46 protein-coding genes and 1 other RNA gene (1 of these 47 running past the window's edge) are annotated in these 56,846 nt (G+C 69.5%); 26 read left to right on the top strand and 21 right to left on the bottom strand.

The genetic code is table 11. The annotated features are described in order from the left end of the window. The 6 genes in view from UYS_RS0214335 to UYS_RS0214310 are tightly spaced (at most 51 nt apart) and all read left to right on the top strand, a layout consistent with a single transcriptional unit that may run on beyond the window. Window positions 1–1,015, top strand: partial view of a putative 2-aminoethylphosphonate ABC transporter ATP-binding protein gene (locus tag UYS_RS0214335; protein ID WP_016856210.1) — the 3' portion only. Its footprint begins 107 nt before the window's first position; 1,015 of the gene's 1,122 nt are visible here — the last part of the coding sequence; its start codon lies beyond the left edge, outside the window; the stop codon is at window positions 1,013–1,015. Continuing rightward, window positions 1,012–2,703, top strand: a complete 1,692-nt coding sequence (locus UYS_RS0214330; RefSeq protein ID WP_016856209.1) for a putative 2-aminoethylphosphonate ABC transporter permease subunit — start codon at window positions 1,012–1,014, stop codon at window positions 2,701–2,703. Before UYS_RS0214335 ends, UYS_RS0214330 begins: the two co-directional genes overlap by 4 nt. 43 nt (window positions 2,704–2,746) lie before the next feature. Continuing rightward, window positions 2,747–3,874, top strand: a complete 1,128-nt coding sequence (locus UYS_RS0214325; RefSeq protein ID WP_016856208.1) for a 2-aminoethylphosphonate--pyruvate transaminase — start codon at window positions 2,747–2,749, stop codon at window positions 3,872–3,874. Between the two features lie 24 nt (window positions 3,875–3,898). Next, the gene (gene phnX / locus UYS_RS0214320; RefSeq protein WP_016856207.1) at window positions 3,899–4,717 is read left to right on the top strand and encodes a phosphonoacetaldehyde hydrolase; all 819 of its coding nucleotides are present in this window, start codon (window positions 3,899–3,901) and stop codon (window positions 4,715–4,717) included. A 51-nt stretch (window positions 4,718–4,768) separates the two neighbouring features. Further along, window positions 4,769–6,166 (top strand): FAD-dependent oxidoreductase, encoded by a 1,398-nt coding sequence (locus tag UYS_RS0214315; RefSeq protein WP_016856206.1) that lies wholly within the window; start codon window positions 4,769–4,771, stop codon window positions 6,164–6,166. Further along, a complete protein-coding gene (locus UYS_RS0214310; RefSeq protein WP_016856205.1) occupies window positions 6,163–7,059 on the top strand; it encodes an EamA family transporter in 897 nt (298 codons plus the stop codon). Before UYS_RS0214315 ends, UYS_RS0214310 begins: the two co-directional genes overlap by 4 nt. A 55-nt stretch (window positions 7,060–7,114) precedes the next feature. Here UYS_RS0214310 and UYS_RS0214305 read toward each other — a convergent pair whose 3' ends face one another. Continuing rightward, window positions 7,115–7,693 carry an HD domain-containing protein gene (locus UYS_RS0214305; protein WP_016856204.1) on the bottom strand — a complete coding sequence of 193 codons (579 nt, stop codon included), beginning with the start codon at window positions 7,691–7,693 and terminating at the stop codon, window positions 7,115–7,117. After that, window positions 7,690–8,838: a 2-trimethylaminoethylphosphonate dioxygenase gene (gene tmpA, locus UYS_RS0214300; protein ID WP_016856203.1), complete on the bottom strand. Its 1,149-nt coding sequence runs from the start codon at window positions 8,836–8,838 to the stop codon at window positions 7,690–7,692. Before tmpA ends, UYS_RS0214305 begins: the two co-directional genes overlap by 4 nt. A gap of 105 nt (window positions 8,839–8,943) precedes the next feature. Here tmpA and UYS_RS0214295 point away from each other — a divergent pair, with 105 nt between their 5' ends. The 4 genes from UYS_RS0214295 to UYS_RS0214280 all read left to right on the top strand — a co-directional run bounded on the left by UYS_RS0214295 (window position 8,944) and on the right by UYS_RS0214280 (window position 14,637). After that, complete coding sequence (locus tag UYS_RS0214295; RefSeq protein ID WP_040478593.1) at window positions 8,944–9,831, top strand: LysR family transcriptional regulator; 888 nt, start codon at window positions 8,944–8,946, stop codon at window positions 9,829–9,831. A gap of 483 nt (window positions 9,832–10,314) precedes the next feature. Next, on the top strand, window positions 10,315–12,501 hold the full coding sequence (locus UYS_RS0214290; RefSeq protein WP_016856201.1) for a hybrid sensor histidine kinase/response regulator: 2,187 nt from the start codon (window positions 10,315–10,317) through the stop codon (window positions 12,499–12,501). Further along, window positions 12,498–14,468 (top strand): response regulator, encoded by a 1,971-nt coding sequence (locus tag UYS_RS17770; protein ID WP_026068577.1) that lies wholly within the window; start codon window positions 12,498–12,500, stop codon window positions 14,466–14,468. Before UYS_RS0214290 ends, UYS_RS17770 begins: the two co-directional genes overlap by 4 nt. Beyond that, window positions 14,413–14,637, top strand: a complete 225-nt coding sequence (locus UYS_RS0214280) for an Hpt domain-containing protein (protein ID WP_237738473.1) — start codon at window positions 14,413–14,415, stop codon at window positions 14,635–14,637. Before UYS_RS17770 ends, UYS_RS0214280 begins: the two co-directional genes overlap by 56 nt. A 3-nt stretch (window positions 14,638–14,640) precedes the next feature. On the opposite strand, the gene UYS_RS0214275 is transcribed toward UYS_RS0214280, so the two are convergent. Next, on the bottom strand, window positions 14,641–16,080 hold the full coding sequence (locus UYS_RS0214275) for a WecB/TagA/CpsF family glycosyltransferase (RefSeq protein WP_016856199.1): 1,440 nt from the start codon (window positions 16,078–16,080) through the stop codon (window positions 14,641–14,643). A gap of 292 nt (window positions 16,081–16,372) precedes the next feature. Between UYS_RS0214275 and UYS_RS0214270 the strand changes: the two genes are divergently transcribed. From UYS_RS0214270 to UYS_RS0214255, 4 genes are all read left to right on the top strand, one after another. Beyond that, on the top strand, window positions 16,373–17,656 hold the full coding sequence (locus UYS_RS0214270) for an oligosaccharide flippase family protein (RefSeq protein ID WP_016856198.1): 1,284 nt from the start codon (window positions 16,373–16,375) through the stop codon (window positions 17,654–17,656). Beyond that, complete coding sequence (locus UYS_RS0214265) at window positions 17,653–18,582, top strand: glycosyltransferase family 2 protein (RefSeq protein ID WP_026068575.1); 930 nt, start codon at window positions 17,653–17,655, stop codon at window positions 18,580–18,582. The genes UYS_RS0214270 and UYS_RS0214265 overlap by 4 nt, the downstream gene beginning before the upstream one ends. 217 nt (window positions 18,583–18,799) lie before the next feature. Continuing rightward, the gene (locus UYS_RS0214260) at window positions 18,800–19,792 is read left to right on the top strand and encodes a glycosyltransferase family 2 protein (RefSeq protein WP_016856196.1); all 993 of its coding nucleotides are present in this window, start codon (window positions 18,800–18,802) and stop codon (window positions 19,790–19,792) included. Further along, complete coding sequence (locus UYS_RS0214255) at window positions 19,789–20,781, top strand: glycosyltransferase family 4 protein (protein ID WP_016856195.1); 993 nt, start codon at window positions 19,789–19,791, stop codon at window positions 20,779–20,781. The genes UYS_RS0214260 and UYS_RS0214255 overlap by 4 nt, the downstream gene beginning before the upstream one ends. A gap of 10 nt (window positions 20,782–20,791) precedes the next feature. On the opposite strand, the gene UYS_RS0214250 is transcribed toward UYS_RS0214255, so the two are convergent. Genes UYS_RS0214250 through UYS_RS17490 form a run of 3 tightly spaced genes read right to left on the bottom strand, consistent with a single transcriptional unit; the run spans window position 20,792 to window position 24,680 of the window. Next, window positions 20,792–22,054: a hypothetical protein gene (locus tag UYS_RS0214250; RefSeq protein WP_016856194.1), complete on the bottom strand. Its 1,263-nt coding sequence runs from the start codon at window positions 22,052–22,054 to the stop codon at window positions 20,792–20,794. Between the two features lie 5 nt (window positions 22,055–22,059). Beyond that, window positions 22,060–23,472: a GumC family protein gene (locus UYS_RS0214245; RefSeq protein ID WP_016856193.1), complete on the bottom strand. Its 1,413-nt coding sequence runs from the start codon at window positions 23,470–23,472 to the stop codon at window positions 22,060–22,062. After that, entirely contained in the window at window positions 23,469–24,680 is a 1,212-nt protein-coding gene (locus UYS_RS17490) for a polysaccharide biosynthesis/export family protein (RefSeq protein ID WP_016856192.1), read from the bottom strand. Before UYS_RS17490 ends, UYS_RS0214245 begins: the two co-directional genes overlap by 4 nt. Before the next feature lie 189 nt (window positions 24,681–24,869). On the opposite strand from UYS_RS17490, the gene UYS_RS17485 reads away from it, so the two are divergent. From UYS_RS17485 to galE, 3 genes are read left to right on the top strand one after another with little or no spacing between them, the layout of a single operon-like run. Then, window positions 24,870–25,652 carry a heme NO-binding domain-containing protein gene (locus UYS_RS17485; protein ID WP_083868149.1) on the top strand — a complete coding sequence of 261 codons (783 nt, stop codon included), beginning with the start codon at window positions 24,870–24,872 and terminating at the stop codon, window positions 25,650–25,652. After that, a complete protein-coding gene (locus UYS_RS0214230) occupies window positions 25,649–27,094 on the top strand; it encodes a sigma-54-dependent transcriptional regulator (RefSeq protein ID WP_016856190.1) in 1,446 nt (481 codons plus the stop codon). Before UYS_RS17485 ends, UYS_RS0214230 begins: the two co-directional genes overlap by 4 nt. A 44-nt stretch (window positions 27,095–27,138) precedes the next feature. Next, window positions 27,139–28,146, top strand: a complete 1,008-nt coding sequence (gene galE, locus UYS_RS0214225) for a UDP-glucose 4-epimerase GalE (protein WP_016856189.1) — start codon at window positions 27,139–27,141, stop codon at window positions 28,144–28,146. A gap of 110 nt (window positions 28,147–28,256) precedes the next feature. On the opposite strand, the gene UYS_RS0214220 is transcribed toward galE, so the two are convergent. Then, entirely contained in the window at window positions 28,257–28,496 is a 240-nt protein-coding gene (locus tag UYS_RS0214220; protein ID WP_016856188.1) for a hypothetical protein, read from the bottom strand. 251 nt (window positions 28,497–28,747) lie between these two features. On the opposite strand from UYS_RS0214220, the gene UYS_RS0214215 reads away from it, so the two are divergent. Further along, on the top strand, window positions 28,748–30,535 hold the full coding sequence (locus tag UYS_RS0214215; RefSeq protein ID WP_016856187.1) for a diguanylate cyclase: 1,788 nt from the start codon (window positions 28,748–28,750) through the stop codon (window positions 30,533–30,535). A 109-nt stretch (window positions 30,536–30,644) separates the two neighbouring features. On the opposite strand, the gene trxA is transcribed toward UYS_RS0214215, so the two are convergent. From trxA to UYS_RS0214190, 5 genes are all read right to left on the bottom strand, one after another. Beyond that, complete coding sequence (trxA, locus tag UYS_RS0214210) at window positions 30,645–30,968, bottom strand: thioredoxin (RefSeq protein WP_016856186.1); 324 nt, start codon at window positions 30,966–30,968, stop codon at window positions 30,645–30,647. Between the two features lie 119 nt (window positions 30,969–31,087). Then, complete coding sequence (locus UYS_RS0214205) at window positions 31,088–31,834, bottom strand: hypothetical protein (RefSeq protein WP_016856185.1); 747 nt, start codon at window positions 31,832–31,834, stop codon at window positions 31,088–31,090. 457 nt (window positions 31,835–32,291) lie between these two features. Continuing rightward, a complete protein-coding gene (locus UYS_RS0214200; RefSeq protein ID WP_016856184.1) occupies window positions 32,292–32,690 on the bottom strand; it encodes a SpoIIAA family protein in 399 nt (132 codons plus the stop codon). A gap of 124 nt (window positions 32,691–32,814) precedes the next feature. Further along, the gene (locus UYS_RS0214195) at window positions 32,815–35,928 is read right to left on the bottom strand and encodes an efflux RND transporter permease subunit (protein ID WP_016856183.1); all 3,114 of its coding nucleotides are present in this window, start codon (window positions 35,926–35,928) and stop codon (window positions 32,815–32,817) included. After that, window positions 35,928–37,064 (bottom strand): efflux RND transporter periplasmic adaptor subunit, encoded by a 1,137-nt coding sequence (locus UYS_RS0214190; protein ID WP_016856182.1) that lies wholly within the window; start codon window positions 37,062–37,064, stop codon window positions 35,928–35,930. Before UYS_RS0214190 ends, UYS_RS0214195 begins: the two co-directional genes overlap by 1 nt. A 290-nt stretch (window positions 37,065–37,354) precedes the next feature. On the opposite strand from UYS_RS0214190, the gene UYS_RS0214185 reads away from it, so the two are divergent. After that, entirely contained in the window at window positions 37,355–38,530 is a 1,176-nt protein-coding gene (locus UYS_RS0214185) for a BaiN/RdsA family NAD(P)/FAD-dependent oxidoreductase (RefSeq protein WP_016856181.1), read from the top strand. Between the two features lie 137 nt (window positions 38,531–38,667). After that, window positions 38,668–39,645 (top strand): CHAD domain-containing protein, encoded by a 978-nt coding sequence (locus tag UYS_RS0214180; RefSeq protein WP_016856180.1) that lies wholly within the window; start codon window positions 38,668–38,670, stop codon window positions 39,643–39,645. Window positions 39,646–39,669: 24 nt separating this feature from the next. On the opposite strand, the gene UYS_RS0214175 is transcribed toward UYS_RS0214180, so the two are convergent. The 5 genes from UYS_RS0214175 to UYS_RS0214155 form a co-directional block, all read right to left on the bottom strand. Next, window positions 39,670–40,404 carry a ParA family protein gene (locus tag UYS_RS0214175; RefSeq protein WP_026068571.1) on the bottom strand — a complete coding sequence of 245 codons (735 nt, stop codon included), beginning with the start codon at window positions 40,402–40,404 and terminating at the stop codon, window positions 39,670–39,672. 106 nt (window positions 40,405–40,510) lie between these two features. After that, window positions 40,511–40,804 (bottom strand): YqjK family protein, encoded by a 294-nt coding sequence (locus UYS_RS0214170; RefSeq protein WP_016856178.1) that lies wholly within the window; start codon window positions 40,802–40,804, stop codon window positions 40,511–40,513. Between the two features lie 3 nt (window positions 40,805–40,807). Further along, window positions 40,808–41,203: a phage holin family protein gene (locus UYS_RS0214165; protein WP_016856177.1), complete on the bottom strand. Its 396-nt coding sequence runs from the start codon at window positions 41,201–41,203 to the stop codon at window positions 40,808–40,810. Then, window positions 41,203–41,535 carry an ElaB/YgaM/YqjD family protein gene (locus tag UYS_RS0214160; protein ID WP_016856176.1) on the bottom strand — a complete coding sequence of 111 codons (333 nt, stop codon included), beginning with the start codon at window positions 41,533–41,535 and terminating at the stop codon, window positions 41,203–41,205. The genes UYS_RS0214165 and UYS_RS0214160 overlap by 1 nt, the downstream gene beginning before the upstream one ends. 69 nt (window positions 41,536–41,604) lie before the next feature. After that, a complete protein-coding gene (locus tag UYS_RS0214155; protein ID WP_016856175.1) occupies window positions 41,605–42,672 on the bottom strand; it encodes a phospholipase A in 1,068 nt (355 codons plus the stop codon). 153 nt (window positions 42,673–42,825) lie between these two features. Here UYS_RS0214155 and mscK point away from each other — a divergent pair, with 153 nt between their 5' ends. Continuing rightward, complete coding sequence (gene mscK, locus UYS_RS0214150) at window positions 42,826–46,257, top strand: mechanosensitive channel MscK (RefSeq protein WP_016856174.1); 3,432 nt, start codon at window positions 42,826–42,828, stop codon at window positions 46,255–46,257. A gap of 3 nt (window positions 46,258–46,260) precedes the next feature. Here mscK and UYS_RS0214145 read toward each other — a convergent pair whose 3' ends face one another. The 3 genes from UYS_RS0214145 to UYS_RS0214135 form a co-directional block, all read right to left on the bottom strand. Further along, window positions 46,261–47,025, bottom strand: a complete 765-nt coding sequence (locus UYS_RS0214145) for a TlyA family RNA methyltransferase (RefSeq protein WP_016856173.1) — start codon at window positions 47,023–47,025, stop codon at window positions 46,261–46,263. 64 nt (window positions 47,026–47,089) lie between these two features. Continuing rightward, window positions 47,090–49,105 carry a hypothetical protein gene (locus tag UYS_RS0214140; RefSeq protein WP_016856172.1) on the bottom strand — a complete coding sequence of 672 codons (2,016 nt, stop codon included), beginning with the start codon at window positions 49,103–49,105 and terminating at the stop codon, window positions 47,090–47,092. Between the two features lie 45 nt (window positions 49,106–49,150). Beyond that, entirely contained in the window at window positions 49,151–50,374 is a 1,224-nt protein-coding gene (locus UYS_RS0214135; RefSeq protein ID WP_016856171.1) for an ATP-grasp domain-containing protein, read from the bottom strand. A gap of 253 nt (window positions 50,375–50,627) precedes the next feature. On the opposite strand from UYS_RS0214135, the gene ffs reads away from it, so the two are divergent. The 3 genes from ffs to cysK all read left to right on the top strand — a co-directional run bounded on the left by ffs (window position 50,628) and on the right by cysK (window position 53,010). Then, an RNA gene (gene ffs, locus UYS_RS18130) (signal recognition particle sRNA small type) lies at window positions 50,628–50,724 on the top strand. Window positions 50,725–50,979: 255 nt separating this feature from the next. Next, entirely contained in the window at window positions 50,980–52,014 is a 1,035-nt protein-coding gene (locus UYS_RS0214130) for a histone deacetylase family protein (protein ID WP_016856170.1), read from the top strand. Window positions 52,015–52,038: 24 nt separating this feature from the next. After that, on the top strand, window positions 52,039–53,010 hold the full coding sequence (cysK, locus tag UYS_RS0214125; protein ID WP_016856169.1) for a cysteine synthase A: 972 nt from the start codon (window positions 52,039–52,041) through the stop codon (window positions 53,008–53,010). A gap of 78 nt (window positions 53,011–53,088) precedes the next feature. On the opposite strand, the gene UYS_RS0214120 is transcribed toward cysK, so the two are convergent. After that, complete coding sequence (locus UYS_RS0214120) at window positions 53,089–54,126, bottom strand: sodium:calcium antiporter (protein WP_016856168.1); 1,038 nt, start codon at window positions 54,124–54,126, stop codon at window positions 53,089–53,091. Window positions 54,127–54,261: 135 nt separating this feature from the next. On the opposite strand from UYS_RS0214120, the gene UYS_RS0214115 reads away from it, so the two are divergent. Both UYS_RS0214115 and dnaX read left to right on the top strand, forming a co-directional pair. Then, complete coding sequence (locus UYS_RS0214115) at window positions 54,262–55,341, top strand: endonuclease/exonuclease/phosphatase family protein (protein WP_026068570.1); 1,080 nt, start codon at window positions 54,262–54,264, stop codon at window positions 55,339–55,341. A 145-nt stretch (window positions 55,342–55,486) separates the two neighbouring features. Further along, window positions 55,487–56,846 (top strand): DNA polymerase III subunit gamma/tau (gene dnaX / locus UYS_RS17480; protein WP_016856166.1); only part of this gene is annotated, 1,360 nt, incomplete at its 3' end.

Genomic DNA, 56,846 nt, shown 5'->3' with positions numbered 1-56,846 from the left:
GGCCCTGCAAGATATCGATCTGACCATTCGTGAAGGCGAGTTCGTCTGCTTTCTGGGGCCCTCCGGCTGCGGCAAGACGACCCTGCTGCGCGCCATCGCGGGGCTGGCGCCGCAGAGCGCGGGGCGCATCGTCCAGTGCGGGCGCGACATCTCGCGCCTGCCGCCCCAGGCACGAGACTTCGGCATCGTCTTCCAGTCGTATGCGCTCTTCCCCAACCTGACGGTCTTCGACAACGTGGCCTATGGGCTGCGCAACCGGCGCGACGATCGTCACCGGATGCGTGAACGGGTGGCCGAGCTGCTGGCCCTGGTCGATCTGGTCGGCAGCGAGGGCAAGTATCCGGCGGCCCTCTCCGGGGGGCAGCAGCAGCGTGTCGCGCTGGCGCGTGCGTTGGCCACCGAGCCGGGGCTGCTGCTGCTCGATGAGCCGCTGTCGGCGCTGGATGCGCGGGTGCGTGTGCATCTGCGCAGCCAGATCAAGGCGCTGCAGGCCAGCCTTGGCGTGACCACCATCATGGTGACCCACGACCAGGAAGAGGCCCTGGCCATGGCCGATCGTATCGTGGTGATGAATCACGGCGTGATCGAGCAGGTGGGCACGCCGGCCGAGATCTATCGACACCCCGCCAGCGCCTTCGTGGCCGAGTTCATCGGCAGCATGAACTTTCTCGAGTGCTGCCCGGAAGGCACGCAACGCCTGCGGCTCGGTGAGCGTCGTCTGGATTGCACGACCCATGAGTGCGCCGACCTGGAGCACGCCCGGTTGGCCATTCGTCCCGAGGCCGTGGAACTGTGTCGCAGTGACGAGGGCCTGTCGGCGCGGGTGGAACACATCGAATTCCTGGGGGCCTTCCTGCGTGTCAGCCTGACGCTCGAGGAGTGTCATCAGGCATTGACGGCAGACATCGCCGTGCGAGACGGCGAGGCGCTGCGCCTGACCCCGGGCATGACCCTCGGGGTGCGACTGCCGGCCGAGGCGATGCGACTCTTCCCCAGCCAGGAGGCGCGGCCATGATGGTGGTGATGCCCGCCTGGTCCCGGCGCTGGTCCGGCGAGTCCCTGGTGCGTTTGTTGGCGCTGCTGCTGGCCCTCGGCCTGCTGGTGGTGGGCCTGCTGTTCCCGCTGGCGGCCATGCTGGTCAAGAGTGTTCAGGACCGTGCCGGCGACTTCGTGGGGCTGGCCAACTTCGCGCGCTACCTCCAGACGCCGGCCCTGGCCGGCTCCATCGTCAACTCCCTGACCATCGCCCTGACCAGCACCGCGGTCGTGGTCGGCCTGGCCTTCCTCTGCGCCTATGGCCTGACGCGGACCTGCATGCCCGGCAAGCGTCTGTTTCGCATGCTGGCCATCCTGCCGATCCTGGCGCCCTCGCTACTGCCGGCCATCAGTCTCGTCTATCTGTTCGGCAACCAGGGCTGGTTTCGCGAGGTGCTGATGGGAGAAAGCATCTACGGCCCCATCGGCATCGTCATGGGCCTGAGCTTCTGGATCTTCCCTCATGCCCTGATGATCCTGGTCACGGCCCTGTCCAACAGCGATGCACGACTCTATGAGGCGGCCGAGGCCCTGGGGACCTCGAAGTGGCGCAGCTTTCTGACCATCACCTTGCCGGGTGCACGCTATGGTCTGATCTCCTGTGGCTTCGTGGCCTTCACGCTGGCCATCACCGACTTCGGCGTGCCCAAGATCATCGGCGGGCAGTTCAGCGTGCTGGCGACCGACGTCTACCGACAGGTGGTGGGGCAACAGAACTTCCAGATGGGCGCGGTGGTCAGCGTGATTCTGCTGTTGCCGGCCCTGCTGTCCTTCGTGGTGGACCGCTGGATCCAGCGGCGTCAGGTCGCCCAGCTCTCGGCGCGGGCGGTGCCCTGGCAACCCAGCCCCAGCCCGTTGCGTGACGGGACCTTTGCCGCGATCTGCTACGGCGTGGGGGCGGTCATCCTGCTGGTGATCGGCACCGCCATCTATGCCTCTCTGGTGCAGTTCTGGCCTTACAACCTGTCCCTGACCCTCAAGCATTACGCCTTCGAGGCGCTGGCCGGGGGCGGCTGGACCTCCTGGGGCAATTCCCTGAAGCTCGCCTTTCTGGTGGCGACGATCGGCACTCTGGCGATCTTCTTCAATGCCTGGTTGATCGAGAAGAGCGAGGGCTATCGCCCGCTGCGTCAGGGGCTGCACTTCCTGGCCATGTTGCCGATGGCGGTGCCGGGCATGGTGCTGGGCCTGGCCTATATCTTCTTCTTCAACCAGGCCGGTAATCCGCTGAACTGGATCTATGGCACCTTGATCATCCTGGTGCTCAACACCCTGGTGCACTTCTACACCGTCTGCCATCTCACCTCGGTGACCGCGCTCAAGCAGCTCGATCCGGAGTTCGAGGCGGTAGGGGCGTCGCTGAAGGTGCCGTTCTGGACCACCTTCCGTCGCGTGACCCTGCCGGTCTCCTTGCCTGCGGTGCTGGATATCTCGGTGTACCTGTTCGTCAATGCCATGACCACGGTCTCGGCGGTGGTCTTCCTCTACACCAGCGACACGCGGCTGGCCTCCGTGGCGGTCATGCACCTCGATGAGGCCGGCTACTTCGCCAGTGCGGCGGCCATGGCGGTGCTCATTTTCTTCACGTCTCTGGGCGTCAAGCTGGCGCATGCGGCGATCAGCCATCTGCTGTTGACCCGGGCCCAGCGTTGGCGTCAGGCGGGCTAGGCCCGCCGTCCCTTTTTTTGTTCACTGCTACTGGTATATACCAATGACCATGACCACCTCCGATGCCTATCTGCTCACGCCGGGGCCGCTGACCACCAGCGCGACCGTCAAGGCGGCCATGCAGCGCGACTGGGGCTCCTGGGACGAGGACTTCAACGCCATGACCGCGGAGATCTGTCGTCGCCTATTGGCGTGTGCCAACGCCAGCGAGCGCCATGCCTGCATCCCCGTCCAGGGCAGCGGCACCTTCGCCGTGGAGGCCGCGCTCGGCACCCTGATCGATGCCACCCGAACCACCCTGGTGTTGGTCAATGGCGCCTACGGCAAGCGCCTGGTGAGCCTGCTCGAGCGCCTGGGACGCCCCGTCGAGGTGATGGCGCTCGGCGATGCCACCCCGCCTGATCCGGCGAGGGTCGAGGCGTACTTGGCGGCCAACCCGAACATTGGCTATGTCGCCGTGATCCACTGCGAGACCAGCTCTGGCATGCTCAATCCCCTGGCGGCCATCGCCGAGGTGGTGGCCGCCCAGGGCCGCGAGCTGATCATCGATTCCATGAGCGCCTTCGGTGCGCTGCCGGTGGATGCCGAGCGTCTTCCCTTCCTGGCGTTGATCTCATCGGCCAACAAATGCTTCGAAGGCGTGCCCGGCTTCGGCTTCGTGATCGCGCGCCGCGACGCCTTGGAGGCCGCCGAGGGGCGCTGCCATTCCCTGTCGCTGGACCTGCATGATCAGTGGCGTTACATGACCCGCACCGGCCAGTGGCGCTATACGCCGCCGACCCACGTCGTGGCCGCCTTCCTGCAGGCCATGAAGGAGCACGCCGAAGAGGGCGGCGTGCCGGCACGTCATGCGCGCTACGCCGCCAACCGGGAGCGCCTGGTCGCCGGCATGCGTGAGCGGGGCTTCGAGACCCTGCTGGAAGATCGCTGGCTCTCGCCGATCATCACCACCTTCCTGAGCCCGGCGCACCCGAACTTCGACTTTTCGCGCTTCTACGCCGAACTCAAGGCGCAAGGCTTCATCATCTATCCCGGCAAGCTCACCGAGGTAGAGAGCTTTCGCATCGGCAGTATCGGTCGCCTCGACATCAAGGTGGTGGACCGACTGTTGAGCGCCATCGACACGGCCCTGGCCACCATGGGCGTGGATGACGCCCGTCCTGCTCACTGAACACGACCCACTGGAGATTGACCGATGCAATACCGCACTCCCGAACGCCTGCAGGGCATCGTCCTCGATTGGGCCGGCACCGTGGTGGATTTCGGCTCCTTCGCGCCCACCCAGATCTTCGTCGAGGCCTTCGCTGAACTGGGCATCGCGATCGGCCTGGAGGAAGCTCGCGGCCCCATGGGGATGGGCAAATGGAACCATATCCGCACCCTGTGTGATGCGCCGGCGATCGCCGCGCGTTTCGAGCAGGCCGTGGGCCATGCGCCCACCGATGATGACGTCACGGCGCTCTATGAGCGTTTCATGCCGCTGCAGATTGCCAAGATCGGCGAGCATTCGGCCCTGATTCCCGGCGCGCTTGAGGCCATCGCTGAACTGCGTGAGCGCGGCCTGAAGGTCGGCTCCTGCTCGGGCTATCCCGCGGTGGTCATGGAGCAAGTGGTGGCGCGGGCGCGAGAGCACGGATTCGAGGCCGACCATGTGGTAGCCACTGACGAGGTGCCGAACGGACGCCCGCACCCGGCTCAGGCCCTGGCCAACGTGATTGCCCTGGGGCTCGAGGACGTGGCGGCCTGCGTCAAGGTCGACGACACCGTGCCCGGCATCCTGGAGGGGCGCCGGGCCGGCATGTGGACCGTGGCGTTGACCTGCTCCGGCAATGCGCTGGGGCTCGATCATGGCGCCTATTGCGCCCTGCCGGAAGCCGAGCTGGCCGATAGGCGCCAGCGCATCGAGGCGCAGTTCGCCCCGTCGCAGCCGCACTTCATGATCGACACCATCGCCGATCTGTCAGGGGTGGTCGCCGAGATCGATGCCCGCCTGGCGCGTGGCGAGCGGCCCTGATCCCTGCGGTCCCGGCCGCGGTCGGGACCATCGTGCTGCAAGGAGAGTGTCATGCGACCCTTCTGGTTAGATCAGGCCCTGGCGGTGGAGACGGAAGCGCCGGCGCCACCGCTGGCGCGTGACCGGCGTGTCGACGTCTGCATCGTTGGAGGGGGTTACACCGGCCTGTGGACCGCCATCATGCTGCGCGAGCAGGCGCCAGGCCTGCGGGTGGCACTGGTCGAGGCCGATATTTGCGGTGCTGGCGCCAGCGGCCGCAACGGAGGCTGCGTGCTGGGCTGGGCCAGCAAGTACCCGACCCTGCGTCGGCTGTTCGGCGAAGAGGAAGCCCGTCGGCTGGTTGTCGAGTCCGAGCGCTGCGTGGGGGAGATCGGCGACTTCTGTCGCCATCACGGCATCGATGCCGAGTTCCGCCAGGATGGCACCCTGTTCACCGCGACCAATCAGGCTCAGCAGGCGGCGGTGTCGCCCTTGATGGCTGACTTGGTCGAGCAGGGCATCGGCAGTTTCGCGCCGATGGAGACCGCAGAGGTACAGCGACGCAGTGGCTCGCGGCGCCATCGCCAGGGATGGTTCTCGCCCAGGGCGGCCACGGTCCAGCCGGCCAAGCTGGTACGAGGCCTGCGACGAGTGGCGCGGGCGCTGGGCGTCGAGCTGTTCGAACAGACCCCCATGAAGGCCCTCGATAACGGGTGTCCGGCTCGAGTACACACGCCGGGCGGGACGATCATCGCCGACAAGATGGTGCTGGCGACCAATGCCTGGACGGCGAGGCTGTGGCCGGCTTTCCGGCGTACCATCGCCATCGTCTCGAGCGACATGGTGATCACCGAGCCGATGCCCGAGGCGCTGGCCGCCACGGGGCTGTCCGATGGTGTCTCGGTGCTCGACTCACGCACCTTCGTGCATTACTACCGCACCACGCCCGAGGGTCGCCTGATGCTGGGCAAGGGCGGCAATACCTTCGCCTTCGCTGGCCATGTGCATGGGGTCTTCGATCGGCCGTCGCGATATCGCGATGCGCTGCACCAGAGCCTGACCGACTTCTTTCCGAGCCTTGGCGAGGCCCCGCTGGCGGCCAGCTGGACCGGCCCCTCGGATCGCTCGGTGACGGGACTGCCATTCTTCGGTTCGTTGCCGGGAGCGGCCAATGTCGTCTATGGCTTCGGCTATTCCGGCAACGGCGTCGGGCCCTCGCGGATGGGCGCCAAGCTGCTCAGCGCCCTGGTGCTGGAGCAGGACGGCGCCTGGCGTCGCTCGCCGCTGGCCCAAGGGCCGCTGGGCCGTTTCCCACCCGAGCCGGTGCGCTATCTTGGATCCCTGGCGGTGCGTCATGCCATTCGCCGCCAGGAGCGGGCCGAGGACCTGGGCCGGGCCTCCCGTCCCTGGGATCGCTGGTTGGCCGGCTTCGCGGCGGCGGCGGGCAAGTCCGACAAGCTCGCCTCATGAGTGCGCCGGCACTGGGCCTCGTGCTGCTGTCGGTCTGTCTGCACGCCGGCTGGAACCTGCTGGGCAAGGGGCGCGCGCCGTCCCTGGCCTTCTTCGTGCTGGCGATGGGCTGCGGTGCCCTGGTGCTGTCCCCGATCCTGTGGCTGGGGCCGTCGCCGGCGACACTGCCTCCCGCCTTCTGGGGTTGGCTGGTCGCCTCGGGCCTGTGTCAGATGCTCTACATGGGTGGCCTGGCCTGGGCCTACGCCCGGGGCGAAATCAGCGTGCTCTATCCCGTCGCCCGCGCCTTGCCGGTGGTGCTGGTGCCGCTGGTCTCGGTGGGCGTGCTGGGCAGCCGAGCCCTGACGTCGCTGGATATGCTCGGCATGGGCCTGATCCTGATCGGTGCCCTGTGCCTGCCTCTGACCGGCCGGCAGGCGCTGAGCCCCTCGACCTACCTGACCCCGGCCTTCGGCTTCGCCCTGCTGGCGGCGGTGGCCACCGCCGGCTACTCCCTGATCGACAACCAGGCCCTCTTGCTGATGGTGCAGCACGGCCATTCCGGCCTCTTGGCCGGTGGGCACTTCATGGTGCTCCAGGCGCTTGCGACCTGTGCCTGGGGCGTGCCGGCGGTGCTGTTGCTTGGTGTCGAACGGCGACGGCTGTCGTCGCTGTGGCGACGGGAGCGCATCGCGATACCGCTGACCGGCATCATGGTGCTGTCGACCTATGGCCTGGTGCTGGTGGCCATGGCACTCACCGAGGAGGTGAGCCTGGTGGTCGCCATGCGTCAGCTGTCGATTCCTCTGGGCGTCCTGCTGGGCGTCTGGTGGCTACGCGAGCGTGCGGCACCGGCCAAGTGGCTCGGCACCGCCGTGATGCTCGCCGGCCTGTGGGTGGTGGCGCTGCCCTGAGTCGACGCATGTCAATCGTCGTTCCCCGCCCGCACGGGCGGGGAACGGTCAGCGTTCAGATCGATCCACGGGCGTGGGCCTCGGCCAGTCGCCGCACCTTCGGGGCGAAGTGCTCGAAGCCGGGCGTCGGTTGTCCGGGCGCCTTGCCGGCATCGTCCAGCCGACGCACCTTGAGGATGGCCTCCAGGTGGGGGTGCCGGGCGAAGCGCGCCATTTCATCGCCCTGCATGGGTCCCCCCTGCAAGCGCAGGGAATGCTGCGACGCGCGGGACAGCCCCTCGGCGTAGCTCGGCTCCACCGCACTGAGATAGCGCTTGGCCGCCACGTGTTCGCGGATGCAGGCCACCACGGCCGGTGGCAGGTGATCTTCCACCAGGGCCGCGCCACTGCGCTCGTGGCAGCGATCCTCGGTGTCGGTGAGGGCAAAGGTGCCGAGGTGGCCGGCGAAATGGCCGATGTCGTGGAGCAGGGCGCCGACGATGATCTCGTCGCTCTCGCCCTGCTGTTCGGCCAGCCAGGCGCCCTGCAGCATGTGCTCGGCCATGGTCACCGCCTCGCCCAGGTAGCTCTTGGCGCCCTGATCGGCGAAGAGGGCGGCGAGTCGATCGACGACGGTATCCGCTGTGTCGGTCATGCGTTATCTCCTCGGGCATCGGCCTCCAGGCAGGCCAGGGTAGACAGCAGGCTGTCGCGGTCGGCGTAGCAGCCCTGCAGCCAGCGAGAGCCTTCTCCCGAGTAGCCGGTGCGCGCATGCAGCACCCGGGTGTTGTCGACCAGGAAGGCCTCGCCGGGGGCCAGCTTGAAGGTCACGCCCATCTCGGGCGACTCCAGGAGTTCGCCGAGGCGGCGGTAGGCGGCGTAGTAGGCGGCCATGTCGGCGTAGGGAATGTCGGTGAAGGGCGCGGCGGAGCGGTTGTTGAAGCGGATGCCGATCAGCTCACCGTCCGGTGCCAGCTCGATCATCGGACGCCGGGCCTGGAGACAGACATCCCCCAGGCCGCGGTACTCGAAGCGCGCGCAATAGCCCGCCAGCAGCTCGAAGCCATGGGGATTCTCCTCCCGCAGCCGCTGCGCCGCACGAAAGCCGTCCACCACCCGGTTGTCGCCGCCGGCCGCGGAATTCTCCAGGCAGTAGAGCAGCTGCAGGGTCGGCACCGGATCCCGGTAGGGGTTGTCGGTGTGGGCGGGCAGGCCAAGGCCCGTGAAGGCCAGATTGGTCGGGGCGATCTCGCTGCGGACCTCGAAATAGCGACCGTAGTTGGTCTCCCGGGGGAAGCCGAACTGGGCCACCACCTCAAGCAGGGCACCGTCCTCGACCGGCCCCCCCGTGAGCTTGCCGATGCCGTAGCGGCGAATGTCGGCCAGCCAGCGGCGCTTAGTCGTGGTGTCGTTGCCGAGGGCCGTGATATCGGCGGTGGGCAGGCGCTCGGCCAGCGAGGCGTCCCAGGTCTCGCGGTGCGCGTCGAGCCAGCCGCGGCGGGTGGGCGGTTCACGATCATAGGCATGCTGCCAGAGCCAGGCGCCGTCATAGGCGAAATCGCGCCCTTCCGGCGCCATGGCCACCATCAGGCGTCCCGCCTCCACCCGCGCCTCGGTCAGCCGGAGGGCAGCAGGAATATCCGCGAGGCTGATCAGCCGCTGGCCGTTGTCGGGGGATCGGGTGGCGGCGTCCTGGGCGTTGTCGCGTAACCAGATGGTATGGAAGCGGCGCCGCTCGCCCTGTTGGAAGGTGAGGAGGACGGCCTGGCCGTCGTCGATGACTTCGGCGGTCTCGAGCATGGGGATCTCCACGGCACGTTGAGAGGAATGAATGCCTGGTCATTGGACGATGCCGATGGCATAACGACAATCAACTGTTTTGGAGAAGAGGGGGCGATAATATTTATGGCTGAATCGACGGCGCTGTTGCCCTCGCTGGAATGGGTGCGGGTCTTTGAGGCGGCCGCGCGGCTGGGCAGCTTTACCGCCGCGGCTCGGGAATTGGGGCTGACCCAGGCCGCGGTCAGCCAGCGCATCCGTCACCTGGAGGAGCGGCTGGGGGTGTCCCTGTTCGAGCGCCAGTCGCGGGGGGTGACGCTGTCGCTGCAGGGCGAGGCCTGGTTGCCCCACGTGCAACAGGCGCTCGAGCGGCTGACCCACAGCGCCGACAGCCTCTTCGCGGCGCCACGCACTCGGCTCAGCCTGATGGCCTCGGTATCGATGATCGAGCTCTGGGTCGTGCCGCGGCTGGCCGAGCTGCAGGCCGTGTTGCCCCGGCGACAGCTGATCCTCTCCACCATGCATCGCTGGCCGGACTACGCCCAGGCGGAGGCCGACCTGGACATTCGCTTCGGCGAGGGCGACTGGCCGGAGCGGGTCAGCCATCGGCTATTCGGAGAGGCGCTCACGCCCATGGCGACGCCGGCGCTTCTGGCGCGCGTCGATGACTGGCGTCGGCTGCCCAGAATCGCCGTGGCCGGACCACGGCTCGGCTGGCGGGAGTGGGACCAGCAGCGGGAGGAGAGGCCTGGTCCCATGCCGGTGGTGCGCCTGGATAGTATGGTGCAGGCGCTGCGCGCCGCCGAGGCCGGGGCGGGCGTGCTGCTGGGCTCGTTGCCCCTCTGTCAGGCGGCCCTCGAGGCCGGGCGACTGCGGCGTGTTAGCCCGGAGACGTTGCCCATGGTCGAGGGCTACTGGCTGACGCGGCGCAGCGCCCCTCCCATTGGGCATGAGCTCGAGCATGTGCTGTCGGCCTTGCGTCCTGCGAAGGCTGTCACCGACCGAGGGCGGTGAGCAGGCGGGCGCCACCTCTCCCCTCGGTGGTCGGTGCCCGCATAAGCGACGACCTCGTCTCTCATGGTGCTCGAGCGATATGTAGCAGGATTCACCGGGACCGCACGCCGTCATGGCACGAGCGGTGGACGATCACGCGTTGGGCACGAACGGCGTTATACCCAGAGCCCGACGGCCCCTGGAAGCCTCGGGGTGATGCCCAGATTCAGTGGCGACAGCGAGGCGAGTGTCTTGCCGGCCGATGTGTTCCGGGGGGTAACGTCGTGAGGGATTCATCCCATGCGGAAAGAGGTGTCATGGAAGGGCAGGGCGTGACGCCATGTCCCGGAAAAACCCTGAGTCGCCTGAAGGCCCCTATAGCGCTCGTGGACATGGAAGTATCTCGTCGACCCGTGGCAAGATGACTCGTCTACGGAGGGGGAGGGCAAGGGCATCATGCACTTCAGGAAAGATGGCAGCCGAGCCGATGAGATGCTGTGCCGAATGACACATCAGGCGCTGCTGCTGCTGGATGAGGCGGGATGCATCCTGCAGGGCAGCCAGGCGGCCTGGACGCTGATCGGTGCGCTCGAGGCGAGTGCCGTGGGCCAGCCTTTCGGTGAGTGCCTCCCGCGCAGCGACGGCCCGCCCGAGCACGACGCCGATGCCCTGCTCGACCAGGCCCGGCACAGCCTTCGGGTGGTGCGCGACTATCGTCCGCGTCGCCACCGCGACGGTCGGCTTTTCTGGTTGGATGTCCGCATCGAGTTCCTGCCCCCCCACGGCGATATCCCCGCAGGTTTCGCGATCACCCTGGCGGATGTGACCGAGCGTCACGTGGCCGAGGAGCAGCTGCAGGACAGCCTGCGCATGCTGCACCATGCCGAGCAGACCGCGGGGCTTGGCCACTGGCGTCTGGATCTGGCGACCGAAACGGTCGCGTGGTCCCCGGGGGTCTACCATATCCACGGCTTCGATCCGCAGCAGGCGGTGGACCTCCAGGACGCTATCGGTTCCTACATTGCCGAGGACAGGCCCCATATCGAGCAGCTGATAGCGGACGCCATCGCGAGACAGCAGGGCTTCGCCTTTCGCGCCTCGCTGCGTCGTCCCGACGGCACGCTGCGCATGGTGGACGTCAAGGGCAGTGTCGAGACCGATGATCAGGGGCATGCCGTGGCGCTGTTCGGGGTCATCCATGATCGTACCGCCGAGAATCTGGCCACCCGCCAGCTGATCGCCGCGCGTGATGAGGCGGTCAGGGCCGCGGAGGCCAACATGATGCTGTTGGCCACCATGAGTCACGAGATCCGCACCCCGCTCAGCGGGATCATCGGCATGATCGACGCCCAGCTGGCGGGCGATCGTGACGAGGACCGGGAGCCGTCGCTGCGGGCCATGCAGGCGGCCTCGCGTACCCTGATGGTCTCCCTGAACGACGTGCTGGACCACGCCAAGATGGAGAGTGGTCACTTCGAGCTCGACAACACGGCCTTCGACATGGCCGAGGTGCTGCACGCCACGGCCGATCTGTTCCAGGCCAGTGCCCAGGACAAGCGGCTGGTGCTGGAGCGCGAGGTCCACGGCCCCATCGGCGTCATCGGCGACCCCGCCAGGCTGCAGCAGATCGTGTCGAACTACCTGAGCAATGCCATCAAGTTCACGTCGCGCGGTTCGGTGCGACTGTCGGTCAGGGAGGAGGGCGATGATCGGCTGCTGATCGAGGTCATCGACACGGGGATCGGCATCGCCCCCTCGGTGCAGGAGGCGCTGTTCACCCCCTTTCATCAGGCCGACCGCTCCATCGCCGGGCGTTTCGGTGGCACGGGGCTGGGGCTCTCCATCTGCCGCCTGCTGGCGGAAGCCATGGGCGGCACCGTGGGCGTCGAGAGTCGGGTCGGGGTCGGCAGCCGCTTCTGGCTGCGCGTCACCCTGCCCCGGGCCCGGATCTCCCAGCAGGCGCAATCGGACCTCTCGCGTGCCGAGGTGCTGCCGCGGGTGGCGGGGCGGGCCCCTCATGTGCTGGTGGTGGACGATACCGAGACCAACCGGTTGATCGCCGAGGGCTGCCTGAGGGCCATCGGCGCGACCTGCGAGGAGGCCGGCAGCGGCCTCGAGGCGCTCGAGAAGCTGTGTGCCTCTTCGTTCGATGCGGTGCTGCTGGATAACGCCATGCCGCTCGTCGACGGTGCGACCTGCCTCCGCCTGATACGCCAGCTGCCGACGCCCCTCGCGCATCTTCCGGTGCTCGGGTATACCGCGGACCGGGAAGCGGACAACGCCACGGGGCTCGAGGCGTCGATCCTCGACGGGATCCTGGGCAAGCCGCTCGACCGCGACCGCCTGCTGGATCTGCTGGCCCCGCTGCTGGAGCGCTGGGCCCGGGATCGCTGTTCGGCCGATGCGCCGCTCTCCCCCGAGGCGGCCGCCGCCGCCGAGCGGTGCCTGGATGCGCTGATCCCCGCGCTGGAGGCGGAGGAGACGGCACCGGCGCATCGGGCCCTGGCGGCACTCCGGGAACTGGGGCAATCGTCGCACGATGGTGCGCTGCAACGGCTGGCCGCCTTCTTCGAGGGGTGCCTCGCGGAGCTGGACGCCGCCCTGGCCCAGGCGCTGCTGACGGCCGTCAGGCAGCTGCTGGTCCGCCTTCAGGGGCAGGAGGGCGAGGCTCGCGGAGGGGACGTCGCATGAGCGATTCGCCGTCCGATGCCGAGACGATTCGGCGCCTCGAGCGCCGCCTGCGCCGTTCCGAGGCCGCGCGGGAAGAGGCCGAGGAGATCCTCGAGCGTCGCAGCCGCGAACTGCTCCAGGTCAATGACCAGCTCATGGCCCGGGAGAGCGAGCTGCGGCAACGCCTCGACAGGGAGACCCAGTATCTGCTGCGCGCCCAGCGCACGGCACGCATCGCCAGCTTCCATCGCGATCGCGGCCGGCGATTCTCGACCTCGCCGGAATTTCACCGCCTGCTGGGGCTGGACCCCGGGACCCGGCCCGACGAGCAGGCGCTGCTCCGCCAGATTCATCCCCTGGATCGTGAGCGCGTGCGGCGCCAGGAGGCCGAGTTCTATGCCTCCGCCGCGCCCGGGGTCGATCACGGCTATGAATTTCGCATCCTGCGTCATGGCGAGACGCGCTGGATGCGCTGGAACATCTGTCGAGAGGATGACGCCGACGGGCGCTTCAAGTCGCTCTTCGGCACCGTGCAGGACATCACCGAGCAGCGGGCGTCGGATCGACGGGCCCGGGCGCTGGCGCTGATCGCCGATCGCCGGGTCCGCCAGCTGGTGCGCCTCAGCAAGGAGCTGCAGGCGAGTCGCCAGGCGGTGGAGGAGGCGTTCTACGCCAAGGCCGATTTCCTGGCCGCCATGAGCCACGACATCCGCACGCCGCTCAACGGGCTGCTGGGCATGATCGACCTGCTGTCGCTGGGCGAGCTGAACCCGGCCCAGGCCGAGCGACTCGGCGTGGCCCGTGAGGCGGCCCACCAGCTGCAGCGCCATATCGAAGAGATCGTCGACATGGCCCACGCCGATGACGGGGCGCCGGGGATCTTGCTGCAGGAGGTCGAACTGCGGCGCTACTTCGATGGCCTCCTGCAGTTCTGGCGCTACGGGCACGAGCGCATCGGCCGGCGCCTGTCGCTGGAGCTGGCGGCCTCGGCGCCGGAGCGCCTGGTCACCGACCCCACCCGCCTGCGTCAGCTGATGGATGCCTTCATCGAGCGGCTCGGGGAGGGGAGCGCGCCGATTCGCCTGATCGTCGCGACGGAGGATGCGTCCCTGCGCATCGACATCGTCAGCGCCATGGACGGGCGCGTGCTGCAGGAGCGCCGGGATCGCCGCCGCGCGCTGCTCGAGCGCTGGGCGGCGTCGATCGAGGCCGTCGTCGAGCCCTGCATGGCGGCGGGCGTGACCGGATTCACGCTGCGTCTCCCGCTGCGCCACGAGGTGCCGGACGCCCCCCGCGAGGCGGTGCCGGGCGGTGCGCCCGTGCCGGCCACGCCGCTGCCGGACCGGCTGTTCGGCGAGCAGGCGCGCCCGCGGCTGCTGGTGGTCGACGACATCGAGACGAACCGCGTCGTGCTGTGCCAGATGCTGGAGGTGATGGGGTGCGACAGCGACATCGCCTGCGATGGGCGAGAGGCGGTCGACAAGGCGCTGAGCGAGCACTTCGATGGCGTGCTGATGGATATCCTGATGCCGCGGATGTCAGGGCTCGAGGCGGTCGCGGAGCTGCGCCGCCATCCGTCGCTGGCCGCCTTGCCCATCGTCGCGATCACCGCGCACACCAACCGGGAGGAGCTCGGCGAGCTGACCCGGCAGGGCTTCTCGGCCGCGATGGCCAAGCCGGTGGATCGTCAGCGCCTGGCGGCCATTCTGCTGGAGCAGCTGAGCGGCGAGCCCGGCCCCGACGCGGATCGCCCCCGGCCCCTCCGACGCCCTCGAGGCGGCTTCATCGCCCCCTGCCGTGGCGGAGACGCCGGCCTCGGCCCCTGCCGTGGACGAGGCGCACTTCCAGGCGATCTTCACCTCGCTTCCCCCGGCACGCCGCAAGATGCTGCTCCAGGCGGCCGTCGACGATATCGAACGCCTGGTGGCGGAGGTGGTCGCCGCCCATCGGCTCGGCGAGCGCGAGCCGCTGCAGCGGGCGGCCCATAGCCTCAAGGGCGTCGCCGGGAATGTCGGCGCCTTCCCGCTGATGGCCACGGTCAATGCCCTTCGCCATGCCGAGCCCGAGCGGGCAGGTGGCCTGCTGGCGGTGCTGGAACAACAGAGCGCGGACGCGATCGTGCGCGCCCGCGAGCTGTTCGAGTCCCTGCCGACCTGAGGCTCAGTAGGCCCCGCGGCTGGTCAGCACCGCCGGTACCGTGCGCAGCATCAGCGCCAGGTCGTGGAAGACGGATTTCCGACCCAGGTACTCGATGTCCATGGTCACCTGGCGCTCGAAGGGGATGTCGGCGCGCCCCGAGACCTGCCAGGTGCAGGTGATGCCGGGCTTGCCCGCCAGGCGCTGCCAGCTGCTGCCGGCGTAGGTCACCACCTCGTCGGGCAGGGCCGGGCGGGGGCCGACGATCGACATGTCGCCGCGCAGCACGTTGATCAGCTGCGGCAGTTCGTCCAGCGAGGTCTTGCGCAGCCAGGCCCCGATGCGCGTGATGCGCGGGTCCCGCTTCATCTTGAAGCACACGCCGTCGCGCTCGCTCTTGGCCAGCAGCTCGGCGCGGCGCGCCTCGGCGTCCTGCACCATGGAGCGGAACTTGAGCATTGTGAACGGCTTGCCCTGGGCGCCGATGCGCCGCTGGGCGAACAGCGCCGGGCCCCCATCCTCGCCGCGAATGGCCAGTACGATCAGCGCCAGCAGGGGCGAGAGCAGCAGCAGGGCGGTGCCGGAGATGGCGATGTCCAGCGCTCGCTTGGCGGCGGCATGGGCGACGTGGGCGGGCCGGCGCGCGGCGAGGCCCTGGCCGATGGCGTGGGTCATGAAGGTGACATTGCCCAGCAGGTAGCGCCTGGCGAGGCGACGCGGCTCCTGGGCCAGCCGCCAGAGCCACTCGCCGCCCAGGCGGCGCAGCAGGGCGGGGGCGCGCGAGACGTTGCCCGCGTAGTAGTCGAACAGGCCGCCGACCCCCAGGGCCACGGGGGTATTGAGGACCGCGCGATGCTCGGCGATCCACGCCTCCTGGAGCGGCACTCCGAAGCCGACGAACAGCAGCGCCGGCCGGGCCGCGTTGATCCCCTCGATGATGCGCGGGGTATCGGCGGCCGCGAAGTAGCCGTGCTGGGTACCGGCCACGATCAGCCCGGGGAAGCGCCGCTGCATCTCCTCGGCGGCGCGCCGGGCGGTGCCGGGACGGCCGCCCAGCAGGTAGATGGAGAGCCCCTGCCTGGCGGCCCGCTCGCAGAGCATCGGGAAGAGGTCGGTGCCGTTGAGGTTGTCGCCGAGGGAGACGCCCGCCAGGCGAGAGGCCAGGCGCATGCCGGACCCGTCGGGCAGCAGCAGATCCGACTGGCGCAGATGACCGCGATAGCGGGCATCGGTACGGGCCACGTTGACGCAGTGGGCATTGACGAAGTTGACGACGGCGCGTGCCGGCTGCGTGGCCAGCGCCATGATGCGCGACACGGCCTGGGTCCGGGAGGCGTTCACCAGCGGCAGCCCGAAGAGGCGAGTGGTGGGGAGCGCCTCCCGCCCGGGAGCGACGAAGTCATGGAGCCCGCGGCGAGAGGAAGTGGCGTCGAGGTGGCGAAGGGTATCGGTGAAGACGGTCATGGCAGGCTCCAGCGCGTCGTAGGGTGGACTGCCCATCCCGTATCAAGAACCGTGCCAGTTTTTTTATTGCTTTAATAACAGTGACTTGCGTCTTTGTCCTCGCGGCGTGTCGCGGAAGATTTGCAATCTGCAATGAGGAATGCGACGTCGCGTTGCGTTACGCGATGCACCCGGGGCCGCTTTGATGCAGATCGCTCAGGGTGAGTGTTCAAGTTATTGATAACATTAGAAATGGTGAGGTTGGCCCGGAAATTGAATAACCGTTTCGGTCCCTGATCCCCCGGAGAGCACCATGAACCCTGCCCACCTGATCGCCCGCTGCCGTACCGCCGATATCGGCCAGCTGCTGAGTGGACTCGCCGCCTTCGGCGGGGCCGAGGTGGCGACGCGGCTCATCCGGATCGCCAGCGTGGTCGTCATCGCCCGGCAGGTCTCGCCGACCATCATGGGCGTTGCCGCCCTGGCGCTGAGCCTGTTCGAGGTGGTGCGGGTGCTGGCCAACGCCGGCATCGGCCAGCGCATCATCGCCGAGTCTCCGGAGCAGCTGGCGGCCACCTGCAACACCGCCCATCGCCTCTTCTGGGTCTGGTGCCTGGGCGTGAGCCTGATCCAGCTCACGCTGGCGGCCGTGCTTCACGCCTTCGGCATGGGGGAGATCGCGGCGATGCTGGCCGTGCTCTCCGGGGTCTACCTGTTCATGCCCGCGGGACTGGTCCAGGTCTTTCTGCTGATGCGTGACGGCCGCTTCGGCATCATCGCGCGGATCACCGCCGCTCAGGCCATCGCCGATCAGCTGCTGACGCTCGCCTTCGTGCTGCTGTGGCCCAGCGCCTGGGCCATCGTCCTGCCCAAGCTCGTCACCGCCCCGCTGTGGCTGCTGCTGGTGCGCCGGGCCAAGGCCTGGCGGCCGCAGGCGGCGGCCGGGCTGACGCCCTGGCGGTCGTTTCTCGGCTTCGCCGCCGGCGTGCTGGTCTCCGAGCTGGTCAACGTCGGGCGCACCCAGCTCGACAAGCTGCTGGTCGGGGCGCTGTTCGGCGTGCAGGCGCTGGGCATCTACTACTTCGCCTTCAACGCCGGTCTCGGCATCACCACGTCCTTCATCACGGCCCTGGGGCAGGTGCTGTTCCCCTACATCAGCGCGGCCCAGGCCGCCTCGAGCCGCGCCCGTCGCTGCCGCCAGGGGCTGTGGCTGGGGCTGGCGCTCTTCCTTCCCGTGCTGGCGCTCCAAGTCGGCCTGGCCCCCTGGTACGTGCCTCTGGTGTTCGGCGAGCAGTGGCGGGAAGCCGCGCCCCTGGTCTCGGTCCTGGCGCTGGGCGCGGTGCCGATGATCTTCGCCGCCGTGGCCAGCGCCTGGCTGCGCGCCCAGTGCCGCCCCGGCGTCGAGGCGCTGCTCAACAGCGTCGCCGCGGCCGCGGCGCTGGGCGGGTTGACCCTGTTCGCGGGATTCGGCCTCATGGCATCGGCATGGGCCTACGTGATCGGCCTGGCCCTGGCGCTGATTCCCGCGTCGATCCATCTGCTGTCGGGGCGTGAAGGCATCGCGACCCTGGCCGGTTTCCAGAGGGCCTCCGCATGACGTCGCCAAGATTCTCCGTGGTCATCCCCGTCTACAACGGGGGCGAGGCGATCGATGCGACCCTGGGCAGCGTGCTCGACCAGCGCGAGACGGACTTCGAGGTCTGGCTGGTCAACGACGGCTCGACGGACGACACCCTCGAACGGCTCACCCGCTGGCAGCGGCGCGACGCGCGCATCCATGTCATCGATCAGGCCAACGGCGGCGTGGCCCGCGCCCGCAATGCCGGTGCCGAGCATGCCCGCGGCGAGCTGATCGCCTTTCTCGATGCCGATGACCTGTGGGCGCCCGACAAGCTCGAGGCACACGCGGCCTTCCACGAGCGGCACCGAGGCGTCGAGATCAGCTATGCCCGGATCGCCTTCCTGCATCCGGACGACCCCGGGCTGGAGGCCGCCCGGACCCTCTCGACGGTGCCGACGGGGGCGCTCGCCCTCGAGCAGGCGCTGGGGGAGAACCCGGTCTGCACCACCTCCAACCTGGTGGTCACCCGCGCGTGCTGGCAGGCCAGCGGCGGCTTTCGCGAGGGCATGCAGCACGCCGAGGATCAGGAGTGGCTCGCGCGGGCGATCGCCGGCGGGGCAAGGGCCGTCGGGCTGCAACGCGTGCTGGTGGGGTACCGGCTCTCCACGGGAGGACTGTCAGCCGATCTGCCCGCCATGTACGCCGGCTGGCGGCGGCTGAGCGAGGCGTATGCCGAGGGCTTCGACGTGGCGGCGGCGCGGGCGCTCTACTGTCGCTACCTGGCGCGCCGTGCGCTGCGCGCCGGCGGCTCCTCCACCCAGGCCTGGGACTTCGCGCTCGAGGGCCTCAAGAGCTCGCCCGGCGCCTTCCTGAAGGACAGGCGCCGGGGAGCGCTGACCGTGATCGGCGCGCTGGTCAGCCCGCTGCTGCCCAGGGCGGCGCGCATGCGCCTGTTCGCCTAGGGCGCCACCCCGGGGGCCGGGAAGGCGGGCGATCGTTGCACTTTGCAAAGACGCCCGTCGCCGAATTGCAGCCTGCATCGCATTGTGGTGACAGATCGCACGTCGGCGGACGCGGCTATTCGTTATCCTGCTGTTTCTGAAAGAAAAAATAAGTTGGCACGGTTCTTGGAATGTAGATAGCGAACCGCAGCGCTTTCCCCTTTCCAGGAGCCTTCCCATGAGCCACCCCATCTTCTCCGTCGTGATGCCGGTCTACCAGGTCGAAGCCTTCGTCGGTGAGGCGATCGCCTCCGTGCTGGAACAGACCTTTCGTGATTTCGAGCTCATCATCGTCGACGACGGTGGGAGCGATCACAGCATGGAGATCTGCCGCGGCTTCAGCGATGAGCGGATCCGTATCGTCACCCAGCACAACCGTGGCCTGGCCGGCGCGCGCAACACCGGCATCGCCGCCGCCCGCGGCGACTACATCGCGCTGCTGGACTCCGACGATCGCTGGCACCCCACCAAGCTCGCCCTGCACTTCATCCACCTGCGGGCCAGCGGCGAGGTCGACGTCAGCTATGCCGGCTCGCGGCTGATCGATGCGGCGGGGCGCCCCCTGGGGATCGAGCAGCGGCCGCGCCTGACCGGCATCAAGCCTCACCACGTGCTGATGAGAAATCCCGTGGGCAACGGCTCGGCGGCGGTGATCCGCCGCTCGGCGCTGGATCGCGTCGCCTTCCCTCACCCTCGTGAGCCGGGGCGCACCTGCTGGTTCGACGAGAGTTTCCGCCAGTCCGAGGACATCGAGCTGTGGCTGCGGATGAGTGCCGGCGCGGGCTGCGTCTTCGAGGGCATCGAGGGGAGCCTGACCGACTACCGCATCCTCGGCGGTGGCCTGTCGGCCAACATGGTGCGCCAGTTCGAGAGCTGGGAGCGGGCCATCGACAAGGCGCGCGACTACGCGCCGGCCCTGCTGGCGCGCTACGGCCGCCGCGCCAGGGCCTATCAGCTGCGCTACCTGGCCCGTCGCGCCGTGCAGCTGGGCGACGGCGGCTTCGCCGTGTCGTTGATCGGCCAGGCCTTCGCCGCCAGCCCCTCGATCCTGATTCGCGAGCCGCTCAAGACGCTGGAAACCACCCTCGGGTCGCTGGCGGCCCGCTGGCTGCCGCGCCGGGCCTTCCGGGCGCTGGCGGCGCGCCGCCTCGGTGCCGGAGCCGCGGCATGACGCCGATCAGGGTGGTGCATCTGCTGGACGACGTCGCCCCCGGCGGCGTCACTCAGGCGCTGGCGATCTACGACCATCCGGGGCTCGCCGATCTCGTGACCTCGCGGGTGGTCCAGGTGGTGCCGGACAGGCCCCGGGTGCCGCGCCTGGAGGCCGATGTCATCCTGACCCACTTCCCGCCGCGCTGGCGCGCCCTGCCGTTCCTCGCCGCCCTGCGCGCCCGCTACCCGCGTGCGCGCCTGATCCACGTCGAGCACAGCTACACCGGGGCCTGGGAGGCGCACTGCGTGCCTCATCGGCGGCGCTTTCGCACCATGCTGCGTCTCGCCTACCGGCTCTTCGATGACGTGGTGGCGGTCTCTCACGGCCAGCGGGCGTGGCTGGAGCAGGCGGTGGGCATCCCCGGGCGCCGCCTCAGCGTGATCTCGCCCTGGAGCGACGTGCCCGACCTGGCGGCGATCGCGCCGCCGGACGAGACGCATCGGCGCCCGCTGGTGGTCGGCGCCTACGGGCGCTTCGCCGAGCAGAAGGGCTTCGATCGGCTGATCGAGGCCTTCCGGGGGCTCGACCCCGAGCGCTACACGCTGCTGCTGGGTGGTTTCGGCCCTCAGGAGGCGGCCCTCAAGGCCACCGCGGCGGGCCTGCCCCATGTGCGCTTCATCGGCCCGGTGTCGGATCGCGCGGCCTTCCTCGCCCGGTGCGACGTCATCGCGGTGCCGTCTCGCTGGGAGGCCTTCGGGCTGGTGGCCACGGAGGCACGCCAGGCGGCGCGGGCCCTGCTGGTGTCCGATGTCGATGGCCTCCCCGAGCAGCTCGGCGAGGCGGGGCTGCGAGTCGACTTCGCCTCCCCGAGCGGACTCCAGGACAGCCTGGCCGCGCTTAGCGAGCGCTCCCTGGCGGAGCTGGGCAGGCGGGCCCGCGCCTCGGTGGCCGGCCTGACCGAGGCGCGCCTCGACGCCTGGCGCCGCCTGCTGGGCACGGATGCCTGACGCCTCTTCTTCAAGACGCCGGCGTTGAGGCATCTCGAGCGGCGACGGCGAGTCGACGCTTCAGTGAGGCGGTTCTCGCGGCCACGCCGACCAGCAGCAGCGCCGGCCAGTAGAGGTAGCTCAGGATCTCGAGGTTCTCGCCGAAGCTGTAGAGCGTCAGCAGCAGCAGCATCGACAGGGCGACGCGTCCGACGGGGTGCGTGAGCGAGAGTCGCGCCGCCATCCACAGGCTCGCCAGCAGCGGAAGGAGCAGGGCGAACAGGCCGGTGATGCCCTTCACGAACAGCAGGCCGAACCAGCTGTGGTGGCTGCCGATGGGCATGTACTCCACCAGGTGGGGGCCGTTCTCCACCACGCCGTGGCCGAACCAGGGCGCCTCGTTGCGCCAGCGCTCCACCGCGATCCTCCCCAGCGCCGCGCGCACCCGGCTCGAGTCGGCCCGCGCGCCCACGAAGCGCGCGATCGCCTGGTCCAGCAGCATCTGCAGCTGCGGCGCGAAGAGCCCCAGCCCCAGTATCGCGGGCGCGGCGGTGAACCAGGTCCAGGGCCGGCGCAGCTGGCTGATGCCGAAGGCCAGCGGCCAGACGATGGCGAGCGCGACCAGCGCCAGGCGCGACTGGCACAGCAGGGCCATCATCAGGCCCGCCCCCACGCCGATGATCTTCCACCCCAGGTGTTTCTCCTCCAGCGCGCACAGGATGTGCACCACGGCGACCATGCCGGCCGCCGGCGCCCAGGGGGCGAAGAACTGCCAGCGCGGCACCCCCGTGCCGGGCTCCAGAGTGTAGAGGATCACGGCGAAGTACTCGGGCCCCGAGCCGCCCACGATCTTCAGCGGCGAGACGTAGAGCAGGCCCGGCAGGCCGATGAACGGCGCCACCAGAAACAGCGGCAGCAGAATCAGGGTCTGCAGCCCCAGCCGGCAGACCGCGCGGTAGATCACCTCGGGGCGGATGGCGAGCACCGCGCCGGCGAAGGGGAACAGGGCGATCAGCGCCCAGCCCTTGGCCCAGCCGATGGAGGACTTGATGGTCTTGCCCAGCCCCAGCCCGTTGAGCACATGGCCCACGATAAGGATCACCAGCATGGCCAGCATGCCGACCAGCCACAACAGGATGGTCGGATGCAGCGGCGGCGGTCGCTGGTGCTGGGGCAGCGCGGGGCCGAGGTAGAGGGTGACGGCGGCCATCAGGCCCAGGATCCAGGCCAGTGCCGGTCCGGCGATGTACAGGCCGCCGAACACCCAGAGCAGCCAGGTGCTCTGAATCGCCACCGAGATCAGCTTTTCGGCAGCATTAGCTGGATAAGGGGTTGGCGCAGCCATAGCAGCAGGAAGCCCATGGTGACGAGGATCGAAGCCACCACCGCGCCGGCGACGGCCAGCAGGGTGGAGGGCGAGGAGGGGCCCCGCGGCAGCGAGGGGAACTCGAAGGTCTGTACCAGGGGGTAGGAGGCGAAGGGGTCGGCCTTGTTGGTGTCCAGGCGCGCCAGGGCGGAGGAGAAGACCGCCTCGGCGACGCGCTGTTCGCGCAGCAGGTCGGTCAGCTCGGCGGCCTTCTCCACCAGCGCGTTCGCCTCATCGCTCTGCTGGGCGATCTGCTCCCGGACCTCCGCCAGCGCCGCCTGGGCGCCGGCGCCGCTGCCCGCCGTGCGCATCAGCTCGTCGAGCAGTCGCTCGCGGCCATCGCTGACGGAGAGATCGGCGAAGCCGAGCAGGGTCTCGGGAGACAGCGGGGTCAGGTCGGTGCCACGCTGCACCAGCGACTGGCGCAGGGTACGGCGCTGGGCGCTCAGCTCGGTCAGCGTCAGGTGCTGCTCGCCCAGGGTGGCGCGCGCCTGGGTCCAGTCGGCCAGCACGCCGGCATAGCGGGTCAGCAGCGACTGGAACAGCGGGTCGGCGCGCAGCAGCTGTGCGCTGCGTGCCTCGTCCAGGGAGATATCGAGCATCTCGCCGAGCCGGCGGGCCTGGGCCTCACTGCGCCGCACCGCCTGGCGAAACTCGCGTTCGCTGCCCTGCAGGCCGTCGACCACGTTGAGCCGCTGATGGAACTGATCCAGGGTCGCCAGCCCCGTCGTGCCCTGGAACTCGAGGACCCGGCGCTGCGCCTGCTGGAGCTTCTGCTCCAGCTCGTCGAGCCGCGCGAGGTCGGCGGTCTCGCGCTTCGCGGCCTCGTCCTGACGCAGGCGCTCGAGTCCCGACAGGAAGGCGAGCCGGAGGGCCTCCAGGCGCTCCTGCGCCTGCTCGGGGCTGGCCCCGGGCATCGACACCATGATCAGGTTGGTTTGATCGACCAGCTTGACGGTCGGCTCCGGCAGGATCTCGGCGTCCTCCGCCAGCCTGGTCGCCCCCTGACGCAGGATCAGGTCCGCGCCGAGCAGGCGCTTGTAGTTCTGCGTCGGACTGAGCGAGGGGCTCGAGAAGGCCGAGGTCGTCTGCGACGTGGCCTGGCCGATGGATTCGAGGTTGATGGAGCCGCCCGCGCCGGAGCCGGGCAGGATCAGCGTCATCGAGCTCTTGTAGCTGACGGGCGCCAGGATGAGGTAGAGCGCCACCAGGCCCCAGATCACGATCAGGCAGGGCAGCAGGGAGGCGGCATAGCGCCGGTAGCGGCCGGCGGAGGGCAGGCCGTCCCGCACCAGGTACCAGAATCGTTGCAGCCGGCGAGGCTGTGTCGAGGTGTCTTCGCTCATTGTGCCAGGTCGTCGATCAGGATGGCGGTCGCCGCGGAGCCGAGCGCCTCGCCGAACAGGGCGATGGCGTCGCGTGCGTTCATGGCCCGGCTGTCGTAGCAGGCGATGGCGTCATTGGGCATCAGGTAGGGATTGATGCGGTCCCGCTGGGCATGTTCCAGCATCCCCTCGATGTCGCGCTGGATCACGACGCTGTGGCCGTTCAGCGGATTGGCGGAGATCAGCACGGCCTGGCGATGCGCGTTCATGGCCGAGCCGCCGATGCAGTTGGCGGAAGCCAGGCCCTGCAGCAGCCGCGTGCCGTAGGGCAGGCTGCTGGATTCCTTGCCGATGGCCGAGTTGGCATTGCTGGCGGCGGGCCGAGACAGGTTCGACAGGTAGACGCGGATGCCGGGGGGCGTCAGCGGGCTCGGGCGCACCAGTCGCTCGTCGAAGCACGCCGTGCTCGGCACGATGACACGATCGCCCGGGGAGAGGCGAACGTCGCCCAGACGCGTGCCGTCGAGCAGCCCGCTGAGGTCCAGTTCGGTCCAGCGCTGGCCACGTACCACCCGGATGCGCGTCAGGTCGGCATCGGGCCGCGCGCCCCCGGCGGCGCGAATGGCGGCCGCGACGCTGCGTTCGCTGTTGGCATCGCCGCTGGCCGGTCCCTCGCGCTGGCCCACCAGCGTCTCCCTCGCGCGCTCGCCGATGCGCACCGTGCCGGCCTGGAAGACGGCGCCGCTGACCGGGACCGAGAGGCCGGCGCTTTCCATCAGCGATACGTCGACGACCCTCGGCAAGGGGCGAACCAGGCCGGCCTCCACCAGCCGCTCTGCCAGCGTCGTCTCGACCTGGCGCAGGGTCTTGCCCCGGGTGTCCAGCGGCGCCAGGCCGGGCAGCTCGAGGCGATCGTAATCATCGATCACGTAGGCGCGGGAGAGGCGGCCGTCATCGCCGACCACCTGGATGCGCAGCCTGTCCCCCGGGCCCAGCATGTCCCCCTCCCGGCGAAGGTCCGTGGCCGGGACACGGTCGAGCGCCGGGTCCATCTGCGCGGGTCGCCCGGGCACGCACTGCTCTCGAGCCGTCTCGAGCTCCTCCTGCTGGGGCATCCACCGCGCCTCCGCCCGGTTGTCGGGGGTCGGCGCCGAGGCGCAGCCGGTGAGGATCAGTCCGAGGAGGATCGTGCCGAGGATCGCCCGAGCCCGGCAGACGCTATCGTCCATGCGCTTTCTCCCTTCATTAGAAGAATACTGTAGTAGATTGAATACAAGATTCGGGCCAGGAGGGAAGAAGTTTCTCCTGTTGCGTGGTGATGATGCCGAGTGGCGTGCCGGAGCGTGGCGGCAGACGAGGGTTGAGATCGGGAAGGCGGAGGGAGCGCCCGGCCCCGAGGCGGGCGATGAGGCCGGCTCATGGCATTCTGCAACGTCAATCGTTGCAGAATGCGTCTTTTCCGTTGCACTCTGCGATTGCCGGAGGAAGGCATCCCGATGTGCCGGGCGTCGCACCTTGGCATCTTTCTTGCTTGGGTAGTGCTATGCATCACGTCACCGGAGTCTCGCGGGCGTCGTCGCGTGCCGCAGGTGGCACGACAGGCGATCCGCCAGTGCCCGGTCGATTCACCTGTTGAGCGAGCGACTGCCATGAAAGGGATGATCTTTGTCGAGCTGATGAACTTTATGGACGAGAGCTTCGGGGCGGATTTCACCGAGCGCGTCATCGAGCAGGCCGACTTGCCCAATGAGGCCGCCTTCACCACGGTGGGCAACTACCCGAGCGAACATGCGGGGGCCCTGGTGGAGGCGGCCTCCCTCCTCGCCGATGCCGACGCCGCCGGGCTCTGCGAGGCCTTCGGGCGCTACCTGTTCCAACGTTTCGAGGTGCGCTTCCCCCACCTGCTGCATCGTTACGCCTCGGCGCGCGAGTTGCTCGATCACGTGCAGAGTCATATCCACGAGGAGGTCAAGGTCATCTATCCAGGGGCCACGCCGCCCTCGGTGACGACCCACGAGTGCGAGGGGGGATACATCGTCGCCTACCGCTCCCATCGCGCCTTCGCGCACATCGCCTTCGGTCTGGTTCAGCAGTGCATCGTTTTCTATAGTGAGCATAGTCGCGTGGAGTGGTGTCCCGACAGCGTGTCGGATCATGCGCGCTTCATCATTCGTCCAGGGACAGACAGCGATGCAATATGAGTGAAAGTACCCATGTGCTGATCATCGAGGATACCGTGTCGCTGGCGCTGACGTTCGCGGGCCAGCTCGAGGCCGCGGGCTGTACCGTGGAAATGGCCGACTCCGGGGCCGAGGCACGCCAGCAGCTGACACGATCCTCACGGCCCTTCGACGTCATCCTGCTGGACCTCAACCTGCCCGACGGCGACGGCCTGGAATTGCTGGAATCGACGCCGCAGATGGCGCGAGACGCCAGTGTCGTGGTGATCACCGCCGATGGCTCCATCAGTCGCGCGATCCAGGCCATGCGCTCCGGCGCCTATGACTTCCTGGTCAAGCCGGTGGCGCCGGAGCGCCTGACCACCACGGTGGTTCGCGCCGGCCAGCATCGGATGCTGGAGCGCGAAGTGCAGGTGGCGCGCCGGATCAAGAAGCGCGATCGCTTCCAGGGGTTCGTCGGCGGCTCCGATGCCATGCAGGTGGTGTATCGCGCCATCGAGAACGTCGCGAACTCCCGGGCCACCGTGTTCGTGACCGGGGAAAGCGGGACCGGCAAGGAGGTGACGGCGGAGGCGATCCATGCCATCAGCCAGCGCAGCAAGGGCCATTTCGTGGCCATCAACTGCGGCGCCATTCCCGAAAACCTGCTCGAGTCGGAGCTCTTCGGCCACGTCAAGGGCGCCTTCACCGGGGCGCTGGACAACCGCGTCGGGGCCGCCAAGGAGGCCGACGGCGGCACCCTGTTTCTCGACGAAATCTGCGAAATGGAGCTCAAGCTCCAGGTCAAGCTGCTGCGCTTCCTGCAGACGGGCATGATCCAGCGCGTGGGGAGCAGCCGTCCCGAGGCGGTCAACGTGCGTGTCGTCTGCGCGACCAACCGCGATCCCGCCGCCGAGGTGCAGGCCGGCCGCTTCCGGGAAGACCTGTTCTACCGCCTCTCCGTGCTGCCCATCGAGCTGCCGCCCCTGCGTGAGCGCGGCGATGACGTGGTGCTGCTGGCACAGGCCTTCCTCGATCGTTTCGCCGCCGAGGAGGGCAAGGCGTTCGATCCCCTGGATGCCGCCGCCGTCGATCAGCTCCGGCGCTATGCGTGGCCCGGCAACGTGCGGGAATTGCAGAACACGATGCGCCGCGCGGTGGTCATGAATCCCGGGCCGGCGCTCTCCCTGGCGCCGCTGCTGCCCCGGGAGGCGAGCCCGGTGCCCCAGGCGACGCCCGCGAGCCCGGGAGGCCTCGGCGCCGTGCCCTCGGCCGCGGCTCCCTCCCTCGACGGGCCATCCGTGGACCCGGAGGCCGCCTTCGATGGCATGACGCTTGCGCAGATCGAGCGGCGGGTGATCGAGCGGGCCATCTCCTTGAATCACGGCAGCGTCCCGGGCGCCGCCCGCGCGCTGGCGGTCAGCCCCTCGACGCTCTACCGGAAGCTCGAGCGCTGGTCGGGCGAGGCCACCGTCGATGGCTGAGTCGCGAGGGCCGGTGAGCTTCACCGCTGACCAGGGAGAGCGACATGATCACTGAGCCCGGTGGCAAGGCCAGGGTGCTGGTGGTGGGCGGAGCCGGCTACATTGGCTCCCACATGGTCAAGCGGCTGACGCGTTCGGGGTACGCCGTCACGGTGCTCGACAATCTCTCTCGAGGCCATCGCGATGCGGTGATGGGCGCCGAGCTGGTCGTCGGAGACCTCGGGGACCGTGCGCTCCTCGACCGGCTGCTCTCGTCGACCGCCTTCGATGCGGTGATGCATTTCGCCGCCCTGATCGAGGTGGGCGAGTCGGTGCGCGATCCCTCGGCCTTCTATCACAACAACGTGGTGCAGACCCTGGCGTTGATGGATGCCATGGCAAGACACGGGATCCCGCGTTTCGTCTTCTCGTCGACCGCCGCGGTCTACGGCATGCCCGGCGAGGGGGATCTGGACGAGACCCTGCCCTGCGATCCCATCAATCCCTATGGCAATACCAAGTACCTGGTCGAGCGGGCCCTCGAGGACTATCGTCGTGCCTATGGAATGCAGGCCATCTGCCTGCGCTACTTCAATGCCGCCGGCGCCGACCCCGACGGGGTGCTCGGAGAGCGGCACGAGCCCGAGAGCCACCTGATTCCGCTGGTGCTGCAGGCGGCCTCGGGACGCCGCGAGCGGATCGATGTGTTCGGTGACGACTACCCGACGGCCGACGGCACCTGCGTGCGCGACTTCGTGCACGTCGAGGACCTGTGTCGCGCCCATGAGCTGGCCCTGGAGCGCCTGCTGGCGGAGGGCGAGAGCGACGTATTCAACCTCGGCTGCGGTGTCGGCTACAGCGTGCTCGAGCTGATCCGCACCGCCAGGGAGGTCACCGGTCGCGAGATCGAGATCGCGATCTGCCCCCGGCGGCCGGGCGATCCCGATCGCCTGGTGGCCAGCATCGCCAAGGCCGAGCGGGCGCTCGGCTGGGCGCCGACCCATGACTTGCGCGATATCGTGGCCCATGCCTGGCAGTTCGAGCATCGCCACTTCCTGCGGCGCCAGCGGTGATCCACGGGCGAAGGTTTCGCCCCATGACCCTGGCGCGTCTTGTGCTCGGTTCCGTCTGAAGCGTTTGTCGCGAAGGCTCGCCCAGGCTCCGATTCTGCGGTGCAGACGGCTTATTCCGCTCCCCGCACAGCGCCCGTGGCGGGCCAGAGTTCGGCCGCCTGGCTGACGGTGAGGTCATCGACGATCACCGCGCCTTCACAGCCCTGAACGTTGGTGAAAAGCTCGGCGCTGAGCACTCGGCCCCTGACGCGCTCGGCTTCGATCAGGCTGCCGACGCTGGGTATTTCTTCGGCTTCCAGGCAATGCAGCAGGTAGCTGCCCGGGGTGTAGCTGACGACGAGAAGCTGCATGGGTGAACTCTCCTGACGTGGGCATCCGTCTGAGTCTTGACCATCCCGAGGCGCCTGTCACGCCAAGAACACTGTGCGCAAACGGGCTGCCAGCAAGCCATTGATCTGGCGTGTCGCGCACGGCGAGCAAGGCCCTGGAGGCGGGGCAGGGCGGTGCCCATCCGGCCGTCGAGCCCCGATTTGCCTGTCTGGCTCCTCCATGAGTAGCCTTTCCGTATACGGTCGGCCGGCGCCTTTGAGGCTCATGCTGCATGCTCCTGCGCTCTTCCTTCCCCAACATCCCGCTGCTGTGCGGCCTGCGCCCGAGGCTGGCGGCCATGGTGCTGCTGTTCTCGCTCGCGACCGGCGCCATGGCGTCGTCGGGGCCGCCGAGCATCGAGAGCGTCGCCATGCTGGCCGATCCGGGAGGGCAGTGGCAGGCGACGGCGCTGATCGGCCGGGAGGACGCCTTCCGGCCGCTCGAGACGCGGGCCGAGCAGAGCATCGGCTACACCGGGCATCCGGTGTGGCTGCGGTTGCGGGTCTCGGGCGGGGCGCATGGCGCGAGCGAGGCCGTGCTGCGCTTCGTCTATCCTCTGCTGGAGCACGTCTCGCTCTATCGGGTGGAGAATGGTGCGATCGTGCAGGCCTGGCAGAGTGGGCTGGCGCTCGCTCCCGAGCATCGTGTGTTGGCCCATCGGTTGCCTGCGTTCCCGTTGGAGCTCGAAGCTGGCGAGGCCGCCACCCTGCTGGCGCGGGTGGAAAGCGCCGGTAGCATGGCGCTCGGCGTCGAGCTGCTGAGCCTCGAGGCCTTCCGGGTCGCCAATGACCGGGAAATGTTCTGGCTCTCCGCCTATGTCGGCCTGCTGGTGGCGCTGGGGCTCTACAACCTGCTGCTGTTCGTCGGTCTTCAGGAGCGGGTGTTCTTGCTCTATGCGCTGTTCGTCGGCAGCTTCTGCGTGGCGGTCGTCACCGCCAACGGCCTGGGGCCGTTGCTGCTGTGGGGCGGGCTGGGCGAGGCGACCGCGCGTCTTCTTGCCCTCTGCTTCACGCTCTCGGCGGCGCTCGGCATTCTCTTCGCCCGCCAGTTCCTGCGCACCCGGCATTTCGCGCCGCGCTGGCACCGTGGCCTGCGCTGGCTGCTTGTTGCGTGCCTGGCAGGCATGATCGGCGCCGGCCTTCTGCCGCGCCGCGTGGCCCTGCAGCTGATGGACGTGGTCGGGCTGGCGACCTGCCTGTCGCTGCTGGCCTGTGCCGTGACCTGCGCCTACCGCCGCGTGCCGGGGGCCAGGCTGTTCATGCTGGCCTGGGCTTTCCTGCTGGTGGGCGCCTCGATCTTCGCCCTGCGCAACCTGGGCATCATTCCGTCGAACGCCTTCACGCTGTACGGCATCCAGGCGGGGTCGGCGCTGGAGATGCTGCTGCTGTCCTTCGCGCTGGCGGCGCGCTTCAATACGCTCAAGCGCCAGAGGGAGAAGGCCCAGGCGCAGCTGGTGGCGTCGCTGAAGACCCAGGAAGCGATTCTCGAGAAGCGCGTCGCCGAGCGCACCGCGGAGCTCGAGGAAATGGCCCGCCAGGACACCCTGACCGGGCTGTTGAACCGCACCGGTCTGGCCGATCGCGCGGCGGCGGCCTGGGGGCGCCGCGAGAAGAGCGGCGGACCGCTGGCGGTGCTGATGTTGGATCTCGACGACTTCAAGCCGATCAACGACCGCTTCGGGCATGCCTCGGGCGACAGCGTCATCCGGGTCATCGCCGGGCGGCTGCGCCACCAGATACGCCAGCACGACCACTGCGCCCGCCTCGGCGGCGACGAGTTCCTGGTGCTGTGTGAGAACCTGAGCGGCCTCGAGGAGGTCGAGGCGCTGAAGCGGCGTCTGGAGGCCGCGATCCGCCAGCCGATCCGGCTCTCGGACGACACGGCGATCCGCGTGGGCGTCAGCATCGGGATCGGCTTCGACGACTCGCGCACGCTGGATCTCGAGGCGCTGATGCAGCGCGCCGACGCGGCAATGTATGCCCGGAAGCGTCATAGGCAGCGGCGCTCGACGTCGCCATGACGGTGAGAGGATCAGCGGCGAGGGAACCAGGGGAAAGAAAGGGGCGGGGCAGACGAAAGCGGGGCCCGAACGGGCCCCGCTGTCGCTTCGCTGTTGTGCCGCTCTCGCCTCAGGCGTGGCGAGCGATCAGGTCATCGAAGCTTTCCTTGGGCTGCACGCCGGTGAGGGCTTCGGCCTTTTCGCCGTCCTTGAAGAGGGCGATGGTCGGCAGGCCGCGCACGCCATTCCTGGCGGCCAGGTCGGGCGCCTCGTCGACGTTGATGGTGACGACCTTGAGCGCGGCGTCCTGCTCCTCGGCGATGGTCTCGACGACCGGGTCGAGCATCTTGCAGGGCCCGCACCAGGGCGCCCAGAACTTGACCAGCACCGGCTGGCTGCTGTCGATCACTTCCTGGGTGTAATTGCTGTCGTTGACGGCGGTCAGGGTGGCCATGTGTCTCTCCTTGGCATCTCGGCAGATGCTGGATGAAGTGGAGGCATCGCGAGGATGCTGACGTGCGGCCACCATACTTCAACGGGAATTTAGTTAGCAAGGTTATTTTTCTGGGCGCGTCAGTCGTCGTGATCCGACAGGCCGACCAGCCGATCCGTGCGCTGGGCACTGAGCCGCTGGATCATGCGCCTGAGCCGTCGCCGCTGGCCCCAGGAGGAGAGGCGCTTGGTGTCCCAGCTGGCGGGCACCAGGGTGCACCGATCGGCGTGGAAGCTCAGCCGGAAGGTGCGCTCGGCGCCGACCGGCATGTCCTCCGGCCCGTAGATGCCGATCAGCCGGATCGTCAGGCTGTGGAACCTCAGGTCGCCCGCCGGCTGATGGCCGGCCATCTCGATGCCCTCCAGCTCGGCGATGCTCGCGATCAGCCCGGAGAAGGTGCCGATGTGCAGGAAGTCACCGGAATCCAGCGGGCCCTGGCGGGTGTCGTAGTGATGATCGCGCCTGTCGAGGCGAGGGTCGTGATCATCGTCGTCGTGATCCCGGCCACTGCGATGGTCGTCGTCGCGCGCCTCGTCGCCCTCGCTGTACTGCTGCTTGCGGTCCGTCACGTCGACCGTGAGCGTGCCCCGGGAGGTCTCGAGGTCGGCGACGATGTACTCGAGGAAGATCGATTCGGCGCTCATGTTGCTGATGATGCACAGCGCCTCGATGTCGCGCTTCTTGCCGCGGTTGATCAGCAGCCGCGGCCGTCGTTGGCGGCGAAAGCCCCAGTAGAGCAGCTGCGCATAGACCAGCGAGAGAAACAGCGTGCCCAGGCTGATGATGACGTTGAGCACGCCCTTGTGCTGCGAGATCCATTCGAACATGACGTTCCCTGTCGTTTGATCGCGAATCGATCCCTAGCCTAAAGCAAAAGCCCCGGCGCTGTCCGGATCGCCTTGGGTTTCGACGCTCGCGCTGTCGGCTGGCGCCCGGGCCCGATGTCGCCGTGGCTGACCCGGCCGTGTGCCGAGCGTCGCCTCGTTGTCGGCGATCTCTTACGCGCCGTGGCGTCGATGCCGTGCGGTCGCGGTGGCCCTCCCGGGTCATGATGAGAGCCAGGCGTGAGGCCCCGGCCGGCAAGAGGCCGGGCAAGCCGGGTCAGGGAAGGCCCGGAGCACGCCAGGGATGCCCCCGTGGCATGCCGGACTTTTTCTTCCTGCGGGCTCGTCGAGCACGGCGGTGATGCCGCCGGGGCCCGAGACACCGGCTCCCTGCTTGGCCCCCACGCGTGGGGGCGTTTTTTTGCGCGGTCGCAAACCGCCGTTTCGCTTGGTGACGGGTTCAGGCCTGGCGGGTTGCGGGCGGTCCGGGCAGGTGAGTGACCCATTCCAGCGCGTCCGGCTTGTGGCGGACGGTGAAGGTGCGGATCTCCATTGACTTGAACAGATGGTTCTCCAGCCGCGTCAGGTGGCGCACCCAGTGCCTGTCGCTGAGCACCGCGGCGCGGTAGTAGCGGTTGAGATCGCCGATCTGGGTCAGGCCGTAGCCGAGATCGCGCAGGAAGGCGGTGAAGGTCATCCAGCGCATCTCGTCGATCTCGGCGTAGAGGCTGACGCGGGGCTGGGTCTTCTTGGTCGCCTCGATGGCGTCGATGGCGACCTGCAGGTCCGGTGCGGTGACGCGGCCGCTGACCTTCATCGCCACCACGTGGGAGGCGCCCGAGGGCAGGAGTTCGAGCATGTGCGTGGCTCCTCGAATGGATGATCGTGCCTGCCTTGCAGCATAGCCGCTCGTCCGTGGAACGCCGCTCACGCCCGGAGGGCAGCGGGAGCCCGGCGTCGGGCTCCCGCCTGTCGATGCCGGCTCAGTGCCCGGCCGGCTGGTCGCCCAGTTCGCGCTCCAGGCGCCGGGCGACGTCGCCGGGCGAGCCGGTGCGCCGCGCCAGCAGATCGTAGGCCACCGGCACCACGAACAGGGTGAAGAAGGTCGCCGCGGCCACGCCGGTGAAGATCACGGTGCCGATCACCAGCCGCGTCTCGGCGCCGGCGCCGCTGGAGAGGATCAGCGGCACCGAGCCGGCGATGGTGGTGGCCGAGGTCATCACGATCGGCCGCAGCCGGGTCATGGCGGCGCGCATCAGCGCCTCGCGGAAGGCCACGCCCTCGTCGCGCAGCTGGTTGGCGAACTCCACGATCAGGATGCCGTTCTTGGCCGCCAGGCCGACCAGCATCACCAGCCCCACCTGGCTGTAGATGTTCAGCGACTGCCCGGTCAGCCACAGGCCGAGCAGGGCGCCGCCGATGGCCAGCGGCACGGTGAGCATGATCACCAGCGGATGGATGAAGCTCTCGAACTGGGCGGCCAGCACCAGGAACACCACCAGGGTGCCGAGTACCAGCAGGAAGGTGGTGGCGCCGCTGGACTCGCGATAGTCCCGCGCCTCGCCCTTGACGTCGGTCTGCACGCCCGGCGGCAGCACCTCGTCCACGGCGTTCTCCAGATAGGCCAGCGCCTCGCCCATGGAAAAGCCGTCGGCGAGATCGGCCTGGACGGTGATCGCCCGCAGGCGGTTGTAGCGGTTGAGCTCGCTGGGCCCGGCGAAGCTCTCGATCTCGACCAGGCTCGACAGCGGGATCAGCTCGCCGGTGCGCGCCGAGCGCACCCGCAGGCTCTCCAGGGCGCCGGGGGTCGGGGTGGCGCCGCGCTCGCTCTCGAGGATGACGTCGTATTCCTCGCCCTCGTCGGTGAAGCGGGTCACGGTGCGCCCGCCGAGCAGCGTCTCCAGGGTGCGGCCGATGTCGCTGACGGTGACGCCGAGGTCCGCCGCGCGGTGGTAGTCGATGTTCACGCTGAGCTGGGGCTGGTTCTCCTCGTAGTCGCTCTCGAGGTTAAGAAGCCCCGGGTTGTCCTGGCGGATATGGTCCATCAGCGCGTCGCGCCAGGTCACCAGCTGCTCGTAGCTGCCGCCGCCGAGCACGAACTGCAGGCCGTGTTCGCTGCCGCCGCCGAAGCCCTGGGGCATGATCGGGAAGGCGCGGATGCCGGGCAGCTCGGCCAGGTCCCGGCGCACCCGGTTGAGCACCGGCCCGGCCGGGCCGCGCTCGTCCCAGTCGGCGAGGCCGACGATGGCGAAGCCGGAGTTGAAGTTCTCGGTCCGCCCGCGGCCGCGGGGCGACATGATCATCACGTCCTCGACCTCGCCGCCCTCGCGCAGCGGCAGCAGCCGGGCCTCCACCTCGTCCATGTAGTCCTCCATGTAGGAGAAGGTGGCGCCGGGCGGGCCGTTGATCAGCACGAAGAAGGTACCGCGGTCCTCCTGCGGGGTGTATTCCGCCGGCAGCTGCGGGTAGAGCCAGGCGATGGCCGCGATCAGCCCCGCGAAGCCCGCCACCACCAGCCAGCGCAGCCGCAGCACCGCCTCCAGGCAGCGGCGGTAGAGCCCCTGGGCCCAGTGCAGGCCGCCGTCGACCCAGTGGGCCAGGCGGCCCTCGTGCAGGCTCGGCGAGAGGATCTTGGAGGCCATCATCGGGCTCAGCGTCAGGGCCAGCAGGCTGGAGATGGCCACCGCCGCCGACAGCGTCAGGGCGAACTCGGTGAACAGCTTGCCGACGTCGCCCTGGATGAAGCTCAGCGGCACGAACACCGCGATCAGCACCAGGCTGGTGGCGATCACCGCGAAGGCTAGCTGGCGCGCGCCGCGGTAGGCGGCCACCAGCGGCGTCTCGCCGTAGAGATGCATGCGCCGGTGGATGTTCTCGAGCACCACGATGGCGTCGTCCACCACCAGGCCGATGGCCAGCACCAGGGCCAGCAGGGTCAGCAGGTTGATGGTGAAGCCCATGGCCGCCAGGGCGGCGAAGGTGCCGATCAGCGTCACCGGCACCGTGACCGCCGGCACCAGGGTGGTGCGCAGGTTGCCGAGGAACACGAAGATCACCACCACCACCAGGCCGATGGCGATCAGCAGCGTGCTGACCACCTCGCGGATGGCGCCGGAGACGAAGGTGGAGGCGTCGTAGTTGACCGCCAGGCTCATGCCCTCGGGCAGCCGCGGGCCGACCCGCTCGGCCTCGGCGCGCACCGCGTCGGAGAGCGCCATGACGTTGGCAGTGGACTGCTTGATCATGCCCAGGCCGACCACCGTCTGGCCGTTGCCGCGAAACAGCGAACGCTCCTCGACGGTGCCGAGCTCGACCCGGGCCACGTCGGCCAGGCGCACCAGATAGCCGCCCTCGCCGCGGTCGAGCACCAGCTCGCGGAAGTCCTCGGGGGTGGCGAAGCTGCGCGGCAGGCGCACGATGAACTGGCGGTCGGCGGATTCCACGGCGCCGCCGGGCAGCTCGACGTTTTCGTCGCGCAGGGCGTCCTCGACGTCGCCGACCGCCAGCCCGCGGGCGGCGAGGGCGTCGTTGTCCAGCCACACGCGCATGGCGTACTCGCGGCCGCCGCCGACGAACACCCCGGAGACGCCTTCCTGCACCGAGAAGCCGTCGACCAGGTAGCGCTCGGCGTAGTCGGTCAGCTCGGCGGTGGTGTAGCCCTCGCCGGAGAGCATCAGCCACATCACCATCTCTGAGCTGGTGTCCTCCTTGCGCACCTCGGGCGGGTCGGCCTCCTCGGGCAGGTTGTCGGCGGCGCCGGAGATGCGGTCGCGCACGTCGTTGGCGGCGGCGTCGACGTCGGTGTTCAGCCCGAACTCGATGGTGATGTTGGAGTTGCCGTCGCGGCTGGAGGAGGAGATCACCTCGATGCCGGCGATCCCGGCGATGCGCTCCTCCAGCACCTGGGTGATGCGGGTCTCGACCACCTCGGCGTTGGCGCCCGGATAGGAGGTGCTGATGCTGACGATCGGCGGATCGATGGTCGGATATTCCTGCAGCGGCAGGCGGGTCAGGGCTAGCAGGCCGAAGGCGACGATCAGCGCGGCCATGACGATGGCCAGCACCGGACGCTGGACGGAGACGTCGGACAGGCGCATCAGGCGTCATCTCCGTCGCGGGTCGCGCGCAGGATGTCGCTGACGCCGGTGGCGTCGTCGGCGACGCCGATCAGCTCGACCGTCGAGGCGTCGTGCAGGCGGTCGGCGCCGTGGCTGACCACCAGGTCGCCGGGGGCCAGGCCCTCGGTGACTTCCACCTCGCCGCGGCGGCGGGCGCCCACGCCGATCTCGCGGCGCTCGACGCGGCCGTTCTCGCGTGAGGTGATCACCCACACCGACTGGCGGCGGCCCTCGGCGACCACCGCGGATTCCGGGATCACCAGCGTCTGGCGCGGGCGGCGGTCGAGGGTGACGCGCATCAGCATGCCGGGGCGCAGCAGCCGCTCGTCGTTGTCGAGCAGGGCGCGCACGCCGATGCTGCGGCTGACCGGGTCGACCCGGGAGTCGATGGTGGCGATCTGGCCCTCGAACTCGCGCTCCGGATAGGCGGCGGTGGTGGCGCTCAGGGCGAGGCCCTCGGCCAGCGCGCCGAGCTGCACCTCGGGCACCTCGAAGTCCAGCTTCATGCGCGAGACGTCGTCGAGGGTGGCGAGCTCGTCGCCCGGGGTGACCAGCGCGCCCACGCTGATGTCGCGCACGCCGACCACGCCGTCGAAGGGGGCGGTGACGCGGTAGTCGTCGAGCCTTGCGCGCAGGCCCTGGAGGGTGGCGTCCACCTGCTGCAGCTGGGCCCGGCTGTCCTCGATGTCGGCGCGGGGCGCCAGGTTGCGCGCCTGCAGCTGGGCCAGGCGGTCGACGGCGTTCTGGCGCTCGATGCGCAGCGCCTGGGCCTCGCGCAGCGCCGCCCGCTCCTCGGCGTCGGACAGCTCGACCAGCACGTCGCCCCGGCTGACCGTCTCGCCGCCCTCGAAGTTGATCGCCGTGACGGTGTCGGTGACCGTGGCCGAGAGCGTCACGCTCTCGTTGGCGGCCAAGGTGCCGAGCGACTCCAGCGGGTCGGACCAGGCCTGGCGGGTGGCCTCGGCGCCGATCACCGGCGTCGGCGGCATGCCGGCGGGCTGGGCCAGGGCGGCCGGGGTCAGGCACGGCAGCGCCGGCGACAGGGCGAGCAGCAGCAGGGCCAGCCTGGCCGGCCCTGTGCGCCGGGCGCGGCGAGAGAGAAGAGCGTGGATCATGATCAGTGTCCGCAAAGAGGGCGGCGGCCCCGCTAACGTGGGTGTCTGGTGGCGTCGAAATCCGAGGTGAAGACCTGTCGACAGATGGCGACAGCATGCCTCAAGCCGAGCGTCAGGATGTCAACGCGGCGTGCCTTGCACAATGTTTTCGCAACTCGTTCCCCGGACGACAACGCCGCGTTGCGCGGGGCGACGCGTCGCGGGCCCGGGCCGGCCGGCTCTGGTACCATGTCGCCCTTTTGACTGGCGGGCGTCCGCGCGGGACGCGGCGGCACGGGGAGCGCAGTGGCATGAAGTATGACGTGGTGATTATCGGCGCCGGCGCCGCCGGCTTGATGTGTGCGCTGACCGCCGGCTATGCCGGGCGTTCGGTGCTGGTCATCGACCATGCCAACAAGGCCGGCAAGAAGATCCTGATGTCCGGCGGCGGGCGCTGCAACTTCACCAACCTCGACACCTCGCCGGCCAACTTCTTCTCGAACAACCCGCACTTCTGCATCTCGGCGCTCAAGCGCTACCGGCCCGAGCACTTCGTCGAGCTGGTCGAGCGTCACGGCCTGGAGCACGTGGAGAAGGCGCCCGGGCAGCTGTTCTGCGCCGACTCGGCCAAGGACCTGCTGGCGATACTGCTCACCGAGTGCGACTGGGCCGGGGTCGAACTCCGCCTCAGGACGTCCGTCGACGCGCTCGAGCGCCAGGGCGAGGGCATGCGGCTCGAGACTTCCGCCGGGCGCATCGACGCCGGGGCGGTGGTGGTCGCCACCGGCGGGCTGTCGATCCCGACCCTCGGCGCTACCGGCTTCGGCTACGAGATCGCCCGCCAGTTCGCCCTCGAGGTGACCGACACCCGGGCCGCCCTGGTGCCCTTCACCCTGACCTCGGCCTGGAAGGAGCGTACCGCGTCGCTGTCGGGGCTCTCCACCGAGGTGGTGGCGCGCTGCCGCGACGGCGAATATCGCGAGCCGATGCTGTTCACCCACCGCGGCCTGTCCGGGCCGGCGCTGCTGCAGGTCTCCAGCCACTGGCATCCCGGCGACGAGCTCGCCATCGACCTGCTGCCCGGCGAGCCGGCCTTCGAGGCGCTGGCGGCCGCCCGCCGCGAGGCGCCCAAGCGGCGCCTCTCCACCTGGCTCGGCGAGCGCCTGCCGCGGCGCCTGGCCCAGGCGCTGGTCGAATGGCACGGCGGCGACGGCCCCATGGCCGAGCGCTCCAACGCCGACCTGGAGGCCTGGGCCTCACGCCTCAACGACTGGCGGATCAAGCCCGCCGGCACCGAGGGCTGGCGCACCGCCGAGGTCACCATGGGCGGCGTCGACACCCGGGCGCTGTCGTCGAAGACCTTCGAGGTCAACGGCCTGCCCCAGCTGCGCTTCATCGGCGAGGTGCTGGACGTCACCGGCCAGCTCGGCGGCTACAACTTCCAGTGGGCGTGGGCCTCGGGCGTGGCCTGCGGCCAGTCGCTCTAGCCCCCTCTGCCGGGGCGAGACGCCTCGCCCCGTTCCCTGCGCTCCTCGCCCTGTCTCCTCGCCTTGTCTCCTCGGTCCGGCAACGGGGTAGGCCGCCTATACTGGGGGCATCGCTCGCCGCGGAAGGGGAGATCGCCATGGGCAAACCGCTGCATCGCAAGCGCCTGAAGCGCGTGGTCGGCCGGCAGGGGCTGGCGCTGCTGGCCCAGGCCCGGGCGGCCTGGCCGCGAATCGAGGATCCCGACGACGGCGAGGGGCTGCACGACTTCCGGGTGGCGCTGCGCCGGCTGCGCTCCTGGCTCGAGGCCTATCGCGGCTATCCGGGCGTGTCGATTCCCAAGGCCCAGCGCAAGCGCCTGCGCGACCTGGCCCGCGCCACCAACGACGCCCGTGACGGCGAGGTGATGCTGGCCTGGCTCGAGGCCGAGCGGCCGGCGCTCGGCAACGCCGAACGCGGCGCCATCGACTGGTGGGCCGAGCGGCTGGCGGCCCGGGTCGAGGCCGATTACGCCGAGGCCCGCTGCGTGCTGGAGGCGGGGTTTCCGGGGCTCGATCGCGAGCTCGGCGAGACCCTGGCGGCACTGGCGAAGCAGGGTGGCGGGCCCCGCTTCGGCGAGGCGACGGCCCGGGAACTGGCCACCCTGCACGCGACCCTGACCGCGGAGCTCGCCGCCATCGGCTCACCCGACGAGCGCGAGGCCCTGCATCGCCCGCGCATCACCGGCAAGCGCATCCGCTATCTGCTGAAGCCCTGGACCCAGGAGGCGCCGATCTTCGAGCAGGCGGAAAAGGCCATGAAGGCCTTCCAGGATGCCTTCGGCGTGCTGCACGACGATCTGGTCCGCGAGCCGGCGCTCGAGGCGGCGGCCGCCGCCCATGCCGACGAGGAGGCGCGGGCGCGGCTGGCGCTGGCGGCCGAGGGCGAGGAACCCAGGGCTGCGGCGCCGCGTCATCTGCGCGGCTTCATGGGGCTGGCGCGGGCCAATCGCGAGCATCGGCTGGCGCACTATGATCGGGCCCTGGAGGTCGCGCGCGCGGCCGGGCCGGGAGCGGGGAAGGCGCCGACGCCGGCGGACCGGCTGGAGGCGGCCATCGCCGCCATGCGCGGCGACTGAGGGTGTCGGGCTCGTGCGCCGCTCTCAGTGCAGGCGCTGGTCGATCTCGCGCCACAGCGCGGTGTAGGCCCTGGCCGCGGCGGTGCGCGGGGCGTAGTCGCGTACCGGGGCGCGTTCCAGCCCCATGCGTTCCACCGCGCTGGCCGAGGGGATGGCGGTGGACAGCCGTAGCGGCCAGCGCTCGTGGAAGCCGTCCATGACCTCGCGGTGCAGGTTGCGCCGGCGATCGGCGAGGGTGATGAAGGGCCACACCGTGCAGGCGATGTCGTGATCGTCTAGGAAGTCCTGCAGCTGATCCAGGGTGCGCAGCGACAGCACCGTGGGCACCACCGGCACCAGCAGCGCATCGACGCTGGAGAAGATGTTCTCCGAGAGATGCGAGAGGCTGGGCGGGCAGTCGAGGATCACCAGGTCGTAGTCGTTGCGCACCGGCTTGAGGATCTGGCGCAGGTGGCTCGCGCCGCGGCTGGCGAGCAGGGCGTCCATTTCCCGGGAGGCCAGCGCCGCCGGCAGCAGGTCGAGCCCCTCGACCTGGGTGGCGCGAATGGCCTTGTCGAAGGAGGCCTTGCCCTTGACCAGCCTTTCCACCCCGCCGCGGACCTTGGGCTTGACGCGCAGGTAGAAGCTGGTGGCCGCCTGGGGATCGAGGTCCCAGAGCAGTACGCGATATCCCGCCCGGGCGGCTTCCGCTGCCAGGTTCACGGCGGAGGCGGTCTTGCCGACGCCGCCCTTGATGCTATAAAGCGCCAGCATGCGCATGGGGTCCATGTCCTGTCGTCATTCCGTCACGATGTCGAAACAAGATCATAACGGGCCTGCCATGTCAGTGTGTTACGGCGGGATGATGGTTGTCGTCAGGCCGGTCTCAGGGGATCGGCAGGAAGCGCTGCAGCAGCTTCAGCCGCCGTACGGTGACCGCGACGAACAGCGAGCGCTTGGCCAGCCGCTTGGCCGCCGCGGGGTGGCGCAGCGACCAGACGAGCAGCAGGGCGCCGCCACCCGCGGCGGGCAGTCGGTAGCGCTGAAGGGATTGCCAGCCGGCCTCGAGCGGGCTGGCGGCCTGGTGCCAGTGCTCGGACTCGACCAGCAGGTCGAGGCGCTGCTGTTCGATGGCGGCCTCCAGGGCCGCCTTGCGGGCTCGGCGCTCGGCGTTGGTCATCGGTCAGCGTTCCTCGCTCCGGGTCTCCATCAGCTCGCGGTCCAGTGCCAGATGCTTGAGGGTATCGACCAGCAGGGTGCGGCGCCGGGCCAGATGCATCACCCAGCCGGCCAGCCCCAGGCCGCCGACCAGCAGGACCGCGGCGCAGCCGCCGATGGCGGCCAGCCGGTAGCTGTCCCAGAAGGCGACGATGATCAGGGTGGTGAGCGCACCGAGCCCGAGCAGCAGCAGCAGCAGGCTGATGCCGGCCAGCAGCAGCAGGGTGACGAGACGTGCGCGTTCCTCCTCGAGCTCCAGCACGGCGAGACGCAGACGCGTCTCGCCGGTGGCGACCAGACTGCCGAGCAGCCGCTTGCCGGCGCCGAACAGCCGCTGAGCCGGTCCCTGGCCCTCCGACATCAGCGCCGCCCGATCAGCATGCCGACGACCACGCCGACGGCGGCGCCGATGCCGATGCTGGTCCAGGGATTGTCGTGAACGTAGCGGTCGCAGGCGTCGGCCTGCTGGGTCACGGCCTCGCGGGTGTCCTGGTAGGCGCGCTCGCCGCGGGCCTCGAGCCGCGCGCGGGTCTCGGTCAGGCGCTGTTCGGCGCGTTCGCGCAGCTCCTTGATGTTGCTGCGGGAATCATCGGCCGTGGCGTTGACCAGCTCCTCGACGGTCTGCGAGAGGTGCTGCAGGTCTTCCTTGAGTTGCTCGGTGGACTGGCGGGTGCGGGAAGCATTGTCGCTCATCGGGTCATCCTCTGACGGTTCATGACAGGCCCAGCATAGCAGCCGTCCTCGCGGTGCGTAATGACCCTGTCACCGCGAGAAGGTGCCGGTGGAGAACAGCGGGTTGAGGCTGAAGCCGAGGCTGAGCCGCTGGGTGCTGCGATCGTAGTCGATCAGGCTCTCGCCATAGCCCTGGTAGAACTGGACGTGGCCGCGGATCTTGCCGAACAGCGGCCAGGAGTAGTCGAGCTGGGCGCCCATGTGGCCCTGGTCGGGATTGCCGCGCCACAGCAGGCTGGCCTCGTGATCGTCGAACAGCTGGCGCGCCACGGTGACGTCGGCGTAGCCGAGGTAGTCCTCGATGTCGGGGTTGTCGTCCTCGCCCTCGGTCTCGGGCAGGCGCCAGTAGGGCGACAGCGAGACGGCCCAGTCGTCGTTGATGAAGGTGCTGCTCAGGATCAGCCGGTTCCAGCTGCGCGACAGCTCTCCCGAACGGCCGTTGGACTGGTGGTTGAGCGATAGCCGGTTGTTGACGTTGGTCCAGCCCGCCAGCGTCCAGTCGTTCTCGAAGTCGGCGAACACCTCCGGCTCGTAGTTGGTCTCGCGGAACGGCGAGGAGGCGTCGGCGTTGTAGGCCTGCCACCAGCTGCGCTGGGTATAGCCGAAGTAGAGATCGGCGCGGTCGAACAGCACGTCGTCGGCGAGCTTGAACTTGGCGCTGAACTGGAACTTCACCTCGAGCCGGTCGGGACTGGCGTCGCGGTCGATCTCGCTGAAGGTCTCCTGGTTGGGTGAGGTGGTGTAGCTGAACGGCAGCAGATAGTTGCGGTGATGGGCGGTGATGGAGAAGGGGTTGTCGGCCGACTCCTCCTCCAGCAGCCGGCGTTCGGCCACGGAGGCGCCGATCGGCGGTTCTGCCGGCGGCGCGGCGTCGATGCTGTCGGCGACGGTCGGCGTGGCCGGCGCAGGTGCCTCGCTTGTTGGCGGATCCAGGCGCGCGCGCAGCTCGCCGATCTCGGCTTGCAGGGACTCGATGCGTTCGCGGATCGCCTGGCGTTCGGCGTCGCCGAGCGCCCCGTCCGTCTGGGCCTGTCCCTGGCCGGCGAGGCCGGCGCCGAGGGCGGCGGCCAGCAGCGTGGCGATGGAGCGTGGAGCCATGGGGAGTGACTACTCTGTCTAGAGGGAATCTTCGTTCTATCATGCCCGTCCGGCGAGTCAACGGCCAGCTTGCGTGCTTTCGTCGTTGCCTTGCCGACCGGGGGCGCCGACAATCCGCTGCCAGGCCCATGGTATCGCCCCGTCGAGGTGCTAGTGATCGATTTTTCGCGTTGTCGGCGGCTCGTCCGCTTTCACATTCTTTGCTGGCTGCCGGTGATCGCCGCGCTGCTGGCCCCGATGCCGCTCGCCGCCCAGACCGACGAGCTCCCCGAGCGCGCCGCCCTGGAGGAGCGTCTCGCCTCGCTTCAGCCCGAGGAGGGCAAGACGGCGGATGCGGCCACCCAGGAGAGCATCGATGCGCTGGAGGCGGCGCTGGACGCCCTCGCGGGCCTCGAGGACGTCGAGGGCCGGCTGTCGACACTGGAGGAACGCGACGATCGCGCGCCCCAGGAACTCAGTGAGACGCGCCAGGCGCTGGCTTCCGCCCGGGACACGCCGCAGGAGTCGCCGGACCGCGAGGCCCTGGCGGGGCTCGATCTCGAGACGCTGATGTCGCGGCTGGAGACGGCCACCGACGAGCTGGAGACGGCGCAGGATCGCCTGTCCGAGGTGGAGACCCGGCTGCTCGGCACCCAGACCCTGCCCGAGCGCGCCCAGCAGGCCATCGCCGAGGCCTCCGCGGCGATGGAGGAGCACCGGCGCGCCCTGGAAGAGCTGGACGCTCGCGATGTGGCGTCCCAGGCGCCTCGGCGCCTGGAACACCGGGTCGAGCGCGCGCTGGCCGAACGGCGCCTGGCGCTGCATCGCCGTGAGCTGGCCACCAATTCGCGCTTCCGCGAGCTGGCCCAGCAGCAACGCGAACTCTATCGGCTGAGGGTGACCCGGCTCGAGAGCCGGGTGAGGGCCTTGCAGGCGTCGCTGGAGGAGCGCCGCCGCGAGCAGTCGGAGCAGGCCGTGGCCGAGGCGGTGGGCGACGAGCCGGAGGGCGTGACCCGCCATCCGCAGGTCCTCGAGGCGCGCCAGGCCAACCGCGACATGAGCCTGGAGCTGCTGCGCGCCACCAGCCGCGCCAACGAGCTGGGCCGCCAGGGCCAGGAGGCGCGTCGCCAGCTCGAGCGCGTGCGCCAGCTGCAGCGTGGGCTCTCCGAGCATATCGAGGCGATCCGCGGCAGCCCGCTGCTGTCACGCATCCTGCGCGAGCAGCGCCGGGCGCTGCCGAGCGTCGAGTCCACCGGCGGCCTCAAGGAGGAGATCGCCGATCTGCGCCTCCAGCAGTTCGAGCTCGACCGCCAGCGCGAGCGGCTGCAGAACGTCGAGCAGCAGGCCAGCCAGCGTCTCGAGCAGGCCGATGCCGGCGCCTCGGAGGCCGTGCACGAGACGCTGGCCCAGCTGCTGCGGGCCCGCCGCGAGCTGCTCGACCGGCTCGAGCCGACCTACGGCGAGGTGCTGACCGCCGCCATCGAGCTTCAGCTCAACCAGCAGCAGCTGTTCGAGACCAGTCGCGAGCTGCGCGCCGCCATCGACGAGCAGCTGTTCTGGATCGCCAACTCGCATCCCCTCGATCTGAACTGGCTGACCCGCCTGCCGAGCCACCTGAATGCCGAGTGGGGCGAGGGCGAGTGGCGCCGTGCGCTGCCGATACACTGGCGCTGGCCGGATCCGGCCGCGTTTCTGGCCTCGCCGCTGCTGCTGATCGCCGGCGTGCTGCTGGGGCTGCGCCGGCCGCTGTCGCGTCGCCTCGCCCGCCTGCACGACGAGATCGGTCATCTGCGCCAGGACAGCCAGGCGCATACGCCGCTGGCGGTGGGCGTGGAGGCCCTGCTGGCGCTGCCGGGGCCGCTGTGCCTGCTGGCGGCGTCGCTGGGGATGACGCTGGGCGGCGCTGGGCTGGCGGTGAGCATCGGCTGGGCGCTGATGTATCTGGCGCTGGCCTGGGCGGGGATCGCCTGGATGCGGCGGCTGCTGGTGCCCGAGGGCGTGGCGACGCGCCACTTCCACTGGCCCGGCGGCTACGTGGCGCAGCTGCGCCGCTGGCTGTGGTGGCTGGGACTGGCGCTGGTGCCGGTGCTGTTCGTGGGCACCCAGGCCCGCGATGTCGATATCGACCTGACCCAGCGTCCGCTGGCGATGCTGCTGCTGCTGGCCGGGCTCGTCGGCATGAGCGTGGCGCTGGCCCGGCTGATCCTGGCGCACACGCCGTTCTTCGGGGTCAAGCTGTTCCGCCTGCTGCTGGGGCTGGCGATGGCGATGGTGCCCCTGGTGCTGGGCGGACTGGTGATGTTCGGCTATGCCTATGCGGCGCTTAGCCTGGTGGGGCGCTTCGTGATCACCATCTATCTGCTGGGCGCGTGGATCCTGGTCGAGGCGGCGGTGGTGCGCGGACTGGCCGTGGCGGCCCGGCGGCTGGCCTACCGTCGCGCGCTGGCCCGGCGCCGGGCGCTGGCGCACGAGGCGGAGAACGGAGAGCACGGCGTCGAGGTCGTCGAGGAGCCGCCGCTGGACATGCAGCAGGTCAATCAGCAGTCGCTGCGCCTGTCCAAGCTGATCCTGATGCTGGGCTTCGTGGTGGTCCTCTACCTGGTCTGGGCCGACCTGCTGACGGTGTTCGGCTATCTCGAACGGGTGATGATCCTCGGCGGCGACGGCCAGCAGGGCAGCGAGCTGGTGGGCGCCTCGATCTCGGTGGCCGACCTCTGCGTGGCGCTGCTGGTGGTGGCGCTGACGCTGATCATGGCGCGCAACCTGCCGGGGCTCTTGGAGGTGATGGTGCTGTCGCGCCTCGAGCTCAAGCAGGGCAGCGCCTACGCCATCAGCTCGCTGCTGTCCTACGTGATCGTCGGCACCGGCGTGGTCTGGGCGCTGGGCACCCTCGGGGTGTCGTGGAGCAAGCTGCAGTGGCTGGTCGCCGCGCTGGGCGTGGGGCTCGGCTTCGGGTTGCAGGAGATCTTCGCCAACTTCATCTCGGGGCTGATCATCCTGTTCGAACGCCCGGTGCGCATCGGCGACACCATCACGCTCGGCAACCTCACCGGCACGGTCAACCGCATTCGCATCCGCGCCACCACGGTGACCGACTTCGATCGCAAGGAGATCATCATTCCCAACAAGACGTTCGTCACCGACCAGCTGATCAACTGGTCGCTGTCGGACAACATCACCCGGGTGATCCTGACCTACGGCGTGGCCCTCGGCTCGGATCATCGCCTGGTGCAGCGGCTGCTGACCCAGGCCGCCGGGGAGAACGCCCGGGTGCTGGCCGATCCCGAGCCCCAGGTGCTGTTCATGCGCTACGGCGAAAGCCGCCTGGAGTTCGAGCTGCGCATCTTCGTCAACAGCCTGGGCGACCGGCTGCTGGCCACCGATGAGCTCAACGGCCGGGTCGGCGAGCTGTTCGCCGAGCAGGGCCTTGAGATCGCCTTCAATCAGATGGACGTGTGGCTGCGCGACGACAAGGGGCGCCAGGCGCGGGTGCCGAGCCGCGGCACGGCCGAGGCGCCCGCCAACCCGCCGCCCGGGGCGGGCGGCGATCCCGGTGAGCTGGATGCGGGCGATGCAGGGGGAGGCGGAGGAGACGCCGGGCGGTAGCGCCTAGGGCGTTTCCTGGCGGCGGGCGTAGAGCAGGAACTCTCGATTCCCGTCGCCGCCTCGGATCGGGCTCTCCTGCCAGTGCTCGACGGTGAAGCCGGCGTCGGCGCAGGCCTCGCGGATGCGCGCCTCCACCTCGGGGTAGCGCGCGGGGTCGGTGACCAGTCCGCGGGCGCCGACGCCCTCGGGGCCGACCTCGAACTGCGGCTTGACCAGCGACACCAGCTCGCCGCCAGCGGGCAGCAGGGCGCCGAGCTCCGGCAGGATCAGCGTCTGCGAGATGAAGGACACGTCCATCACCGCCACCTCGGCGGGATGCTCGGCCAGCGCCGCGGTCAGCCGCGGATCGTCGCGCATGGCGCGGGCATTGAGTCCCTCCAGGCAGGTCAGGCGCGGTTCGTCGCGCAGCTCGGCGGCGAGCTGGTCGTGGCCGACCTCGACGCCGATCACGTGTGCCGCGCCGTGGCGCAGCGCGCAGTCGCTGAAGCCACCGGTCGACTGGCCGACGTCGAGCACCGTGCGGCCCTCGAGCGGCAGCGACAGGGCCTCGAGCACCGCCTCCAGCTTGAGCCCGGCGCGCGACACGTAGCGCTCCTCCGGGTCCTCCTCGACCCTCAGCTCGGCGGTCTCGGGGAGCTTCTCGCCGGGCTTGGTCAGCACCCGGCCGCCGTCCCTGAGGCTCACCCGGCCGTGGCGGATCAGGCGCTGGGCGCGGGTGCGCGAGCGCGCCAGTCCCTGAAGGAGGAGCAGCTGGTCGAGGCGTGGCATGGGCGATCCTGGCAGTGGTGGAGCGGGAAAACGGGGCCGCATTATGCCACAGCGGGCGGCCCGGTCAGCCGCCCGACTCGGCCTGTAGCCCGCCCGGGGGCAGGCGGTCGGCGCCCCAGCTGCGCTGCAGGTAGCCGATCACCCGATCCAGCTCGGCCTGGTCGATGCGCGCCGGCTCGCCGCGCTCCAGCGGATCGTGGTGGAAGATGTAGAGCCGCGAGGCGAACTGCTCGAAGGGCAGCGAGGCCTCGCCGAAGCGTTCGCCGTGGCCGGCGGTGCTGACCCGCACGCCGTCGCCCCAGTCCTGGCCGCTGTCGTTGTTGGGGTTGTAGAAGAACACGCGCATCTCGCCGCTGGGGTCGACGCCGATCCGCAGCAGGGTGATGGCATGCCAGCCGATGAAGCGGGCGGCGCTGTCGGTGACCGCGATACCGGCCGGCTGGGGATGGATGAGCGGCTGGTTGCCGTTGTAGTGCGGGTGGTAGCTGGCATAGAAGTGGCGCAGGAAGCCGTCGAGGTCGAGCAGCTGGCCGCTGGCCACGTCGACGTTGATGCGAAAGCCGCGCCCCGACCACCAGCCGTGGAACTCCGGGTTGACCCAGCGGTGCGGGTCGCCCTCGCGGCCGATGCAGCGCCGGCCCATCTCGGCGTAGATGCGGTCCAGGTGCGGCACCACGATCAGCGATACCGGGTCCAGGTCCATGGGCAGCTCGGTGGCCACGCCGCCTTCGCTCGCCATCGACGAGATCGGCTGGCCCTCGAAGTGCATGATGATCTCGTCGTCGCGGGCCGCCCAGGTCACCATCTGCAGCAGGTAGTCCGGGTCGTTGTAGGCCCACATCGACAGCGCCCGGGCCGACTGGCAGGTGGGGTTGTTGCCCTGGCCGACGCCCAGCGGCAGGCCGAGCATGCACAGCACGCCCTCCAGCAGCCGCGCCCGCGGCGAGACCGCCTCGCCGAAGGCCAGGTTGAGCCGCGCCGTCGACCAGTCCGACAGCGTGAGCCCCAGCTGGCGCCAGATGGCCGGTGCCACCGGCGGCTGGTAGAGGATGCCGCGCTCGAGCATCAGCGCCAGGCCGTAGACCGCCTGGGCGGTGTCGGGGTGCAGCCCGCCGCGGATCAGCGCATGCACCAGCTCGCGATAGCACAGCAGGCAGTCGCGGCCGGTGGAGGAGAGCCCCAGCGCCTCGCCGATCAGGGTGTCGCCGTTGTCCAGCAGGTGGCGCAGCAGCACCGGGTGGTAGGGCGACACCAGGCCGGTGTCGTGCATCGACCGGGCGAAGCCGGTGGCCTCGGCCTGCAGGGCGCTGGCGTCCATGCTGGCCAGGCGCTGGCGATAGACCTCGAGGCCCGGATCCTCGCGACAGGCGTGGGACGGGCCGAACAGCGAGCTGACCAGGCGGTCGGCGCCCTGGCCGCTGGTGCCGAGGTCGATGGTCGGGTCGGTCTGGCAGATGGCGATCTGGGTGATCATCTGCTTGACCGGCCCGACCTGGATCGGGCGCTGCTGGAGGATGCGCCAGATCTCGCCGATGAGCCGGTCGATGATGTGCTCGTAGCCGATGCGCTGGGCCAGATGGGCGAACAGGCGCCGCGGCAGCTCGGCCAGGCGACCCTGGGTCTCCCGCTCGGCCTCGCTGGGCGCGCCGAACAGCAGCCACAGGTTCAGGGCGATCACCTGGGTCAGGTAGTGGTGGGCCTGCTCCGACGAGATCAGCCCGTGGCGCACCTCGCCCTTGGCCACCGCCACCAGCCTGAGCTCGCTGAGCGCCTCGATCGTCACCATGTTGGCATCGGCGCTCTTCAGCGCCTGGGTGGTCAGCGAGGGCACCAGGAACTGGGGCGTGGCCCAGTCCGAGCCCTCGAAGACGCCGGCGGCCTCCATGGCCGCGGCGCGGGATTCGACCGCCGCGGCACCGCCTTCCAGCAGCAGCATGCGGCGGGCCGTGTCGAGCACCCGGGGCAGCTTGCCCGGCTTGGCGAAGCCCCGGGCCCCGGCCAGCAGGTCCGTGGCCTCGTCCAGACGTTTCAGCAGGCCCGTGAGCCTGTCGTCGCCGGTTGGTGTGGGGGGACTGGTCACACCGACTCCTCGTCATCCGTGGGAAAGGTCTCCATGACGCGCCCGTCAGACATAGAAATCAAGCTCTTCCATATGCTTGAGCAGGTCGCGCATGCGGTTGGGGTCGTCGCCCTTGAAGTAGATCAGCCCCCAGTGGGTGCCGAAGGCGGTGCGCTTGGTGACCGTTTCCTGCATCGGCGGCGTCAGCTCATGGGACTCGAAGTAGGCGTCGTCCTCGACCACCTCGGGAATCTCCAGCCGGCTGACCACCCGCAGGCGCGGATAGACCCCGAAGCAGCCCGCATAGCCGTCGGCATCGACGACCTCCTTGGGGAAGAAGTCGGCGACTTCCTCGGCCGTGGTCCTGGGGTCGAACACCAGCATGCTGGCCTGATAGGCGTTGAAGCCGTAGACCCGCTCGAGCAGCTCGAAGACCTTGAAGCCCGGCGGCCGGTAGGCGACCTCGCCGAAGTACATTTCGCCGTCGCTGGTGACGAAGTATTCCGGGTGAATCAGCCCGAAGGAGATGTCGAAGGCCTTGATCAGCTTCTCGATCTGGGCGGTGATCTGGGGGCGATAGCGCTCGAGCTCCGGCGAGGCGGGCACGAACACCGAGTAGCCCAGGGTCACGTATTCCGAGATGTTGAGGAAGGCGATCTTGCCGTCGTGGATCCAGGCCTCCACGGCGAACTCCCAGCCGTCCAGGTGCGATTCCATCAGCACCGGGAATTCCTCGTCGGGGATGGTGTCGATCTCGTCCGGCGTGCGGATGACCCGGTGGCCCAGGCAGCCGGCCTTGTCGAAGGCCTTGAGGTGAATGGGGTCGTTGGGATCGCCGTCGAGCTTGAGCAGCGTCTGGTTGACGCGCTTGAGGAAGCGGATGACGTCGTCCTTGTCGTGGGCCTCCTCGAAGATGCCGACGCGGATGCCGCCGAGCTGGGCACGGCGCTTCATCAGCGCCTTGTCGCGCAGCAGCAGCGACTGGCCGTAGAGCCGCGGGTTGTCGAGCAGCACCGAATTGATGGCGCCGGCCCACTCCACGGTTTCCTCGAACAGCGGGATGGACACGTCGACGCCCATGCCCTTGAGGGTCTCGGCGATCTCCATCGAGCGGTCGTTCAGGCGCTCGAAGTTCCAGGAAACGTAGGGGATATCGTGCTGCTGGCAGTATTCCTCCGCCCAGTCCGGGGCCACCACCACGTAGCGGCGGTCGAAGTTCTCGGCGGCCTCGATGGCATTCAGGCTCCAGCCCAGCAGTGCGATGTAGCCCTTGTTCGAATCCTTGGTCATGGATGCCTCCGGTCGTCGAATGATACAGCGGGCCTCTCCGCCGCGGGGCGGCGGAGAGGCGAGTCACCCTCACCATAGACCCTGACGACGCTTCGGGGGCGTTGGTAATGCTCGCGTCAGATCACGATTCGACAATCGCTCCTTGCTGCGCCGCCGGTCGCTTGGTATAGTGCGCGGCGTTCGGCAAGTCACTGATCCCACTCAGAGAACTGCCCGACTCAAATGGCACGTCAGGTGCCCGCTGTGGTGGCCCCTTAGGTCCTCCCGCAACGCTAAGTCGCAAACCCCGCCAGGCCCGGAAGGGAGCAACGGTAGTGATGGACGCGTGTGCCGGGATGTGGCTTTCGGGGCCGCCTCCATTTGTGCCTCCCTTTCGTTGTTCTCCTCGTTCGATCGCCCTCGTTTCATGCCCGGCATGAGGTCCTCGCGTGTCTGTGCCCTCCGGGCTTGCAGCCGTTATCGGCGCGCGTCATAGTCGTGTCCCGGGCGCCGGCCGGCGCCCCGATCAATCCCCGCAAGGAAATGGTCAGGCGCGCGCAACGGATCCGTTGCCGACGGATGCGTCGGGTCGTCGACGGCACCTGATCACGAGGAGCAATGGCGAGATGTTGACCTTCCACAGCGATGACACCGGCCTGCGCCGCGCCCGTACCGAACTCGACGGCGGCGAGCTGGTGGCGCCCTACGAGTGCCCCGAGCGGGTCGAGCTGGTGCTTGAACGGGTGCGCGAGGTGGGTCTCGGCGAGGTGCGCGAGCCCGAGGCACATGGCCTCGAACCGGTGCTGGCGGTGCACGACCGCGGCTACGTCGACTTCCTCGCCCGCTGCTGGGACGACTGGCGGGCGGCGGGCAGGCGCGGCGAGGCCATTCCCTCCGTCTGGCCGACCCGGGCCATGCGCGACGACCTCATTCCCGAGCATATCGACGGCCGGCTCGGCTATTACGCGCTGGCCGCCGAGACCTCGATCTGCGCGGGTACCTTCGAGGCCGCCATGGCCAGCAAGGACATCGCGCTCTCGGCCGTTTCCCGCACCCTGACCAGCGGCGAGCCCTGCTTCGGGCTGTGCCGGCCGCCGGGCCACCACGCCGCCAGCGACCAGTTCGGCGGCTACTGCTTCTTCAACAACGCCGCCATCGCCGCCCAGCATGCGCTGGACAGCGGCAAGAGGCGCGTGGCGGTGCTGGACGTCGACTTCCACCACGGCAACGGCACCCAGCAGATCTTCTACGATCGCGACGACGTGCTGTTCGCCTCGCTGCACGGCGACCCGCGCAGCTGCTTCCCCTACTTCCTGGGCCACGCCGACGAGACCGGCCGCGGGGCAGGGGAGGGCTTCAATCTCAACTATCCGATGGCGCCGGGGACGGCCTTCGATGCCTGGTCCCGGGCGCTCGACGATGCCCTGGCGCGCATTCGCGAGGCCGGCTGCGAGCTGCTGGTGGTCTCGCTCGGCGTCGACGCCTTCGAGCACGACCCCATCAGCGCCTTCAGGCTCACCAGCGACGACTTCACCGAGCTCGGCCGGCGACTGGCCGGCGCGGGGCTGCCCACCACCTTCCTGCTCGAGGGCGGCTATGCGGTCAAGGAAATCGGCATCAATGCCGTCAACGTGCTGGCCGGCTTCGACGCCGCCCGTTAACACGCCCATCACAAGGAACGATTCATGGCACGCATCTACGACGACAATTCCCGCTCGATCGGCAACACCCCGCTGGTCCGGCTCAACCGGGTCAGCGAGGGGGCCACGATCTGGGCCAAGATCGAGGGCCGCAACCCGGCCTACTCGGTGAAGTGCCGCATCGGTGCGGCGATGATCTGGGACGCCGAGGAGCGCGGCGTGCTCAAGCCCGGGATGCGCATCGTCGAGCCCACCAGCGGCAACACCGGCATCGCCCTGGCCTTCGTCGCCGCGGCCCGCGGCTATCCGCTGGTGCTGACCATGCCGGCCTCCATGAGCCTCGAGCGGCGCAAGGTGCTCAAGGCGCTGGGCGCCGAGCTGGTGCTGACCGAGCCCGCCAAGGGCATGGCCGGCGCCATCGCCAAGGCCAAGGAGCTGGCCGAGGCCGAGCCGGAGACCTACTTCCTGCCGCAGCAGTTCGAGAACCCGGCCAACCCGCGCATCCACGAGACCACCACCGGCCCCGAGATCTGGCAAGACACCGACGGCGAAGTGGACGTCTTCGTCGCCGGCGTGGGCACCGGCGGCACCCTCACCGGTGTCTCGCGCTACATCAAGCAGACCCAGGGCAAGGCCATCACCAGCGTGGCGGTGGAGCCGGTCGATTCGCCGGTGATCGCCCAGACCCGCGACGGTCAGGCGCCGACGCCTGCGCCGCACAAGATCCAGGGCATCGGCGCCGGCTTCGTGCCCGCCAACCTCGATCTGTCGCTGGTCGACCGCATCGAGGCTGTGGGCAACGACGAGGCCATGGAGATGGCGCACCGGCTGATGCAGGAAGAAGGCATCCTGTGCGGCATCTCCTGCGGCGCCGCCGTGGCCGCCGCGGTGCGCGTCGGGCGTGACCCGGCCTTCGCCGGCAAGAACATCGTCGTGATCCTGCCGGACAGCGCCGAGCGCTATCTCTCCTCGCCGCTGTTCGCCGGCCACTTCGGCGAGCTGGAAAACCAGCCGTAAGTCGCGTTTCCGCCTCGTTCCCGGCGGCCGCCCGGCCGCCGGGAGCGCTCTCGTCCTCAAGCGCCGCCGCGGCGCTCCCTACGCCCGTGGTGGCGGCAGGCTCGGCACCAGGTCGACCACCCCGAAGGTCTCCATCCCGATCCATATCAGGAAGCCGGCGTAGAGCCCCAGCAGGGCCACGCATTCGCGCTTCGTCAGCACCATGCCGGTGCGCATCATCAGGAACAGCGCCACCGTGGCGGCGGTGAGCACCGCCATCATCGGCGCGGCGATGGAGAAGTTGACCATGGCGGTGCCGGCGATCAGCACGCCGGCCGGGATGCACACCAGCAGATCGAAGGTGTTGCTGCCCAGCACGTTGGCGATGCTGGTGACGCCGCGACCCTGGCGGGCGGCGCGGATCGAGACGAAGGCATCGGGAATCGAGGTGCCGGCGGCGACCACGGTGATGCCCCACAGGAAGCTCGGGGTGTCGAAGATGTCACCGAACGCGATCGCCGCGCGGACCAGCCCCTCCACACCGATCACGATCACCGCCAGCGACAGCGCCAGCCGGGCCCATTCGCGTCCCGGGCGCACGTCGCCGGCGTCGACCTCGCTTTCGTGGTCGAGGGTGTCCTGGTACTGCACGAACAGGTAGAGCCCGTAGAGCGCCACCGGCATCAGCGCCAGCCCGCGGGTCATCTCGCCGCTGATGGCGCCGCCCGTCGCCTCGGCGGGGTGATAGATGGCGGCGAAGGCGAAGGTCAGGGTCAGCACCGCCACCGCGATCATGTAGAACTGGGCTTCCTTGTAGACCAGGTCGCGGTTGGCCCTCAGCGGGTGGCGACTGGCCAGGCCGGAGACGGCGGGAATCACCAGGATGTTGAACAGCGCCGAGCCGACGATCGCCGCCACGCCGAGCTCGAACTCGCCGTGCACCAGGGTCGAGATCACCGTGGTGGAGAGCTCCGGAAAGCTCGAGCCCACGGCCACCACGATGGCGCCCTGGACGATGTCCGGCAGCCGGTAGTGGGCCGCCAGCCGCTCGCTGCTGGTTTCCAGCAGGCCGCTGCCACGCCAGACGATGGCGGTGGCCACCACGGCCACGAGACTCCAGATCAGAATGGCAGGCATCGCAGGCGTCCCTTCCTTGAATGACGAGTGTCCAGCCTAACAGCCCCTCGCCGCCGATAGCATATCGGTAATAGCTGATATTGATGTCGCCATCGCCGACCGGCAGGATAGCGCCTTTCCGATAGGGAGGGGTGCATGCAACGTCTTGTCTTGGCAGGTTTTATTGCGCTGTCTCTGGCCGCTTTTCCGGGCCTGGCCGGCGCCGCGGTGATCGGCAGCTGGAACCTCGAGCATCTGGGTTGGAACAACGACAAACGGCTCGATCGGGTGGCCCGGGTGGCCGGGCGATTCGACCTGCTGGCGGTGCAGGAGCTGATGGACGCCGAGGCGCTGACGCGGCTGGAGCGCGAGCTCGAGGCCGTGTCCGGCGAGGACTGGTCGTCGATGGCCAGCCACGCGGTGGGGCGCGGCCGCTACCGGGAGCACTACGGCTTCCTGTGGCGCGAGTCGCGCGTCGCGTCGCTCGGCGGAGGGGCGGTGTATCTCGACCGCGGCGACGTCTTCGCCCGCGAGCCCTTCTCGGCGACGTTCCGCGACCGGGACGGCGGCGACCCCTTCGTCGCCGCCACGGTGCACGTGGTCTACGGCGACGGTCTCGCCGACCGTCGGCCCGAGGTCGAGGCGCTGGCCGACTACTGGCAATGGCTCGACGAGGCCTATCCCGAGACCCCGCGGATGCTGATGGGCGACTTCAACCTGGCGCCGGACGATGACGCCTGGGCGCCGCTGCGGGCGCTCGGCGCGGTGCCGGCCCTGAGCGATCAGGCCACCACGCTCGGCCACGCACCGGGCCGCTACGCCAGCGCCTACGACAACCTCTGGTACCGGCCGGATCGCCTGAGCCCCTCGATGCTCGGCATGCTGCGCTATCCGGCGCTGGCCGGCCTCCAGCACGGCGAGGCCCGCGAGCACGTCTCCGACCATGCGCCGGTTTATCTGGCGCTGCACCCGGGCGAGCTGGAAGCCCTGCCGCCAGGCGCCGGGGTGGTCGCCGATGCCGGCGGCGCCTCCCTCGGCGCGACGGCCGGCTGCATCGACCTCAACGCCAGTTCCGTCGCCTCGCTGGAGCAGCTGCCGCACATCGGCCCGGCCCGCGCCGAGGCCATCGTGGCCGGTCGCCCCTGGTCGGGCAGCGGCGAGCTCACGCGCCTCGACGGCATCGCCGCCGGGCGCCTCGCCGACATCCGCGACAGCGGCCGGCTCTGCGGCGGCTGACTCGCTTAGGCCCATGCTTTGCGCCCGGGCCGCCACCCGGTAGAATGTGGGCCATCTCTTCAAGCCCGTCGGTCGGCGATTCGCGCACCGGCGGGGCTTTCGTGTTCGGCTGCCCGCCAGCCCAGCCGCAAGGATTCCGAGCTGCATGAGCTATCAGGTTCTGGCCCGCAAGTGGCGGCCGCGTACCTTCCATGAACTGGTCGGCCAGGAGCATGTCCAGCGCGCGCTGGTCAATGCCCTGGACCAGGGCCGGCTGCATCACGCCTACCTGTTCACCGGGACCCGTGGCGTCGGCAAGACCACCCTGGCGCGCATCCTCGCCAAGTGCCTGAACTGCACCGCGGGCGGGCAGGGCGACGAGGGCGTGACCTCCACGCCCTGCGGCCAGTGCCCCAGCTGCGAGGCCATCGACGACGGGCGCTTCGTCGACCTGATCGAGGTCGATGCCGCCTCGCGCACCAAGGTCGAGGACACCCGCGAGCTGCTCGACAACGTGCAGTACGCGCCGACCCAGGGCCGCTACAAGGTGTACCTCATCGACGAGGTGCACATGCTCTCCACCAGCAGCTTCAACGCGCTGCTGAAGACCCTGGAAGAGCCGCCGCCCCACGTGAAGTTCCTGCTGGCCACTACCGACCCGCAGAAGCTGCCCCCCACGGTGCTGTCGCGCTGCCTGCAGTTCACCCTCAAGCACATGCCGCCGGAGCGCATCGTCGGCCACCTCTCCAAGGTGCTCGAGGCCGAGTCGGTGTCCTTCGAGGAGAGCGCGCTGTGGCTGCTCGGCAAGGCCGCCGAGGGCTCCATGCGTGACGCCATGAGCCTGACCGACCAGGCGATCGCCTTCGGCCAGGGCGAGGTGCGCCACGCCGACGTGGCGGCGATGCTCGGCACCCTCGACCATCGCCACGTGCTGGCGCTGCTCGAGGCCATGGCCGAGGTCGACGCCGCCCGGGTGCTGGCCGAGGTCGCCGCCCTGGCCGAGCAGGGCCCGGACTTCGCCGGCGTGCTCGACGACGTCACCGGCGTGCTGCACCGCCTGGCCGTGGCGCAGATGGTGCCCGACGCCCTGGATAACGGCCACGGTGACCGCGAGACGCTGCTGGCGCTGGCCGCGCGCTTCACCGCCGAGGACATCCAGCTCTACTACCAGATCGGCATCCAGGGCCGCGGCGACATGGCCCACGCGCCCGACCTGCGCACCGCCCTGGAGATGACCCTGCTGCGCATGCTGGCCTTCCGCCCCCAGGGCGTGCCGAAGCCGGCCCAGACGCCGCTGCCCATGCGCGGAGGCGGTGACGGCGGCGCGCCCGCGGCCGGCGGCGCCGGGTCGTCGGGGAGCGGAGATCAGGCGGCCAGCGCCGCTCAAGCACCGAGTGCGGCGCCTGGCGCCGCGGCATCGCAGCCGGCGGCCGAAGCCGCCCGGCCCCCGCGCCGACGCCTGAACCGGCCCCGGCACCAGCGCCGGCCGAGTCCGCCGCGTCGCCGGCACCGGCCGAGGCCTCCGC

Source organism: Halomonas smyrnensis AAD6 (assembly GCF_000265245.1).
Taxonomy (GTDB): Bacteria; Pseudomonadota; Gammaproteobacteria; order Pseudomonadales; family Halomonadaceae; genus Halomonas; species Halomonas smyrnensis.
This window is presented reverse-complemented; position numbering and strand designations above follow the sequence as displayed.

Excerpts from the sequence above, each read along its gene's own strand:
- UYS_RS0214155 (WP_016856175.1), bottom strand. The coding sequence starts at position 42,672 with ATGGCTCCACGCTCCATCGCCACGCTGCTGGCCGCCGCCCTCGGCGCC.
- UYS_RS0214200 (WP_016856184.1), bottom strand. The coding sequence starts at position 32,690 with ATGCTCGAACTCCTGCCCTCGGGCGCCTCCCACGTGGTGGCGATGAAG.
- UYS_RS0214135 (WP_016856171.1), bottom strand. The coding sequence starts at position 50,374 with ATGACCAAGGATTCGAACAAGGGCTACATCGCACTGCTGGGCTGGAGC.
- UYS_RS0214165 (WP_016856177.1), bottom strand. The coding sequence starts at position 41,203 with ATGTCGGAGGGCCAGGGACCGGCTCAGCGGCTGTTCGGCGCCGGCAAG.
- UYS_RS0214255 (WP_016856195.1), top strand. The coding sequence starts at position 19,789 with ATGACGCCGATCAGGGTGGTGCATCTGCTGGACGACGTCGCCCCCGGC.
- UYS_RS0214130 (WP_016856170.1), top strand. The coding sequence starts at position 50,980 with ATGTTGACCTTCCACAGCGATGACACCGGCCTGCGCCGCGCCCGTACC.
- UYS_RS0214325 (WP_016856208.1), top strand. The coding sequence starts at position 2,747 with ATGACCATGACCACCTCCGATGCCTATCTGCTCACGCCGGGGCCGCTG.
- UYS_RS17485 (WP_083868149.1), top strand. The coding sequence starts at position 24,870 with ATGGCATTCTGCAACGTCAATCGTTGCAGAATGCGTCTTTTCCGTTGC.
- UYS_RS0214290 (WP_016856201.1), top strand. The coding sequence starts at position 10,315 with ATGACACATCAGGCGCTGCTGCTGCTGGATGAGGCGGGATGCATCCTG.
- UYS_RS0214295 (WP_040478593.1), top strand. The coding sequence starts at position 8,944 with ATGGCTGAATCGACGGCGCTGTTGCCCTCGCTGGAATGGGTGCGGGTC.
- cysK (WP_016856169.1), top strand. The coding sequence starts at position 52,039 with ATGGCACGCATCTACGACGACAATTCCCGCTCGATCGGCAACACCCCG.
- UYS_RS0214260 (WP_016856196.1), top strand. The coding sequence starts at position 18,800 with ATGAGCCACCCCATCTTCTCCGTCGTGATGCCGGTCTACCAGGTCGAA.
- UYS_RS0214315 (WP_016856206.1), top strand. The coding sequence starts at position 4,769 with ATGCGACCCTTCTGGTTAGATCAGGCCCTGGCGGTGGAGACGGAAGCG.
- UYS_RS0214185 (WP_016856181.1), top strand. The coding sequence starts at position 37,355 with ATGAAGTATGACGTGGTGATTATCGGCGCCGGCGCCGCCGGCTTGATG.
- UYS_RS0214330 (WP_016856209.1), top strand. The coding sequence starts at position 1,012 with ATGATGGTGGTGATGCCCGCCTGGTCCCGGCGCTGGTCCGGCGAGTCC.
- UYS_RS0214180 (WP_016856180.1), top strand. The coding sequence starts at position 38,668 with ATGGGCAAACCGCTGCATCGCAAGCGCCTGAAGCGCGTGGTCGGCCGG.
- UYS_RS17490 (WP_016856192.1), bottom strand. The coding sequence starts at position 24,680 with ATGGACGATAGCGTCTGCCGGGCTCGGGCGATCCTCGGCACGATCCTC.
- UYS_RS0214245 (WP_016856193.1), bottom strand. The coding sequence starts at position 23,472 with ATGAGCGAAGACACCTCGACACAGCCTCGCCGGCTGCAACGATTCTGG.
- UYS_RS0214160 (WP_016856176.1), bottom strand. The coding sequence starts at position 41,535 with ATGAGCGACAATGCTTCCCGCACCCGCCAGTCCACCGAGCAACTCAAG.
- UYS_RS0214305 (WP_016856204.1), bottom strand. The coding sequence starts at position 7,693 with ATGACCGACACAGCGGATACCGTCGTCGATCGACTCGCCGCCCTCTTC.
- UYS_RS0214265 (WP_026068575.1), top strand. The coding sequence starts at position 17,653 with ATGACGTCGCCAAGATTCTCCGTGGTCATCCCCGTCTACAACGGGGGC.
- UYS_RS0214120 (WP_016856168.1), bottom strand. The coding sequence starts at position 54,126 with ATGCCTGCCATTCTGATCTGGAGTCTCGTGGCCGTGGTGGCCACCGCC.
- tmpA (WP_016856203.1), bottom strand. The coding sequence starts at position 8,838 with ATGCTCGAGACCGCCGAAGTCATCGACGACGGCCAGGCCGTCCTCCTC.
- UYS_RS0214215 (WP_016856187.1), top strand. The coding sequence starts at position 28,748 with ATGCTCCTGCGCTCTTCCTTCCCCAACATCCCGCTGCTGTGCGGCCTG.
- UYS_RS0214275 (WP_016856199.1), bottom strand. The coding sequence starts at position 16,080 with ATGACCGTCTTCACCGATACCCTTCGCCACCTCGACGCCACTTCCTCT.
- UYS_RS0214170 (WP_016856178.1), bottom strand. The coding sequence starts at position 40,804 with ATGACCAACGCCGAGCGCCGAGCCCGCAAGGCGGCCCTGGAGGCCGCC.
- UYS_RS0214230 (WP_016856190.1), top strand. The coding sequence starts at position 25,649 with ATGAGTGAAAGTACCCATGTGCTGATCATCGAGGATACCGTGTCGCTG.
- UYS_RS0214190 (WP_016856182.1), bottom strand. The coding sequence starts at position 37,064 with ATGATCCACGCTCTTCTCTCTCGCCGCGCCCGGCGCACAGGGCCGGCC.
- UYS_RS0214195 (WP_016856183.1), bottom strand. The coding sequence starts at position 35,928 with ATGCGCCTGTCCGACGTCTCCGTCCAGCGTCCGGTGCTGGCCATCGTC.
- UYS_RS17770 (WP_026068577.1), top strand. The coding sequence starts at position 12,498 with ATGAGCGATTCGCCGTCCGATGCCGAGACGATTCGGCGCCTCGAGCGC.
- trxA (WP_016856186.1), bottom strand. The coding sequence starts at position 30,968 with ATGGCCACCCTGACCGCCGTCAACGACAGCAATTACACCCAGGAAGTG.
- UYS_RS0214175 (WP_026068571.1), bottom strand. The coding sequence starts at position 40,404 with ATGCGCATGCTGGCGCTTTATAGCATCAAGGGCGGCGTCGGCAAGACC.
- UYS_RS0214220 (WP_016856188.1), bottom strand. The coding sequence starts at position 28,496 with ATGCAGCTTCTCGTCGTCAGCTACACCCCGGGCAGCTACCTGCTGCAT.
- galE (WP_016856189.1), top strand. The coding sequence starts at position 27,139 with ATGATCACTGAGCCCGGTGGCAAGGCCAGGGTGCTGGTGGTGGGCGGA.
- UYS_RS0214270 (WP_016856198.1), top strand. The coding sequence starts at position 16,373 with ATGAACCCTGCCCACCTGATCGCCCGCTGCCGTACCGCCGATATCGGC.
- UYS_RS0214205 (WP_016856185.1), bottom strand. The coding sequence starts at position 31,834 with ATGTTCGAATGGATCTCGCAGCACAAGGGCGTGCTCAACGTCATCATC.
- UYS_RS0214310 (WP_016856205.1), top strand. The coding sequence starts at position 6,163 with ATGAGTGCGCCGGCACTGGGCCTCGTGCTGCTGTCGGTCTGTCTGCAC.
- phnX (WP_016856207.1), top strand. The coding sequence starts at position 3,899 with ATGCAATACCGCACTCCCGAACGCCTGCAGGGCATCGTCCTCGATTGG.
- UYS_RS0214115 (WP_026068570.1), top strand. The coding sequence starts at position 54,262 with ATGCAACGTCTTGTCTTGGCAGGTTTTATTGCGCTGTCTCTGGCCGCT.
- UYS_RS0214145 (WP_016856173.1), bottom strand. The coding sequence starts at position 47,025 with ATGCCACGCCTCGACCAGCTGCTCCTCCTTCAGGGACTGGCGCGCTCG.